Raw genomic sequence first — 57,671 nt, 5'->3', positions numbered from 1 at the left:
ACCCGGCCGCGATCGTCCTGCCGCGCGAGCGCGTGGCCCGCCCGGTCGGCGTCGTCGAGCCGGAGGGTGAGCGGCCCGCCCTCGCCAAGGAAGTTCCGCCACCACGATTTTGCGCCCGGCAGCCGCACGTCGATCGCGACCCCGCCGTCGACCCGCCGATAGGCGACCGGCGTGCTGAACGTCTGGCCCGACCGCCGGCCGGTGTACGAGATGACGGTCATCCGCCGCCGGACCAGCTTCCCGACCCGGGGCGAGGCCTGCCATCGCACCGCGCACGCGTTGAACCGCGCCACGCCACGTTTCACCAGCTCATTCTCGGTACGCATAGGAGGACCGTAGCCCGCCTCACCGCGCGGTGACCGGAAGCGGAACGCGGGTCGGCGAAGTGCTCCACTTCCGTCCGGCGCCGCCGTGAAACCGGCCCGAAACGTAAAAACTTTTATTGACATCAGTCAATGTCTTCCCTTTGATCGTTGAACCTTCCATGATGTCCGAATCGAGGAAGTTTCACCTTCTCTGTGGGGAGACTAGCTTGAAATCGGCTCTCGCCCTGGTCGGCATCACCCTGCTGACCGGCACCAGTCTCGTGGTCACCGCCGCGAGCGCGTCCGCTGCTCCGCCCGCGCCGACACCGCCGTCGCTGCAGGCCGCCGCCGACACCGCCCTCAAGACGCACACCGCGGCCGTCCGTGGGTCCACCAAGGACGCCTACGCCGTCTACAGCAGCAAGACCGACAGCACCGGCCTCGGTGTCACCCGCTACACCCGCACCTACAACGGCCTCCGGGTGTACGGCGGCGACCTGATCATCCGCACCACAAAGGACGGTGGCTTCGCCGGCTCCTCGGTCGGCCTGGCCGCCCCGCTGTCGCTCGACACCTCCCCGGCGTACGCGCAGAGCAAGGCCCGCAAGGCGGCCACCGCCGGCTTCAAGGGCAAGGTGACGTCGACCGGCAAGCCCGAGCTGTTCGTCGACGCGAGCAGCGGCACCGGCCGGCTGGCCTGGGAGACCGTGGTGACGGGCTGGGCGCCGGACGGTCAGACCCCGTCCAAGCTGCACGTCATCGTGGACGCCGGGACCGGCGCGGCGATCGGCTCGTACGACGAGATCGAGCAGGTCGTCGGCAGCGGCACCGGCATCTACACCGGCACCGTGGACGTGGACGCGACGCAGTCCGGTTCGTCGTACTCGCTGGTCGACCCCTCGCACGGCAGCGGCCGTACCTGCGACATGGGTAACCGCACCTCGGGCACCTGCGCCACCTTCACCGACGCCGACAACGTGTGGGGGACCGGCGCCAACAGCGACCGGGCCTCCGCCGCGGTGGACGCGCACTACGGCGCGGCCACGACGTTCGACTACTTCACCAACGTGCACGGCCGCAACGGCATCTTCGGCAACGGCACCGGCGTGCCGTCCCGGGTGCACTACGGCAGCGCGTACGTGAACGCCTTCTGGGACGGCGCCCAGATGACCTACGGCGACGGTGAGGGCAACGCCCGCCCGCTGGTGGCGATCGACGTGGCCGGCCACGAGATGTCCCACGGCGTCACTGAGAACGTGGTGCCGGGCGGCCTGACCTACTCCGGCGAGTCCGGCGGTCTCAACGAGGCCACCAGCGACATCTTCGGCAACATGGTCGAGTTCTACGCGGACAACGCCACCGACCCGGGTGACTACGACATCGGCGAGAAGATCGACATCTTCGGTACGGGCGAGCCGCTGCGCTACATGTACAACCCGACGCTGGACGGCGCCTCGCACAGCTGCTGGTCGACCTCGACCCGCAGCGTCGACGTGCACTACTCCTCGGGTGTGGCCAACCACTTCTTCTTCAACCTGGCCGAGGGTAGCGGCGAGACCGAGTACGGCACCTCACCGCTGTGCGGCGCCGCGTCCCCGGTGACCGGCATCGGCCGGGACAAGGCGGAGAAGATCTGGTTCCGGGCGCTGGACACGTACTTCGTCTCCAACACCGCCTACGTCAACACCACCACCCCGGCCAACACCGCCCGGGCCTACTCGCTCTCCGCGGCGACCGACCTCTACGGCCTGTGCAGCCCCGAGTTCAAGGCCGTGCAGTCGGCGTGGAACTCGGTCAACGTGGCCGGGACCGACAACGACGACTGTGTGGCCAACAACTTCAGCGCCGCCGCCTCGCCGACGTCGCTGTCCGTCGACCCGGGCGACTCGGCCACCACCACGCTGAGCACCACGGTGGTCGCCGGTGAGGCCGAGGAGGTCACCTTCTCGGCGACCGGGCTGCCGGCCGGCGTCTCGGTGGCGTTCGACCCGGCGTCGGTCACGGCGGGCGGCGAGACCACGGCCACGATCAGCACGACGGACGCGGTCGGCTCGGGCAGCTACCCGCTCACGCTGGTCGCCACGTCGCCGTCGGTCGCGCGTACGGTCACGGTGACCTTGACCGTGAACGGTCTGCCCGGCTGCGACAGCAGCACGGTGGCCAACCTGCCGATCGGCGACAACACCACGATCGAGAGCACAATCGTGATCAGCGGCTGCGAGGCCACGCCGTCGACGGTGAGCACGGTGACCGTGGACATCGACCACACCTGGATCGGTGACCTCGTCGTCTCCCTGATCGCGCCCGACGGCACCGCCTACGTCCTGCACAACCGTGAGGGCGGCAGCGCCGACAACATCAAGAAGACGTTCCCGCCGGTCAACCTGAGCGGCGAGACCGCGAACGGCGCCTGGAAGCTGCGGGTGCAGGACGCTGCGGCTCAGGACACCGGCAAGCTCAACAGCTGGGGCCTGACGCTCTGACGTGAGACAGCCGGGCCTGACGCTCTGATGCGAGACAGGCGGCCCTGACGTTCTGACGTGAGACAGCAGGGCCTGACGCTCTGACCCGAGCCGGTGCACCCGCCCCTGACGCTAGGGGCGGGTGTACCGGTGTTTGACACCCGCCGGGAACCACGAGGGGCCATCGGCCGGCCGCAGCTCGACCTCGGGCGTAGGCCGGCACCTGTCGGGCCGCGGACCGAAACAGGGCGAGGACGTCCATCAGTGGTATTTGAGCTCGCCCGCGCGGATCTCGGCGGCGACCGTGTTCTCCGGCGGCGCCAGGGGACAGAGCCACTGGTCGTCGTACGCGCAGCTCGGGTTGTAGAGGTAGTTGAAGTCGAGCCGGACGCGGTCGGCGGCGAGCGGGACCACCCCGCGGCCGTGCGTGCCCTTGACCGTGTCGGTCAGATAGCGGCCGCCGCCGTACGACGACGGGCCGCACGTGGCGTCGCGGACCGGGAGGAACAGGCCGCCGCCGTAGGCCGCGTACCACCACAGCGACAGCTCGCCGAACGGTGTGTCGAGGATGCCGACGCGGGTGTAGCGGCACACGCCGTCGGGGCCGCCGGTGTCGATCTCGATCTCGCCGTCGGCCGGCTTGACGACCGCCTCGACGACGGCCTCATCGCTGGGCGGGAAGTAGGGCAGACCGTCGAACGCCGACCCACGCGGGATGGGGGACTGCGGGTGGTCGCGGAACAGCGCGTCGCGGGCCGCCCGCCAGCCGAGGACGTCGGTGTCGGCCAGGTACATGCTCGCGACGGCGGCCCGGAAGCCGGCCAGATCCAAAGCGTCCATCCGAACCAGGCTAGCTGCCCGGGTACGCCCGCAGCAGGGTTTGCCGCACCTCGTTGCCGCGGCCGTCGGCCGACGTGGTCCGCAGTGACACCGCGGCGCCGGCCGGGGGTTTGAGGTAGGCCACCCCGCGGTCGCCGACCCGGGTGTAGAACGGCCGCCGCCACGTCGCGCCGTCGTCGTACGAGACGTCCAGCCGGAACGTCGCCGGGAGCGGCGTGGTGAAGGCGAGCGCGCCGCCCGCCCGCTTCTCGAAGCGCACCGGCCCGGCCCGCAGCGGCGCCTCGGTGGACCGGAACGACCACTCGCTCCCCCCGGCCGTCCAGCGCGCGGTCGCGACGGCGGGGCCGGGTGTGGCCGTGAAGATCTGCGCGGAACTCGCCGTCTGCACGCCCAGCGCGAGGTCGGCGAGCGTGACCGCGGCCTCGGCCGGGGTGGCGTCGGGCCGCGGCGGTGGCATCGCGGCGGTCCGGCCCGCGCGGGCGTCCAGCGTCACGTGGCCGGTCGAGGCGGCGGTTACCGTCACGCCGCTGCGGCGCAGCAGCGTCACCGTGCCGTCCGCCTCGGCGATGGCCGCGTCGATCCGCCAGCGGCCGGGCGGCACCGCGACGATCCCGCCCCGGGACAGGTCGACGAACCGGGCGCCGTCCGACGCCCCGGCCAGCACCCGACGCGTCGCGACGCCGCCGCGGTCCCGGAAGTCGACCGCGAGGGCGGCCGTGGCGGCAGGGGGCGGGACGGGGAACGCGGGGGACGGGACCGTGGCCGTGGCGATCGCCTTGGCCACGTCGAGCCGGCCCACCCCGCCGCGCAGGGGCGTGGCCGAGCCGATCAGCGCCGCCTTGATCTGCCCCGGCGCCCACTCCGGATGTTGTTGCGCGAGGATCGCGGCGGCGCCGGCCACGTGCGGCGCGGCCGCCGAGGTGCCGCTGAGAGTGGAGTACGCCGACCCGGGCAGCGCCGAGTCGCCGGACCGGGCGGCGGTGATGTCGACACCCGGCGCCACCAGGTCGGTCCGGCCCTCGGCCGCGCGCACGAGTTCATCGTCCTCGGTGGACGCGCCGACCGACACCGCGGACGGCGCCGACGCCGGCGACAGGACCCGTCCCTCGTTGCCGGCCGCGGCGACGAACAGCGCGCCGTACGCCGAGGTGAGCTTCTCGACCGCCTCCTCGAGCAGGTCGGCGCCCGGCGTGTCGGGCTCGCCGAGGCTGAGGTTGACCACCTTGGCGCCGCGGTCGCGCACCGCCCAGGACATGCCGTCGAGGATCGCCGACTCGGGACAGCCGCCCGCCGAGCACACCGTCGCGCTGTAGAGACGCGCGTCCGGCGCCATGCCCCGGTACCGGCCCGCCGACGCCGCGCCGGACCCGGCGAGGATCGACGCGACGTGGGTGCCGTGGCCGGACCGGTCGACCGTGCCGTCGCCCCTCGTGCCGGTGAAGTCGGCCGTCTCGGCCACCACGCCGGCCAGGTCGGGGTGGTCCACGTCGACGCCGGTGTCGAGCACGGCCACCCGGACGCCACCGCCGGTCAGTCCCTCGGCCCAGGCGGCGGGCGCGCCGACCAGCGGGATGCTCACGTCGCTCTGTGGCTCGGCCAGCGCGTCCAGCCACACCTTGCGATAGCTGACCGTGCCACGGACCAGGGCCGACCACAGCGCGGCCTTCTGCGCGTGCGGTACGCGTACCGCGGAACCGTCGAGCGCGGCCAGCTCGCGGGCCGGCGCCCCGGCGAAATCCGGGCCCATCGCGGCGCGGCCGGAATAGGTCACGATCAGCGGCAGGTCGGCCCGGCGGTCGTCGTAGCCGGCCGCCAGCAGCCCGGTGACGTCGAACAGCCGCGGGTCGAGCCGGTCGTCGTTCAGCAACGGCAGCGCGTCGACCGGCAGCACCGAGAGGCGCCCGTCGACATAGCGGGACAGCAGCGCGACGCCGGACCGGGCGCCGCCCGCGACCCGGCCGGCCGTACGCCCGTCGGACGCCACCCGCACCTGGTCACCGCTGATCAGCGTGACCACGCGGGCCTCGGCCGCGGCCGGTTCGGGAGCGGGGGACGGCGCGGCCAGCAGGCCCGCCACGAGGACGCTCAGCACCGCGAAACCGGCCTGCACGTTCACCTCGCTCCGGTTGCCGCGACGTCCACGGTCGATTGACGACGGTGAGTCTACGCGGTGTAACTATGGGCTTCGGAAGCCTTGACGCTAGCCCAGATGCGCCCGCCCGGCGCCAGCCCGAGTTCGACCGCCGCGGCCGGGGTCACGTCGGCCGCCACGGGCACCGGTCCGGTCAGCTCGATCCGCAGGCTGTCACCGTGTCGCGCGATCGCCGCGACCTCGGCCGGCCAGGTGTTCCGCGGGCTGCCCGCGGGCCGTTCCCGGTACAGCGCCACCGCGGACGGCGGGAACGCCACGAACACGTCGCCCTCCTGCGGGTCCCGCGTCGTCAGATCAAAATCGTCGGCTACGCGTACGGAGTGTCCGTGCGCCACGCCCCGGTACAGGTTGAGCCCGACCAGCCGGGCCACGTAATCGGTCCGCGGCCGGCTGGTGATCGCCGCCGCGTCCCCGACCTGCACCACCGCGCCGTCCTCGACGATCACCAGCCGGTCGGCCAGCATCATGGCGTCCAGCGGGTCGTGGGTCACCAGCACCGTGGCGCCGGGATGGGCCGCCAGCCGGGTCCGCAGGTGGGCGCGGGTGTCCACCCGGGTGCGCGCGTCCAGGGCGGCGAGCGGCTCGTCGAGCAGCAGCAGGCGTGGCTCGGTGGCCAGGGCGCGGGCCAGCGCCACCCGCTGCGCCTGGCCGCCGGAGAGCTGGCGCGGCTTCTTCCGGGCATGCTCGGCCAGCCCGACCCGGGTCAGCCAGTCCAGCGCGGCCGTCCGCGCCTCGGCCTTGGCCACGCCCCGGCAGCGCGGGCCGAACGCCACGTTCTCGAGCGCGCTCAGGTGGGGGAAAAGCAGATAGTCCTGGAACACCACGCCGATCCGGCGGTGCTCCGGCGGCGCGTCGTCGAGCCGTTGACCGTCCAGCGTCACGTGACCACCGGTCTTCTCCAGCCCGGCCAGCGCCCGCAGCGCGGTGGTTTTGCCGGCGCCGTTCGGCCCCAGCAGCGCCACCACCTCACCCGGCTCGGCCGTGAGGGTCAGGTCGAGCGTGAAGCCCGGCCGGCGCACGACCAGATGCGCATCCAGGCTCACGTGGTCAGCCACCGATCGCGCAGCGCCGCCAGGATGACCACCGAGACCACGAGCAGCACCAGGCTGAGCACGATGGCCGCGTCGATGTCCTGTTCCAGGGCGAGATAGACGGCCAGCGGCATGGTCTGGGTGCGGCCCGGGAAGTTCCCGGCGAAGGTGATCGTGGCGCCGAACTCGCCCAGCGCCCGGGCCCAGCAGAGCACCGCGCCGGCCGCCACCCCCGGCGCGATCAGCGGCAGCGTCACGCGGCGGAACGCGGTCCACCGGCCCGCCCCCAACGTCGCCGCCGCCTCCTCGTACCGGGCATCGGCCGCGCGCAGCGCCCCCTCGACCGAGATGATCAGGAACGGCATGGCCACGAACGCTTCGGCCAGCACCACCCCGGCCGTCGTGAACGGCAGGCTCACCCCGAACGTGTCGTCCAGCCACGACCCGAGCAGCCCGCGCCGGCCGAACACCAGCAGCAGCGCGACGCCGCCGACCACCGGCGGCAGCACCAGCGGCACGGTGACCAGCGCCCGCACGAACCGCAGGGCGGGCAGCTCGCTGCGGGCCAGCACCCAGGCCAGCGGCACGCCGAGCACCAGGCACACCGCGGTGGCCAGCGTCGCGGTCAGCAACGACAGCCGCAGCGCGGCCAGCACGCCCGGCTCGGTCAGCCGCTGCGGCAGCGTCGTCCAGGGCGCCCGGACCAGCAGCCCGAGCAGCGGCAGGACGAGGAACGCCAGCCCGAGCAGCGCGGGCAGCGCGAGGGCCAGGGGAGCACGCCGTTTCAGGGCGTCTGGAACCCCGCGCCGGCGAGCACCTGCTGAGCGGGCTCGGACTGGACATAGGCCACGAACACCGCGGCCGCGGCCGGGTTGCTCGCGTTCTTCAGGGCGACGATCGGGTAGTCGTTGATCGCCTGCGCCGACTCCGGGAACTCCACCCCGTCGACGTCGGCGGCCGCCGCCTTCGCGTCGGTGCGGTAGACCAGCGCCGCGTCCACCTCGCCCAGCTTGACCTTGGACAGCGCCGCCTTGACATCCTGCTCCAGCGTCACCGGGGTGACCTTGACGTTCGCCGCGGCCAGCGCCTTCTCCGCGGCGGCGCCACAGGGCACCTGCTCGGCGCACAGCGCCACCTTCAGCTCCGGCTTGGCCAGCGTGGCCAGCGAGGTCAGGCCCTTCGGGTTGCCCTTGGCGGTGGCGATCACCAGCTGATTCCTGACGAAGGTGACCGGTTGGCCCGCGCCGTCGCCGGCCTCGGTCACGGTCTTCATCGTCGCCGGGCTGGCCGAGGCGAAGACGTCGGCCGGGGCGCCCGAGGTGATCTGCTGGGCCAGGGCCGAACTTCCGGCGTACGAAAAAGTGACCTTGACCCCGGGGTTGGCTCTCTCGAAGTCCTGGCCGATCCGGGTGAACGACTCGGTCAGCGAGGCCGCCGCGAGCACGGTCAGCGGGCCGGTGGCGCCGCTGCTGCCCCGCGGACCCGGTGGGGTCGCTCCGGCCTGGTTCGAATCCGGCGAACCGCAGCCGGTGAGCATGAGCAGACCCGCCAGGGCGACGATCCGCTTCTTCATGAGCTGTCCCCTCGTTCCACCACGACCGTGGTCGACTTGATCACCGCGGTCGCCCGCGAGCCGACCTCGAGCCCGAGCTCGTCGACCGCCTCCCGGCTCATCAGCGACACCACGCGATGGGGGCCCGCCTGGATGTCCACCTGGGCCATCACAGTGTCGCGGGCGATCGCCGTGACGATGCCGGGCAGCCGGTTACGCGCCGAGGACCGGCTCGTGCCGGAATCGGGCTGGTCGGCCAGCGACCGCGCGAACGCCGCCAGATCGGCGCCGGCGATCTCACGGTGCCCCTGCCCGTCGCGAGCCGCGCCGAGCCGCCCCGCGTCGATCCACCGGCGCACCGTGTCCGGACTGACACCGAGAAGTTCGGCCGCCTCACCGATGCGATACGTCGTCATAAGGTCACCTTACGGTCGCATCTGCCACCAGGACAGGCCTCCGCCACTCGCATCTGCCGGAATCCTCGTCGAGGAAATTCGGTGCCGCCCGGCGTGGTAATTCGAGACCCGGAAAGGGTAGGAACGAGTCATGCCCGTCAGAGACGACCGTCTGGAGTTGGCGGAGCCCGCCCGGAACCTCGCATCCCACCCCCTGGTCCGGCTGCGAGCCGCCGTGCCACCCCCGTCCGACCAGGCCGATCTGCCCCGATACCTGCGCGCCACCGCGGCCCGCGCCGACGCCGACGAGCTCGAGATGGCGTTGCGCAACTGCGGGGTGGCGATCGACGCCGCCGGCCGCTGGCGGTCCGGCCCCGCCCTGGCCGCGGCCTACTCCCTGCGCGCCTCGGTCGGCCGCCGCATGGGCCGGCTGTCCGGCGCCGAACGCGACGGCGAACTGGCCGCCCGCATGCTGAGCGACGACCCGTGGGACGACCCGGCCGTGCTGCTGCGCGCCCGCCGCGTCTCGACCCGCCTCGACGCCGGCGACGTCCCCGGCGCCGAGAAGCTGCTGATCGGCTTCCGCGGCGAGCTCTCCGACACCCCGAGCATGCTCGCGCTCCGCTACGCCCGTGGCCGCTTCTACGCCTGCGCCGGCCACGTCGGCGAGGCGCTGGCCGACCTCTTCGCCTGCGGTGAACGCCTCGCCGCCCGGCAGGCCGACCGCCCCGCCGTGCTGCCCTGGCGGTCGGCGGCGGCCGCGGCCCTGGTGGCGACCGGCGCCACTGAGGCGGCCGCCCGGCTGGTCGCGGCCGAGGTGGGCCTGGCCCGGCGAACCGGCCCGGCGTCGGCGCTCGGCCGCGCCCTGCGCGTCGAGGGAACCGTGCCGGGCGGCCCGGGGATCGGCGCGCTCGACGAGGCGGTCAAGGTTTTGCAGCGCTCACCCCGCCGCTTCGAGTACGCCCAGGCGCTCGTCGATCTGGGCACCGCTTTGAACACGGCCCGCCGCCGGCCCCAAGCCCGCCGGGTTCTGCGCGAAGGTCTCCAGATCGCGACCGAGTGTGGGTCCCCGGCGCTGGCTGCCCGGGCCCAGGCCGCCTACGTCGCCGCCGGCGGCAAGCAACGGCCGATCCCGGAACAGCGCCGCTGAGGCCCTTGCGCTGAGCCGGCCGCGCGCGCGGGGACGGGTTTCCGAGTGCTCGCGCCATGCGGGTGGTGGGGCTGGGTGTCCATGCGGGCGGGTTGCCCGCTCACCCTCGCTGCCGCCGCTCGCGATGGGCGGTGGTGGGGCTGGGTGTCCATGCGGGCGAGCTGCCCACTTGCCCTCGCTGCCGCCGCTCGCGGTGGCGGCCGGAGCGAGCAGTGGTAGGACCGTGCGGTATCCAGGCTTGCGATGCCGCTTTGCGCTACCACGGTTCGCGGCAGTGGTAGGTCCGTGCGGTGTTTTGGCTGGGATGCCGCTTTGCGCTACCACCGTTCGTGACAGTGGTAGCGCAGGGCGGTATCCGGTGCGGCGACGGCCGCGAGGGTGAGTGGGCAGCCTGGACGCCTGGCGCACCCGGCCTTGCCATCGCCCGGCGAGAGCTGCCCGGCGAGAGCTGCCCGGGAAGGGCGGCCTGGCTAGCGCCGGCGCAGGCCTCGGGCCGGTTGGCGGGGCGTCACGGGGTGGGTGCGTTGGCGGGTAGGGGTGGGACGGCGAAGAGGCGTTCGCCGAAGGCTCGGTAGCGGTGCAGGGCCCAGAACAGCCAGCCGAGGCTGATCACGGCGAGGATCGCGAAGGTGACGGCGCCGGAGAAGGTGTCCCACAGGGTGTGCAGGATGACCGCGCCGAGGAAGGTGAGCGCGAACTCCAGGAAGCGTTTGCCCGACGGGGAAGCCAGCAGGGCCCACAGGGCGCCGGCGGTCAGGCCGGTCCACGCGGTGTGCCCGGCCGGCGCGGTCAGGCCCCGGATGAAGAGTGTCTGCTCGACCGAGCCGATGTTGCCCTGGGAGGACAGGAGCGCGGTGAAGGCGTACCCCATCGTCTCGAGCGCGGCGAAACCCATGCCGGCCGCCACCCCGATGATCAGGCCGTCGGAGGGCAGCCGGCGCTGGTGCCGGGCGAGCACGGTGAACAGGAGGACGACCGGGACGATCAGCTTGGCGCTCTCCTCGATCAGGGCGACGAACAGCATCGGCAGGGCGCCCAGGTCGTGGAGCGTGTGGTATTCGAGCGATCCGGCCACCACGATGCCGATCACGCCGCCGAAGAAACCGGACACCACGAGCGCGGACGCGGGCACCTGCCAGTGCCCCGTGCGGGCCTGGGCGAAGGTGAGGAACGCCAGCGGCACCACCGTCGCGCCGAGCAGGATCAGGGCCGGCACGAAGTTGGGGTTCTGCGTGCCGACCAGCGTGCGCAGCACGACGAAGTAGAGAACCAGACCGACCACGAGCACACCGAGCCACGCCCACCGGCGCCAACGATCACGCATGCCCGTAGTCTCTGCCACCCGACCGGAAGAGGACAAGGAAGCGAGCGTCAGGATCGCTTCGCTCGGCCCGGCCGCGGATTACCTCAGTGGGCGACAGCCACGGCGGGCTCGTCCTCGTCGACGGCGATCTGCCACGGCCGGGCCACCAGGACCAGGACCACGTTCGCGGCCAGCATGCCGCCGGCGATGACCACGGCCATGCCGGTCGCGCCGGTGCCGAGGACGCCGACCAGCGGCGCCGCCAGCGCGCCGACGCCGAACTGGACCGCGCCGAGCAGGGCCGCCGCGGTGCCGGCGGTCTCGCCGTGCCGGGACAGCGCCAGCGCGGGCGCGTTGGGCAGGGCCAGGCCGGCCGAGGCGAGCACCACCCAGAGCGGGATCAGCAGGCCGACCAGGCCACCGAAGCCGGTCGAGGCGAACAGCAGCAGGACCACCCCGGCCACCGCGCCGACGACCAGCGCCGAGCTGAGCACGCGGGCGGGGCTCCAGCGCTTGAGCAGGATCGGGTTGGCCTGGGTGGCGGCGATCAGGCCGATCGCCCCGGCGCCGAAGACGAAGCCGAACTGCTGCTCGCTCAGGCCGTACTGGCCCTGGAAGACGAACGAGGAGCCGGAGACGTACGCGAACATCGCCGCCATGGCCAGGCCGGCGACCAGGATCAGCCCGATGTAGGACCGGTCGGCGAACAGCCGCCCGTAGTCGCGGAGCGTGCCCGCCACGCCGCCGCTGCGCCGGTTCTCCACCGCCAGGGTCTCGGGCAGCGCCAGCGCGGCCACCGTGATGATGCCGATGCCGTACACCGCCAGCACGACGAAGACGCCGCGCCACGAGGTCCAGGTCAGGGTGATGCTGCCCAGCGTGGGGGCGAGGATCGGCGCCGCGCCCATCACCAGCATCAGCCGGGAGATCAGCGTCGCCGCGGCGTACCCGGTGAACAGGTCGCGCACGATGGCCATCGCCACCACCATCGAGGCGGCCGCGCCGAGGCCCTGCAGGACCCGCAGCGTGCCGAGCATGGCGAGGTTCGGGGCGATCACGCACAGCACGGAGGCCAGCACGTGCACGGCGACACCGGCGAGCAGCGGGGTACGCCGGCCGAACTTGTCGGACAGCGGCCCGATCACGAGTTGCCCGAGCGCGAGGCCGAGCAGCGTGCCGGTGAGGGTGAGCTGCACCTGGGCCGCGGTGGCGCTCAGGTCGTCGGTGATCGACGGCAGCGAGGGCAGGTACATGTCGATGGTGAGCGGGCCGATCGCGATCAGCGCGCCCAGCACCAGCACGAGCTTGATGCGCTGGCGGGTGGTCATCCGCTCGCCAGGGGTCAGGTCGGGCGCGGGTGGCGCCTGCTCCGGGGCCAGGGTCATCGTCTCGTTCCGTCCGTCGCGGTGCATGTTTGACACGTTGACGAACAAGTCTCCGGGCTATCGGACAATTCCAAGAAATGATTTTTCGTGCTGCCCGTCACACCGTCGGAAAATCGCACATTACGTACAGGTAAAAAGCCCGGCGCGTCAAGCGACATTCCACGGAATGAAGCGACGCGCCGGGCTGTCCATGTCGTGCTCAGAAGGCCGTGAGCTCGATTCCCGCGGTCCGTGGGTCGCCCGAGTGCACCAGGGACTCCTGGTTCTGCACATCGTCGAAGGCGAAGCCGTACGCCTTACCGTCGACCATGTTCTGGTGAATTACCCGGGAGTAGTGATTGGTGAGTGACCCGTGGTAGAAGTCGGCCGCCGTACCCCCGGGCTGATTGTCGATCGTGCCGAGCGTCGACCGGTGCAGGGCCGCGCACAGGGTCCGTGCGATCGGGCCGACCACCTGGTCGTTCGGGGCGCCCAGGGCGCCGTCGCAGCCCCAGACGTTGCTGGTGCTGGGCCGGGTGAACGAGGCCACCGTGCGGCCCGACCCGTCGGTGAAGTTCATGACGTTCCCGGCGGTACGCCCGGAGTACTTCACCTCCGGCCGGTCACCGAACGGCGTCACGGTCAGCGTCCGGCTCGCGTACGCGTTCCAGGCCGAGGCGATGTACGGGTCCAGGTAGGTGGCCGAGAACTGCCCGGCGTCGGCCGCCTTGCCCGGCGCCAGCACCCGCAGCACCGTCCCGTCCGAGCGGGTCACCACGGTCTTCTCGAAGCCCGGCTGCGCCTTGATCGCGTCGATCACCCGCTGCCGGCCGCCCGGCTTGAGCTCGCCGGTCCGGATCGTCTTCCCGTCGCCACCCCGCACGCTGACCACGTGCGGCACCGCGAACATGTCGACCTGTGAGCTGTTCAGGAACAGGCCGCCGTCGTTCAGGGTGAACTCGGACCAGTCGAACAGGATGTCGCGGTTGGGGTCGCCGCCGGCCCACGGCGCGGGCTGCACCAGGCCGTCGGTGCTGAGCCGGAAGTCCAGCTTCTGGCCGAGCGACATGTAGAGCCGGCCGGAGAGACCCTTCGGGATCTTGATGGTGGTCGCGCCGCCGTTGCCCGGTCCGGCGATGGCGACATCAGGCGCGGGTACGGGTACGGGCTGGCCGCCGGTCCAGTTGTGGAAGGCGCCGGCCGAGTCGACGTAGCCGAGCTTGCCGGTGTTCAGGTTGGTGCCGAGCACGTACAGGAACACCTGCTCGCCGCGGCCGGTCTTGTTGGTGACCGTGAGCGGCAGCACGTTCGAGGCCGCGGGCGGCGGCTGGTCCTCGGTCGGAGCGGTCGTGGGCGGCGTGGCCGGGGGCTTGGTGGGCGCGGTCGCGCTCGGCGACGGCGCGGGCGGCGGCGCGGGCGCGGTCGTGGTCGGGACCGGCGCGGTCGCCCCGCCGGCGCACGGCGCGCCGTTCAGGGTGCAGTTCACCGGCTTGGCGCCGGAGCCGACGAAGCCGAAGGTCACCTTCGTGCCGGTCGGCACCGCGCCGTTCCAGGCCCGGTTCGTGAACGTGCGGTGCGCGCCGCTCACGGCCATGTCGGCCTCCCAGAAACTGCCGATCGCCGCGCCCGCGGGGAGGTCGAACTCGACCTTCCAGCCGGACATCGCGGCGCCGGAGTTGTCGATGACGACCTCGGTCTGCCAACCGGAACCCCAGTCGGAGACGGTCTTGACGGTGGCCGTGGCGGAGGCGGCCGAAGCGGGCAGGGCGATCCAGGCGGTGCCCGCGGCCGCGGCGACCGCGGCGACGGTGAGCAGGGTTGTTCTCAAGCGGCGCATGGCCATGGATTGTCCGAGAGAACGCTCTCTCGGCCCTTAAAGGAACATTAAAGAAGGTTGAAAGAGAGCCGAGGCCCGCCCCGACGGGCGAGCCTCGGCCGGATAACGTCTTCTCAGCCGCGACGCCACTTCTGGTTGGCCCCGCCCACACAGTCCCAGAGGTGGAGCAGCGCGCCGTCGTTGCCGTTCCAGTCGGCGATGTCCACGCACTTGTTGGCCTGCGGGTTGACCAGGTCGCCGGCCGCGCTCAGCACGAACTGCTGGGCCGGGTTGCCGCTGCACCCGACGATCTGGATGGCCGCGCCGTTGGCGGTCGATCCCCAGGCCACGTCCAGGCACTTGTTGTTCTGCACCTGGAGCGTGCCGTTGACCGCCGCCCACTGCTGCGCGCCGGTCTGGTTGCAGGTGTACATCTGCACGCGTACGCCGTCGGAAAAGTTCGAGTTCGGCACGTCGACGCACTTGTTGTTCCAGTTGCTGATGATCGCCTGCCCGCCGCCGCCACCGCCGGTCGTGGTCAGCGACAGCCCGTACACGCCCAGGATCTCGTTGACCGGCTGGAACCACATGGTCGCGCCGGAGGTGCAGTTGCCGGAGCCTCCGGAGGTGACGCCCTGCGCCTGGTTGCCCGAGATCCACGAGCCGCCCGAGTCGCCCGGCTCGGCACAGGCGTTGCTGCGGCTCAGCCCGGAGACGGAGCCCTGCGGGTAGGTGACCGTCTCGTTGCGGCCGAGCAAGGTTCCACACCGCCACCCGGTGGTACGCCCGGAGCGGCAGATCGAGCTGCCGACGGCGGCGTCCTGCGACCCGGCCACGGTCACGTTGCCGCCCGAGTAGTTGTTCACCCACGGCTGCGAGACCCAGTTGCCGTTCGTGCGTACCCAGGCGTAGTCGTTGCCGGGGAACGACGAGCCGGCGAACGTGCCCTGCGCGACGTTGTTGTAGCCGAGCGTCGGGCTGCCCGCGCCGCCGCAGTGCCCGGCCGTGACGAAGCCGCCGGCCACCGAGAAGCCGACCGAGCAGAGCGTGTTGCCGTTGATCACGTACTGGTCGCCGCCGCGGGTGTCGTAGAGCGGCTGAGGCGGCTCGGCCAGGGTCTCGACCCGGACCGCGCCGGCGCCGCTGTCCGCCGCGAACGTCCGCGCCGCCGCCTCCCGGCCCGGCGCCACCCGTACCACCAGGCTGTTCGTGGCGACGTCGGTGTACCAGCCACGGATGCTCTTATCGGCCTTGGCGGCCCGTTTGTCGAGTTTGGCCTGGGCGGCGGCCAGCTCGTCGGCGCTACGGGACACGATCGTCACGTCGGCGCCCTCGGCCCGGGCCTTCCCGGCGGCCGCGGCCGAGGTCACCGCGACGGTGAGCTTCGTGCCGCCGGCCGGGATCCAGGCCCCGGCGAACGCCTTGCCGGTCCGGGCGCGGACGCGCTGCTCGACCACCGGCGCGGCCGCCTCGGTGGCCAGCCGGGCGCGGATCTGGTTGTCGTCGAGCTTCAGGTCGCGGCGCATCGCGGCGAGCATGCCGGGCGCCAGGTCGAACGAGGGGGTCGGGTTCGGGGCCGGCTCGGCGGCCTGACTGGGCGGGGCGATCATGCCGACCGCGACGAGAGCCGCCGCGGCGACCACGACCACCTTGAGGGGGCGGGCCATAGCTCACTCCTGGGGAGAAAGAGGGGATGGGAGAGCGCTCTCATCGGAGTCTGTCTATCTATTAACAATGTGTCAAGAAATCTCCAGGCAACATGGTGCGGGGACCGTACGAGGTGGCTCGCCGCTGAGCCGCCGACGTGCAAGGGTTGACGGCGGGCGCATTCACCACAGGGGGGTTGTCGTGGGCATGGTCAAGGTGGTCGGTCTCGTGCTGCATCCGCGGCGTGACTGCGGCGCCGCGATCGACGCCATCGTGTCGTGGGCGAAGACGCGCGACGTCACCGTGCTCGGCCTGAAGGACGAGATCAACCGGATCGACTGCGACGCCGTCGCGGTCAGCTCCGAAGAGATGATCGAGCGCGCTCAGGTGCTGGTCAGCCTGGGTGGCGACGGCACCATGCTGCGCACCATGCGGCTGGTCGAAGGACGCAAGACCCCGGTGCTCGGGGTCAACGTCGGCCGGCTCGGCTTCCTGGCCGAGGTCGACCTGCCCGACCTGCCGTCGGCGCTGTCGGCCTTCGACGAGCACCGGTTCACCATCGAGTCCCGCACGGCCGTGCGCACCACACTGCCCGGCGGCCAGGCGGTGTCCGCGTTCAACGACATCGCCCTGGTCCGGGTGCCCGGCGACGGGCTGGCCAACGTCGGCATCTCCGTCGAGGGCAAGAACTTCGTCAGCTACGCGGCCGACGCGGTGATCGTGGCCACGCCGACCGGCTCCACCGCGTACTCCTTCTCGGCCGGCGGCCCGATCGTCTCGCCCAACGTCGAGGGCCTGATCGTCTCGGCCTCGGCCGCCCACTCGTCCTTCAACCGCTCGCTCATGCTGGCCCTGGACGAGCGGCTCGACCTCGACGTGCTCCCGCGCAGCGGCCGCCTCGCGGTCGAGGTGGACGGCATCATCGAGGGGTACGTGACCGAGGGCGAGCAGCTCTCGATCGTGCCGGTCCCGGCCGCGGCCCAGGTCATCCGCCTCGGCAGCACCTCGTTCTACGAGCGGGCCCGGCGCAAGCTTCGGGTCGAGGGCAGCGCCCAGATCACCAGCGGCGACGCCGCCGACGCGGTGGTCGTCGACAGCTTCGAGCAGAGCCGGTACGAAGTGCTGCTCGGCGGCGAGGTGGCCGGCGTGCTCCACTACACCCGCCGGGGCGCCGCCGTCGACCTCACCCACACCGAGATCGACCAGGCGTTCGAAGGGCGCGGGCTGGCCGGGCGCCTGGCCACCGCCGCGTTCACCGACGCCCGCAACCGGGCGACCCCGGTCAAGGTCACCTGCCCGTTCGTCACCGGGTGGCTCGAGCGCCACCCCGAATACTCCGACCTTGTCGAAGGGACCTGACATGAGCAACAAACCGTGCGCGCACGTCGACGAGGTGCGGCTGGACGACGTGAAGCCGTCGGGCGACGGCTGCGTCGAGTGCCTCGCCGAGGGTGGCCGCTGGGTCCACCTGCGGCTCTGCGAGAACTGCGGCCACGTCGGCTGCTGCGACTCGTCGCCGGCCAAGCACGCGACCGCGCACTTCCACGAGACCGGGCACCCGCTCGTCCAGTCGTACGAGCCCGGCGAGGACTGGTGGTGGTGCTACGCCGACGACCTCGTCTTCACCGTTCCCGGCGCACCGACGTTCTCTCATCCCTGAGGTTGACACATGGGCCATCCCGCGATCCTGACCGTCGACGACGACCCCTCCGTCTCCCGCGCCATCGCCCGTGACCTGCGCCGGCGATACGGCGAGAACTACCGGATCATCCGCGCCTCGGCGGCCGCCGACGCGCTCGAGGCGCTGCGCGAGCTCAAGCTGCGCGGCGGCCGTGTGGCCGTGATGCTGGCCGACTACCGGATGCCCCAGATGAACGGCATCGACTTCCTGGAGCAGGCGATGGACCTGTTCCCGAACGCGCGGCGGGCGTTGCTCACCGCGTACGCCGACACCGACGCGGCGATCCAGGCGATCAACCAGGTCGACGTCGACCACTACCTGCTCAAGCCCTGGGATCCGCCGGAGGAGAAGCTCTATCCGGTGATCGACGCGCTGCTCGACGCGTGGCTGGAGAGCGGCGACCGTGACCTCGAGTCGATCCGGGTGGTCGGTCACCGCTGGAACGAGCAGTCCTTCCAGGTGCGCGACTTCCTGACCCGCAACCTGGTCCCGTACCGCTGGCTCTCGGCCGAGGAGCCCGAGGGCCGCCGGCTGCTCGAGGCGGCCGGGGTCGGTCCCGAGGCGGTCCCGCTGGTGGTCACCACCGACGGCCGGGCGATGTCCCAGCCGAGCACCACCGAGGTGGCCGAGGCGGCCGGGCTGTCCACCGCCCCCGACCGCGACTTCTACGACCTGATCATCGTCGGCGGCGGACCGGCCGGGCTGGGCGCGGCCGTCTACGGCGCCTCCGAGGGCCTCAAGACGCTGCTGGTCGAGCGGCAGGCGGTCGGCGGCCAGGCCGGGCAGAGCTCCCGGATCGAGAACTACCTGGGCTTCCCGGACGGCATCTCCGGCGGCGACCTGACCACCCGGGCCCGCCGGCAGGTCGGCAAGTTCGAGGCCGAGGTGTTGAACACCCGCGAGGTCACCGGGCTTCGGGTGGAAGGACCGGCCAAGACGTTGTCGTTCACCGACGGTGGCGAGGTGTCCGCCCACTCGGTGGTGCTCGCGACCGGTGTGGCCTACCGCCCGCTGGTGGCCGACGGCGTGCACGAGCTGACCGGCTCGGGCATCTACTACGGCTCGGCCTCCTCCGAGGGGCCGGCCTGCCAGGGCGCCGACGTCTTCATCATCGGCGGCGCCAACTCGGCCGGCCAGGCCGCGATGTACTTCTCCCGGTTCGCGAAGAACGTCACCCTGCTGGTCCGCGGCGATTCGCTCGAGGCGTCGATGTCGTACTACCTGATCCAGCAGATCGAGCGGAAGCCCAACATCCACGTCCGGACCCGCTGCGAGGTCGTCGGGGCGCAGGGCGAGGGCCACCTCCAGGCCATCACCATCTGTGACGGCAAGAACGGGCAGAGCACCACGGTCGAGTGCGGCTACCTCTTCGTCTTCATCGGCGCCGAGCCCCGGACCGACTGGCTGGACGGCGCCGTCGCGCGGGACGAACGTGGCTTCGTCTACACCGGGCCGGATCTTCTGACAAATGGCACCCGCCCGAAGGGATGGGATCGGGACCGCGATCCGTTCTACCTGGAGTGCAGCGTTCCGGGGATCTTCGCGGCGGGCGACGTCCGGGCCAACTCGGTGAAACGGGTGGCCTCGGCGGTCGGCGAGGGCGCGATGGCCGTGACGCTGGTGCACCGCTACCTGGAGGCGCAATGACCGACACCGGCACCGACACCGGGGAGATCACTCTCGAACCCTGTGAACCGGGCAAGCTCACCAACGACCAGCTCCGCACCCTGTTCCTGTTCGAGAAACTGACCGACGAGCAGCTGACCTGGATCCGCGACCACGGGTGCACGATGCGGGCCAAGGCCGGCTCGTACGTGCTCCGCGAGGGCGACCCCGCGGAGAAGTTCTTCATCCTGCTCAGCGGCACCATTCAGCTCACCCGCATGGTGGGCCAGGACGAGGTGGAGACCAACCGCACCGAGCAGCGCGGCGTGTACATGGGCGCGACCAACGCCTACCTCCGCGACGACGGCGTGCAGCAGCAGTACATGGGCTCGATGCGCGCGCTCGACGAGTCGGAGTTCTTCGTCATGGAGGCCGCCGACTTCGGCCACATGATGCGCGAGTGGTTCCCGATGGCCGTACACCTGCTCGAGGGTCTGGCCATGGGGATGCGCAACTCGCAGGCCGCGGTCGGCGAGCGGCAGCGCCTCACCGCGCTCGGCGCGCTCACCGCCGGGCTGATGCACGAGCTGAACAACCCGGCCGCCGCGGCGTCCCGGGCCACCGGCTCGCTGCGTCAGCGGGTCGCCGGCATGCGTCACAAGCTGGGCATGCTGGCCGCCGGCAAGGTCGACCCGGCCCGCCTCGACGCGCTGGTCGAACTTCAGGAAGAGGTCATCGAGCGGGCCGCCAAGGCGCCCGTGCTGAGCGCCATGCAGACCTCCGACCTCGAGGACGAGCTCGGCGAGTGGATGGACGAGCACCACATCACCGGCGGCTGGGACATCGCGCCGGTCTTCGCCCAGGGCGGCCTCGACGTCGAATGCCTCACCGAGATCGAGCGCAAGGTCGGCGCGCCCGAGCTGCTCGACCAGGCGGTGCACTGGCTCGGGTACGCGCTCGAGACCGAACAGCTGATGAGCGACATCGAGGACGCCACCAGCCGGGTCTCCAGCCTGGTCACCGCGGCCAAGCAGTACTCGCAGATGGACCGGGCCGCACACCAGTGGATCGACGTGCATAGCGGCCTGGACAGCACGCTGGTGATGCTCACCCACAAGATCGGTGACGGCATCACCGTGGTCAAGGACTACGACCGCTCGCTGCCGCAGATCCCGGCCCACCCGGCCGAGCTCAACCAGGTCTGGACCAACCTGATCGACAACGCGGTCCAGGCCATGCAGGGCGTCGGCACCCTGACCATCAAGACCTACCTGGTCGGCAACCAGCTCGTGGTGTCGATCGGGGACTCCGGGCCGGGCGTGCCCGAAGAGCTGCGAAAGCGGGTCTTCGAGCCGTTCTTCACCACCAAGCCGGTGGGTGAGGGCACCGGCCTCGGGCTGGACATCTCGTACCGGATCGTGGTCAACCGGCACGGCGGCGACATCAAGCTCCAGTCCGAGCCGGGCGACACCCGCTTCCTGGTGCGGCTGCCGCTCAGCGAACCGTCCTCCGCCTGACCGCGGGGCTCACACCCCGAGCAGGCCGCGCACGTATGCGGCCTGCCCGGCGTGCTGCGCGTCGTCGTCGTAGACGCTGATCAGCCGGGCCATCATGGTGACCGGCGGATCCCAGTTCTTGTCCACGACCCGGTCGAGGTCGTCGTCGGACAGGCCGCGGAGGAACTCGATCGAGCGCTCGTGCACCGCGGTGTAATAGTTCAGCAGCGCCTGTGACGTCTCGGGCGCGACCTTCGCCACCTGCTTCGCCGAGTGGCCGTAGCCGGTGTCGTCCGAGCCGCCGGGCAGGCCGAACATCGGCGCCCAGCCGCCGGCGACGTAGACCTCCTGGCCGCCGATCAGCTCGGTGAGGTGGCTGTCCTGCACCCGGGTCAGGTGCCAGACCAGCCAGCCGATCGTGTTCGCGCCCTCGGCCGGCGTCTGGCGCAGCTGCTCGGGGCTCAGCCCCTCGACCGCGCCGGCCACCAGTTCCGGCAGCCGTCCGTACGCCTCGATCAGCACCTCGTTGGCCCGCACCGCTCGCTCCTTCTACTCGGTCGTGCTCGTGGTCGGGACGTCCGGCTCCCCGCCACCCTCACCGTTGCCCTCACCGGCGCCGCTGTCCGGGTTGGCCGGCTCGGTGGGCGCGTCGGTCGCCGGGGCGTCCGTCGTCGGCGCCGTGGTCGGCTCGGTCGCACCGGTCGACGGCGCGTCGGTCGGCTCGGTCGTCGGCGTCCCGGCCGGTGCGCTGCCCTCGTCGGTCGTCGGCTGCGTGGCCTCCGGCGACGGGGCCACCGGCGTCACCGGCTTCTCGTTGCGCGGTTCGCTCCTGCCGTCGAACGTGCTGCTCAGCGTCGTGCTGCCGGACGAGTTGCCGCCCACCATCGACGCCACCGACTTGCCGGCCATCAGCTCGATCAGGGACAACACCCCGATGGCGAGCACGAAGACGCCGGCCGTGATGAGCGCGACCCGCTTCCACCTGATCGTGCGCCCGGTCGTCCGCTCCGCTTCCGGAACGGTCTCCGACGGCTTGTCGTCCTCGGACGCCGCGGCCACGTCGGGCGTGCCCACCGCGGCGGGCGCCGTCACGAACGTGGGCGCGATCGTCTGGAGCTTCTGGGCCCCGCGCTTGATCGAACGGTGGTAGATCTCCGTCCCCACGGTGCCGATGATGCTGGCCAGGGCCGCGCCGATCAGGGTGCCGGCGACGCCCAGGAACGAGCCGATCACCGCCGCGCACACCGCGGCCAGCGCTCCGGCCAGGGTCTTGCCGATGTCGATGCCGGACCAGATCCGTTCTGCTGCCTGCTCGGACATGTCCTCCTTGCTCCACGCTCTAGTTCGGTCGCCGGAAGCCTCTGCCTTTACCTACCGGCGCATTGCTAAACCACGCCGCTCCGCCAGAATCTCGCGAATCGGGCGGACCACGACCCCGTCCTCGGCCATCCTTTGCCTGGCCAGCCGCCGGGTGCGCAGGATGCCCACGACCCCGATCGCACCGACCAGATACTGGACACTCAGCGCCACCCGGAAGTCGGCCAGGTCATAGCTCGCACCCCCACCGGTTCGCCAGTCGAGGATCAGCCCGACCAGCAGGATGGTCAGCAGCGAGGCGGTGAACCCGCCCACGTTGACGATGCCGGTCGCCGTGCCCAGCCGGGCCGGCGGGTTGAAGGTACGGGCCAGGTCGAAGCCGATCACCGACCCCGGGCCGCCCAGCCCCAGCGCCAGCACCAGCAGCACCAGCACGGGCAGCGGCGCCGGGCCCGGCCAGAGGAGCACCAGGCCCCACCCGGCGGCGGTGGTGACGACCACGCCGAGCACCAGCCACGACCGGCGCAACGGGAACCGCTGGGCCAGCACGCCCATCACCGGCCCCGCCGCCATACCGGTCAGCACGAACACGGTCAGCAGCGCGCTGGCCGTGCCCCGGCTCAGCCCCTCGCCGGCCACCAGGAACGGGAACCCCCAGGTCAGCGCGAACACGGTGCCGGCGAACTGGGTGGTGAAGTGGGTCCACAGGCCCAGCCGGGTGCCCGGTTGGAGCCACGCCTGCTTGAGGTCGAGGGCGACCTGGCGCGGGGTGATCGCCGGACCGGCGCTCACGCGTACCTCAGGGGTGTCGTGCAGCGCGACCACCGTCACCACCGCGACCAGCACGCCCAGCGCGGCCATGGCGACGAACGCGGCGCTCCACCCCTGGTAGGCGAGCAGGGCGGCCAGCGGCACCGCGCTGAGGATCTGGCCGAGCTGCCCGATGATGCCGGTGAGCTGGGTCAGCACCGGCACCCGCCGGGCCGGGAACCAGCGCGGGACCAGGCGCAACACGCTGATGAAGGTCACCGCGTCACCCGCGCCGACCAGCACCCGGGCGACCACGGCGCCGGTGACGCCGTCGCTGAACGCCATCAGCACCTGCCCGGCCGCCATCGCGACGGCGCCGGCCACGATCATCCGCACCGACCCGAAACGGTCGAGCAGCAGGCCGGCCGGCACCTGAAGCGCCGCGTACACGAGCAGTTGAAGAACCGCGAACGACGCCAGCGCGCTCGCGCCGACCCCGAACCGGTCTTGCGCGTCGAGGCCCGCCACCCCCAGGGAGGTGCGGTGCAACACAGCGATCACGTAGGCGGCCAGACCAACGGCCCAGACGGCCCACGCTCGTCGCAGGGCCATCACAAACCTTCCAGCCGGACATCGGGGTACGTCCCCAACCCTTCTCCGGCCGCCCTCGACCTGCAACGAATCGGGCGCACGCCACACGTGTGCCTGGTCACCCCGAGTGACCCGCGCGACCGGCCGTCGTTGGGAACGGTGCGTCCCGCCGAGTGATCAACAGGAGTCGACGAGGTGCCGTACCGCGAGCTGATCGATCTGGTTCTCGCCGCACCGGGCCCGGCCGCCCCGGCCGGCGCCGTGACGGTGCTGCGTGAGCTCGCCGACGACGAGGACCTCGGGGCGGTGACGGCGCTCGGTGTGGTGCTGACGGCCGAGCTGGGCCTCGACGCCTGGGAGCCACCCGATCTCACCGACCCCGCGAACCTGCTGCACGTCCCCGGCGTCCCGGATCTGGTGCGCGCCTACCTGATCGGGTTCTATCCGCGGCTGTTCCAGGCGAACGTCATCGAGCTCAGCACGCCTGCCGCCGAGTGGCGTACCCCGGCCGGACTGATCCGGCTCCAACGGCTCGGCTGGCGCGGCGCGGCCATGCGGCACGAGGCGCTGCGCGCCTATCTGACCCAGGCGCTGACCGACCACGCGGTGTTCCGTCGCGACGTGCTCGGCATCGCCCCGGACGCCCTGGTCCAGGCCATTCTGCGGCAGATCCATCGGGGCGCGCGGATCGTCGACGGGCACAGCATCGACCACTCCTTCGAGGCCGGCCTGGAGTGGCTGCTGTCCGTCGACGCCGACACGTTCAGCCTCGCGATCCAGCACGAGTTCGGTCACTACCACACGGATCTCCTCGCGGCGGCGCCCGATGTGCCGGTCGAACCCCAGGACCGGCGACGCTTGATCGCCGAGGTGCGCCGCCTCGCCGGCGGGGCGCCACCCTTCGAACTGGTCAAGTCCGGGGCCGGGCCGGTTCAGATGCTCTGGAGCAGCGGCCCCTATCTGCACGTGTCGTTCAGCCGCTTCGGCCGGCCCATCGGCGTCGACGAGGCGGCGGAACTGGCCCTCCTGACCGGCGCCGTGGCCGGGGCCGATCCGGAGCTCGCGGCCGCCGCCTACTCCAAGGCGGGGATCTTTCACGTCGGCTTCGCCGGCGGGACCGCCCTCCGGACGGCCGGCCTCTGGTGGCCGCGTCGGAAGCAGGAGGAGCAGCGGCTGATGGACGAGGCGCGGGACCGTGCCCCCGGCTGGCTCGCCGGCCTCCGGGCCCGCGGCCGGGTCGGGCGCACCGAGCGCGACGTGTCGATGATCCTCGGCGCCACGCCACGCCAGGCCCGCTGGTTCGTCTCCGGTCCGCTGGCCCACGCCGACCTGCACGCGAGCGCATCGGGCCGGCCGCACCGCGCGAGTGTCCGGTGCGCCGACGCCGCGACGCTCGGCCGGCCGGATCCGGCCGAGGCGGGACGGTTGTTCGGTGAGCTGGCGTCGGCGAGCGGCGTGGTCCGGGACGGTTCGTCCACGCGGTATGCCGGCGCCACCGCGAACGGCGCACGCTCGGTGCTCTCCGCGCTGTGCGATGCCGGGTTCGACATCGACACGACGCTCGACGGGACCGGGACGACCTTCCTCGCCGACGCGGCCGGACGGAACTCGGATCTGGTGGAGTTCGTCCTCGGCTGCGGTGCCGACCCGGACCGGGCGGATCGGCGCGGCCGGACGGCGCTGGTCACCGCGACGCTCGCCGGCGGGGCCGCGTCCGTCCGGCGGCTGCTCGAGGCCGGCGCCGATCCCGATCGGTGCGACGGCGACGGACGGACCGCGCTGGTCGCCGCCGTCGTCCGCGACGAGCTGGAGATCGTCGCTGTCCTGCTGGCCCTCGGCGCGCGCCCGGACGCCGCGACCGCCACCGGTCAGACGCCCCTCGCGATGGCCCGGTCGACCGGAGCGGTCGCGGCGCTGTGCCGGGCCGGGGCCTCCGTCCACGCCGCCGACCCGGCCGGGGTGTCCGCCCTGACGTCGGCCGCCGCCGCGGGCTCCACCGAGGCGGTCGCCGAACTGCTGCGCCGGGGAGCCGACGTGGACCGGCCGACGGCCCTGGGTCAGACGGCCCTGCACGGCGCGGCCGGCTGCCGGGCCGAAGGCCCGTCCGGCCAGATCATCGACCTGCTGATCGAGGCCGGCGCCGACCCGGACGAGGAGGACTCCGACGGCCACACCCCCCTGATGTACGCCGCCCGGGACATGAACCCGACCGGCGTCGAGCGGCTCGTCGCCGCGGGCGCGGACGTCAACCGCGAGGCGAAGAGCGGCAGTACGGCCATCATGTTCGCCGTCACCGCGGAGACCGGCTGGTCGCGGGACTTCATGACGGTCTTCGCGCGGCAACGGGCCACCGTCGAAGCGTTGCTGGCCGCCGGTGCGGACGTGATCGCGACCGATACCGAGGGGCGCACCGCCGCCGACCTCTCGACCTCGGCCGCGATCACGGAACTACTGCGCGAGCACGCACGCGGATGACCGATGCGAGCCGGGCGGCACCCGGCGTGGCGGAGCGGGTCGCCTCGGCCGGCCGGGACGGGACCGGGCGGGTCGACCTGAACGGTCTCGGTCTGCGCGAGGTGCCCACGGAGATCCTCGGACACCCCGGCATCCGCCGCCTCGACCTCAGCGGCAACCGGTTGCGCGAGGTGCCGGGCGAGATCTTCCGGCTGCCGGGGCTCGAGGGCCTCAACCTGGCCGGCAACCGGCTCACGGCGCTCCCGCCGGAGGCCGGCTCCGGCGCCGCCCTCCGGCATCTCGACCTCTCCGAGAACCGGCTGACCGCGCTGCCGGCCGAGCTCGCCGGCACCGGTCTCGTCGACCTTCGCCTGCGGGACAACGCTCTGGCCGACGCCGCGCCGCTGACCGGCCTGCGGCGCCTGCGCCTGCTCGATCTGTCGGGCAATCGGCTGCGCGCCCTGCCCCGGCTGGACACCACCGAACTCACCCGGCTCGATCTCAGCGGCAACGCGCTGGAGACGCTGCCCAGCTGGTTCGGCGCGTTGCGCGGGCTCCGGGTGCTGGATCTGTCCGGCAACCGGCTCGCCGACGTCCGGCCGCTGGCCGACCTGCCGCTGCGTGAGCTCTTCCTGGACGACAACGCCCTGGCCAAGGTGCCGGTGGCTCTCGCCGGGTCGCCGACGCTCCGCCGCCTGTCGATGCGGCGGAACCCGTGCGGCCCGCCGCGGGCCACCAGCCCCTCGTGCGCCGCGTGGCGGGCGGCGGCCAGGGCCGAGGAGACCGCGGGGGCGGTCCGGGCGCTCACCGCGGGGGAGAACGATCCCACCCGCCAGTACTTCGACGCGGCGATGCTCACGTTGCTGTGCGCCCTGCACGTGACCGGCCTGGGCGGCATGCTCGTGGTGGCCCGGCTCCACTACCGCCGTTACCGATCCTGTGCCCTGACCATGCGGTTCGCGGACGGGAGCCAGGTCGACCTCACGCACGTCTCGCTGAGAACCGCCACCGAACTGATCCGGCGGCACTACCGCGAGACCGGCGGGAAGCCGGCCGACGTCCGCTTCCAGCCGTCGCGATCGCGCGCTGACGTCGCGGTCGCGGCCGAGCTCGCGGTCGACGCGGTGTCCCGGTCCGCCGACATCTCCCTCCGCTCGACCGACGCGGCCGGGATCGTCATCAATCAGCACTTCGGAGATCAGATCATGGGCGACAACTACACCATCGGCGACGTCACCAACTCGAACTTCGCCATCCGGTCCAGCCTGGAGCGAGTCACGCAGACCATCACCGCCGGCGTCGCCGACGACGGCGCGCGGGCCGAGCTGAACCGGCTCCTCACCGAGCTCGCCTCGGTGGTCCAGGCGCTGCCGCCGGCCGAGCGCGCCGACGGCGAGACGGTCGTCGAGGCCGCCGAGGACCTCGTCACCCGCGCCGCCGGTGACCGCCCGAATCGAACCCTGGTCGAGCTGTCCTGCGAGACCCTTCAGACCGTCGCCGGCGGGCTGACCTCGGTCGCGCCCATCGCCGCGGCGATCGCGCAGGCGGTGAACAAACTGGTCGGGGGCTAGTTCCTCGCCCGGAGGTGGTGGGTGAGCCAGGCGACCGTCTCCTGGAGGTACTCGGCGCGCGAGTGGCGGTGCAGCAGCTCGTGGCCCTCGTCGCGGAAGAGCAGGTACTTGTGCTCGGCGCCACGGGCCCGCAGCGCGGCCACCACCTGCTCGGCCTCGATCACCGGGACGTTGCTGTCGTTCTCGCCGTGCACGACCATCAGCGGGGCGCGGAGGCGGTCGATCCGGGTGATCGGGGAGAGGTCGCGCAGCAGGTCGGCGTCGTGCACCGGGTCGCCGTACTTGCTGACCGCGGCCGCCGCGATCCACGGCTCGGTGTGCTCGTAGAAGGTGGCGAAGTCGCTCATGCCGCAGACGTCGATGCCCACCGCGAACAGCTCCGGATAGGTGACCAGCGCGGCCAGGGTGAGGTACCCGCCGTACGACCGGCCCATGATCCCGATCCGGGCCGGGTCGGCCACGCCGCCGCCGACCAGATGCTTCACGCATGAGGCGACGTCCTCGATGGCGTCGTAGCGCAGCGGCCCGTTGTCGGCGTTGACGAACGTGCGGCCGAAGCCGGACGACCCGCGCACGTTCGGCGCGAACACCGCGATGCCCCGGTCGACCAGGGACTGGAACAGCGGGCCGTGACCGGGGCGTTCCTGCGCCTCCGGCCCACCGTGGAACCACAGGACGGTGGGATGGGGCCCGGGCCCGGCCGGGCGGAACAGCCAGCCGGTCAGCGCCAGCCCGTCGTGCCCGGTGAACTCCTCGAGCACCGGCCGGACCGCGCCGGGCGCCGTCGCCTCGACCGACACCGGCGAGAGCTTGCCGTCGGCCCAGGCCCAGGTGCCGTGCGGCTGCCCGGGGCCCTCGACGGTGAAGGCGAGCGTGCTGCCGTCGGTGCTCCACGACGGCCCGGCCGCCACCAGTCCGGGCAGCGGGATCTCGGCGCCGCCGGGCAGGACGGTCAGCCGGGACAGGCCGCCGCGCACGTTCCACAGCACGGCCGCCCGGCTGCCGTCGGCGGTCAGCGCGAAGGACTCCACCTCGTCCGTCGGCGACGACGCGACCACCGAGACCTCGCCGTCCCGCACGTGGATCAGCACCGGGAACTCCCCGGCGTCACAGCGGGCCCAGATCGACCCGTCCGGCCCGAAGACGGCCTCCTCGCCGCTGGCCACGTGCTCCTCGACGCCGGTCGCGAGGTCGAGCACCGCGATGTGCCGGTCACCACGGGGACCGCGCCGGATCAGCGCCCGGGAGAAGTCGGGGCTGACGTCGAACAGCGAGATCAGGTCGCCCGAGGCGATGACCCGGCGCTCACCGGTGACCGGGTCGATGACCAGGGCCTGGGTCAGGTTCTCGGTGACCGCCAGCAGCGACCGGCCCGGCAGCCAGCGCATGTTGTCGGCGGTGTCGGCGCCGAAGCCGGCCACCTGGTGCAGCTCGGAACCGTCCGGCCGGACCAGCCAGACCTCGTGCCGGGGCGCGCCGCCGGGCGCCAGCAGGCAGGCCAGCCAGCCGCCCCCGGTGGACCACTGCACCGCCATCACCGGCTGCTCGCCGGTGTCGACCAGGAAGGTCAGCTCGCTGCCGACCGGCTGGACCCAGACCTTGGGAACCCCGCTCCGGTCGGACACGTACGCGGCGTGCCGGCCGTCCGGCGACAGGGCCGGGGACCAACTGCCACTGACCTCCGTCGGGAAGGATCCCGGATCCCGGGTCATCCATCCCATCGGCAGAACAGTGACGTCGACACGGTTGAGCTGACCGGTCATCCAGGTCTCCCTTCGTGGTCTAAATCCCCTTGTCCTGCAGCCACATCTCAAGCAGTGCCAGCTGCCAGAGCTGGTTCGCGCCGAGGGTGGTGCGAGGAGTATTGGGGTCCGCGAGGAGCGCGTCAACGTACTCCGGGCGGAACAATCCGCGTGTCCGGGCCTGGGGGGCATAAAGGGCATCCCGGACCAGGTCCAGCATCGGTCCTTCCAGGTGCCGGATGGCCGGAACCGGGAAGTAACCCTTGGTGCGGTCGATCACTTCGTCGGGCACCACGCCCCGGGCGGCGTCCTTGAGCACGCCCTTGCCCCCTGATGCAAGCTTTAGCTCGGGCGGGCACGCGGCCGCCAGTTCGACGAGCTCGTGGTCGAGGAACGGGACCCGCGCCTCCAGCCCCCAGGCCATGGTCATGTTGTCCACCCGCTTGACCGGGTCGTCGACCAGCATCACCTGCGAGTCGAGCCGCAGCGCCGCGTCCACGCTGGTGGTGGCCCCGGCCCGGCCGAAGTTCGTCTCGACGAACACGCGGCTCTCATCGGTCGCGAGCATCCACGACGGGCTCAGCTGCCGTGACAGGGTCTCGAAATCACGATCGAAGAACTCCGCCGCGTACGCCGTGACGGCACCGTCCCGCGGAACGTTCGCGAGCGGCGGGTACCAGCTGTAGCCGGCGAAGATCTCGTCCGCGCCCTGCCCCGACTGCACCACCTTGACGTGCTGCGAGACGTCCTCCGAGAGCAGGTTGAAGGCGACGCAGTCGTGGCTGACCATGGGCTCGCTCATCGCGGCCACGGTGCGCGTGACCGCGGGCAGGAACCGGTCGCGCCCGATCCGGATCTGGTGGTGCTCGGTGTCGAACTGCTTGGCGATCAGATCGGAGTACGCGAACTCGTCGCCCTGCTCGCCAGCCGCCGCCTCGAACCCGATGCTGAACGTGGTCAGGCCGCGCTGACCCTGCTCGGCCAGCAGCGCCACGATCAGGCTGGAGTCGAGCCCGCCGGAGAGCAGCACGCCGACCGGCACGTCGGCGACCATCCGCCGCTCGACCGCGACCCGCAGCTTCTGCCCGACCTCGTGGGCCCACTCCTCGGAGCTGAGATCGCGGGCGCGGGTGAAGCCGGCCTCCCAGTAGACGCGCTCGGTGCTGGTCCCGTCGGCCTTGATCACGCGTACGGTCGCCGGCGGCAGCTTGCGCACCCCGGCGACGATCGTCCGCGGCGCCGGGACCACCGAGTGGAACGTCATGTAGTGCTGGAGGGCGACCCGGTCGAGCGACGTGTCGACGTCCCCGGCGGCGAGCAGCGCCGGCAGCGTGGACGCGAAGCGCAGCCGGCCCGGGGTCTCGGCCAGGTAGAGGGGCTTGATGCCGAGCCGGTCGCGGGCCAGCATCACGGTGCCCGAGCCGTGCTCGACGATCGCGAAGGCGAACATGCCGAGGAAGTGGTCGACACAGCCGGCGCCCCACCGGTGGTACGCCTTGAGGATCACCTCGGTGTCGGAGGTGGAGAAGAACGTGTAGCCGTACCCCCGGAGCTCGTCCCGCAGCTGCTGATAGTTGTAGATACAGCCGTTGAAGACCAGGGTGAGGCCGAGTTCGTCGTCGGTCATCGGCTGCCGTCCGGCGTCGGACAGGTCGATGATCTTGAGGCGGCGGTGGCCCAGCACGACCGCGCCGCGGGTCTCCAGCCCCTCGCCGTCCGGGCCGCGGGATTCCAGGCACGGCAGCATCGCGCGGACGGCGTCGGCGTCCGCGGGCCGTTGGTCGAACCGGAGCTCTCCGGCGATGCCGCACATGATGGGACCTCCCAGGGTCATCAGATTGTGGGTCGGATGTTGCGGATCCATGTCGTAGCCGTAACGGCCTTATCCCGTTGCCTATATGCGCTCAGAGCAAGGGCCCTGCTCTGAGCGCATATAGGCAACACTCAGCTGAGCAGCCACGTGTCCTTCGAGCCGCCGCCGCGGGACGAGTTGACGATCATCGAGCCGGCCGGGGCGACGCGGGTCAGCGCGGCCGGGGCGACCACCGACTCGCGGCCGGTGAAGACGAACGCCCGCAGGTCGACGTGCCTCGGGGCGAGCTGGTGGCCGTCGAACACCGGGTGGGTGGAGAGGTCGACGACCTCCTGGGCCACCCAGCGGTGCGGCGCGGCGTTGATCTGCCGGCGTACCGCGGCCAGGTCTTCCGGCCGGGCGTGCGGGCCGATCACGATCCGGTCGCCGCCGTAGCCGTCGACCGGCTTGCAGACCAGCTCGTCCAGCCGGTCGAGCACCTCGGCCCGCTGCTCGGGGATGCCGCAGAGGTACGTCGGCACGTCGGCCAGCAACGGCTTCTCGCCCAGGTAGTACTCGATCAGCCGCGGCACGTACGCGTACACGGCCTTGTCGTCGCCGATCCCGTTGCCGAGCGCGTTGGCCAGCACCACGGTGTCGGCGTGCAGCGCCGCGACCAGGCTGGGCCCGAGCGGCATGCCGTCGGCGCCGGGGGAGTGCATCAGGCTGTCCTCGCCCATCCGCAGGTAGATCACGTCCACCCGGTGGCGTTTGCCGTCCCGGAGCCGGTGCACGATGCCGTCGTCCACGAACAGCTCGGTGCTGCGGACCAGCGGGATGCCCATCTCCTCGGCCAGCATCCGGTGCTCGAACCAGGCCGAGTCGTCCGGGCCCTGGCTGAGCAGCACCACCTTGGGGTCGTCGCCGGCCGACGGGCCCGCCGCCTCACGCAGCGCGGTGCGCAGCAGGGCCGGGGTGCCCTCGACGCTGAGCAGGCCCTCGGGCCGGGGCAGCTCGGGCAGGACGCTCTCGGTGAGCCGGCGGTTCTGCATCGAGTAGCCGATGCCCGACGGCACCCGCAGGTTGTCCTCCAGCACACACCAGCGGCCCTCGCCGTCGCGCACCAGGTCGACGCCCGCGACCTGCGCGCGTACCCCCGGCCGGGCGATCAGCGCGCCGCTGGGCCGCAGCTCGGGCGAGCCGTCGATCACCCATTCCGGCACCACGCCGTCCTTGACCACGAGCCGGTCGGCGTACACGTCGCCGACGAACGCGTCCAGCGCCCGGACCCGCTGCACCAGACCGGCCCGCAACCGCCGCCAGTCGTCGGCCGGGACCAGCCGCGGCACCAGGTCGAACGGGAACAGCCGGGTGGCCGCCTCGCCCGCCACCGAGAACGTGATGCCGCGGGCGCGCTGCTCGTCGTCGCGGGCGTCCTCACGCTTGCGCAGACCGGCGCTGCCCAGGGCGGAGAGAACATTGACGATCCCGGTGTACGAGTGAGCGACGTCCCCGCCCGGGAAGGCTTCGTCGCCCTCGGCCGCGTACGGGAACAGCCCGGCCGGCACGGTCTGCCCGTCCGGCCCGATGCCGGTCGCGCCGCCCCGGGTGTCGGCCACCACCAGGTCGATCACGTCGGAGAGCCGGCCCCGGCGCTGCATGGCCCGCCGCTGCCGGGACGCCGAACTGCCCCGGCTCAGCGCCTGCACGCTCAGGTCGAACACCTGCTCCCAGTCGCCCAGCTGCTCGAGCTGCGGGCGCAGGTCGGTGATCAGCCGCTCGACGGCCACCGCGGCCGGCACCGGCACCGGCGAGCGGGGCAGGTCGAGCAGGTCGCCCTCCAGCCCGGAACGGGCCGCCCGCCACATCGCCGCGCGGTGCACCGGCGGCCGGACCCGCGTCTGCGGGCGGCCGGCCCGGTAGTCCTGCTGGGCCCGCAGCACCAGGCCGCGGAACAGGCCGGCCAGCAGCACCACGGTGTCCGCCTCGGGGCAGGCGTCGGTCACCCGCAGCTCGACGGTGGGCAGGTGGGCCGAGGGCCGGACGTCGAAGTAGACCATCTTGGGGTCGGTGATCGTGCCGGACGCGATCAGGTCGGCGACCAGCTGGTCATGGTCGGCGGCCGAGCTCACCTCGCCGCTGTCGCCGGCCGTCGGCCAGCGCAGCCAGACCAGCGAGCGGACGCTGGCGTAGCCGGAGTCCTCGCCCATCCAGTACGGCGAGCTGGCCGAGAGCGCGAGCAGCACCGGCAGGGCGGGCGCCACCCGCTGGGCGACCGACACGGCCTCGTCGCGGTCGGCGATGCCGACGTGCACCTGCGCGCCGCAGATCAGCTGCTCGCGGGCGAGCATCTGGTATTCGTCGAGCATCCGGCGGTAGCGTGAGGTCGGCGTGACCGGCAGCGAGTCCAGGTCGACGAGCGGGACGGTGCCGGCCGCGACCAGCCCGAGGCCGAGCGACTCGGCGACGCCGATGGCCTCCCGGCGGAGCCGGACGATGCCCTCACGTAACCCGTCGAGGGTCGCCGTGACCGGGGTGTTCGTCTCCACCACCGAGCGGTGCAGCTCGGCCGAGAAGTGTTCCGGGTCGAGCCGGTCGAGCACGTCGGGGGCCCGCGGTACGAGCTCACGGGTCTTGAGATCGACGACGTGCAGCTCCTCCTCGACCCCGAGGGTCAGATCAGTGCCGTTGCCGATGCCCTCCTCCCCGTCGTCCGCGGTGACCTTCAGTGACTCCGTCATGCGTCCGCCTCTGTACGTCCGGATGCCATCTCCGGAGCCTCGCCAAAACGTGTTCCAGGCATGTGACGTGCCCATTTCCACCGGTAGTCAAGCACCTCGCCGCACGCGAAGACCTTGATCAATGTGTGGCTGGAGGGGTATTCGTGCAGCTCAGGGGACTGTAGCGTCGGGTGATGTGACCGACGATTTACGCCTGCGCCGCCGTGGAGTGTTAACCCTGGCGGCGCTGACCGCATCGATGGCCGCGTGCTCGCGAAACGCCCCCGAGGCGGCCGCGCAGCCACGCACCGTGATCCCACCGGTGTCCACCCCTCCGGATATGCCCGTTCCGTCCCTCTCACCGTCGGCCACGCCGTCGCCCAGCGCGACCAGCAAGGCCGCGGCCCCGAAGGAGGACGGCGACGAGGCCGAGGACAAGCCGGCCGCCAGGAGGACCGGCAAGGGCGGGCCGGTGCCGGCGCTGGACCGGGTGATGCTCGGCTCGTACCTGGCCCTGGGCGGGAAGTCGCTGTCCGAGAGCCTGGCGCTGCGCCGCCGCCAGCTGGGGCGCGAGCAGAAGATCGTGCACCAGTTCTGGGGCTGGTCCGAGCGGATGCCCTCGTCGGTGTCGATCGGCTCGTCGACCCTGACGGTGTCGTGGCACGGGACGAAGCTGGCGCCGGTGGCCGGTGGCGCGCGGGACTCGGTCATCGAGGCCGCGGCGAAGCGGCTGGCCGCGTACCGGAAACCGATGTTGTTGCGCTGGGCCTGGGAGATGAACGGCGACTGGTTCGAGTGGGGCGGCCCGAACAACGGGCGTGACCCCGGGCTGTACGTGACCGCGTTCCGCCGGATCCACCGGATCTTCCGGGCGAACGGGGCGGACAACGTCGCCTTCGTGTGGAGCCCGAACTGGAACTCCTCGCCGAACACATCGGCCAACGCGATGGGCAAGTACTACCCGGGCGACGCCTACGTCGACTGGGTCGGGGTGTCCGGCTACGACTTCTACTCCGAGTCGCCGTCGACGCTGTTCCGGCCGGTGGTCTCGGCCTACGGCAGTCGCAAGCCGATCATCGTGACCGAGACCGCGGCGATCGACCACGGTCGCGGCAGCAAGGCGTCCTGGATCGGCAAGCTCTCGGCGTACGTCCGGAGCACCCCGTCGATCGGCGCGGTGGTCTGGTTCGACACCGACGTGCAGGACGATTCGAAGCACAACTTCCGCTTCGACACGTCCAGCGACGCCCTGGCCGCCTACCGCTCGATGGCCCGGAGTGCCCGGTTCTCGGGCTGAGGGACGCATTTGTCCGGAGGCGAGCACAATGGACGGTCACGCTTCGCGTAGACGACGGCCTATCTCCGTGACGTTGCCGCGTCGATCAACGAACAGACCCTGGGGCTGTGCGGCTGGCGCGGGTAGGAGACACTTTCCTGCATGTCGGGTGTGATGGAGCTGGGCGCGCGGGACCCGCGCCAGGTCGGCCCCTACCGCCTGCTCCAGAAGCTGGGCGGGGGCGGTCAGGGCACGGTCTACCTGGGCACCGACGGCGGCGACGAGCGGGTCGCGGTCAAGGTGCTCAACACCGACTTCGACGACACCGGCCGGCTCAAATCGACGCTGAACCGCGAGCTGCTCAGCGCCCAGTCGGTCGCCGCGTTCGTCACCGCCGGCGTCATCACGTTCGACCTCGACGCCGACCCGCCGTACATCGTCACCGAGTTCGTGGACGGGCCGACCCTCCAGGAAGACGTGCTCTCCGGCCGCGGCCCGCTCCGCGGCAGCCGGCTCAACGACCTGGCCATCCAGACGGTCATCGCGCTGGAGGCGATCCACGGCGCCAACGTGGTGCACTGCGACTTCAAGCCGGCCAACATCATCCTCGGGCCCAGCGGCGTCAAGGTGATCGACTTCGGCATCGCCCGCGCCTGGGAACAGGTGCACCAGGCGGCCAGCCGGGTCATCGGCAGCGCCCACTTCATGGCGCCCGAGCAGGTCGAGAACCAGCCGCTCGGGCCGCCCGTCGACATGTTCGCCTGGGCCTCGACGATGGTGTTCGCGGCCACCGGGAAATACGCGTTCCCCGGCGGCAGCCCGGTCGCGGTCGGCGTGGCCGTGGTCCAGGCCGAACCGCGGCTGCACGGGCTGAACGGGCAACTGGCCGAGCTCGTCCGTGCCTGTCTGCGCAAGAATCCGCTGGAGCGGCCGACCGCGGCCCAGGTCCGCCAGGCGCTGATGGCGCCGCCCGGTCAGCGCCCGGCCACCGGCGATCCGGTCGCCTACCAGCCCGGGTCGGCGACGCCCTACATGCCGGTGCCCCAGTCGCCGGCGCCGCCGGCCCGGCCGGTCGAGCCGACGATCTACGAGCTTCCGGTGGCCACGGCGTACCCGACTGCCGCCGGCCGGCCGATGGCGCCGCCACCGCCGCCGCGCCGCAACGGCGGGAAGATCGCGCTCACCTTCTTCCTGGTGCTGCTGATCCTGGCCGGCGCGGGCGTGTCCGGTTTCCTGTGGTGGGACCGGGCGCAACGCCGGGAAGCCACCGGTTCGCCGGGCGGCTCCGACCCGGTGAGCGGCGGCGGTACGGACGACCCGAACCTGGCCGTGCTCCAGGCGTTCGCCGGCGACCAGCCGTTGGCCGAATGCGCGGTGGGCACCCCGAACGACCGGCAACTCGCCCGGCGCGGCTGCACGGTCGACGGGATGTCGGTCACCTACGCGCTCTACAAGAAGACCTCCCTGCGGGACGCCGAGCGGGCGAAGGTCCAGAACAACCACGACCACAACTCGCCCCAGGAATGCCTGAGCCAGACCGGCATCAGCCCGGACAACCGGCGCGGGCGATACATCGAGTACACGTACAAGGCCGGCGACGACAACCGGTGGTACGCGGCCATCTGGTGGGACGACGGTGAGTCCCAGGCGGATGGCGCCACAGTGCTGACGATGCGTACGCCCTGGGACCGGAAGTCCGCCGACCCCGCCCAGTCGCTGCGTCAGGCGTGGCTGAGCTGGGGTTACAGATTGGCCGACTGAGACTGTGTCTTTGCTGAGCGCACACGTCGCGTAACCCGGGGTTAACCGACGGCCTATACGGTTCCGATATGCCGGATTTGTTCCGACGAGACCTGCCAGCTTCCGTGGTGGTCTTCCTCATCGCCATTCCCCTGTCCCTCGGCATCGCCGCCGCCTCAGGCGCGCCGCTCATGGCCGGTCTCATCGCCGCCGTCTGCGGCGGCCTCGTCGCCGGCGCCCTGAGCGGCGCACCGCTCCAGGTGAGCGGCCCCGCCGCCGGCCTCACCGTGATCGTCGCCGGAGTCGTCGCCGACTTCGGCTGGGCCGGCACCGCCGCCGTGGTCGCCCTGGCCGGCCTGGTGCAGATCGGCCTCGGCGCGGCCCGGCTCGGCCGTACCGCCCTGGCCCTGTCACCCGCCGTCGTGCACGGCATGCTGGCCGGCATCGGCGTGGTGATCGCCCTCAGCCAGCTGCACGTCGTCCTCGGCGGCGAGGCCCAGAGCCACGCGCCCGGGAACCTGCTCGACCTGCCGGCCCAGATCCTCGGATCCCACACGCCGTCGGTGCTGATCGGCCTGCTGGCCGGTGCGATCATGCTGATCTGGCCGAAGCTGGTGCGCACCTCGCTGCTGCCCGCCGCCCTGATCGCGGTGGTCGCCGCGACCCTGACCGCGATGCTGGCCGGCCTCGACGTGGCGCGGGTCGACCTGCCCGACCAGCCGCTGGACGCGATCGTGCTGCCGTCGTGGCCGTCCGCCTCCGTGGGCGCCATCGCCATCGCCGTGGTGACGATCGCGCTGGTGGCCAGCGTCGAGTCGCTGCTGTCGGCGGTCGCGGTCGACAAACTGCACGAGGGCCGCCGGGCCCGCCTCAACAAGGAGCTCGTCGCCCAGGGCGTCGCGAACAGCGTGTCGGGCCTGCTCGGCGGCCTGCCGGTGACCGGGGTGATCGTGCGCAGCTCGGCCAACGTCGCGGCCGGCGCCCGTACCCGGGCCTCGGCGATCATGCACGGCATCTGGGTGGCGGCGTTCGTGCTGCTGTGCGCCGGGCTCCTGGAGCAGATCCCGCTCGCGGCCCTGGCGGCGGTCCTGGTGGTGGTCGGCCTGCGCCTGGTCGACCTCGGCCACATCCGTGCGTACGTACGCCATCGCGAACTGCCGACCTACCTGGTGACCGCCCTCGGAGTGATCGCCTTCGACCTGCTCACCGGCGTGGCCCTGGGCATGGCCGTGGCGGCCCTGTCGATGCTGTGGCGGGTGGCCCGCTGCGACATCCGCAGCACCGAGATCCGCCCCGGCCACTGGCTGGTCAACGTCACCGGCACCGCCTGCTTCATCGGCTCGGCCCGGCTGGCCCGCGAACTGGCCGCGCTGCCCGAGGCCCACTCGGTCGAGGTGGAACTGCATCTCGACTACCTCGACCACGGCGCCTTCGAGACGATCCGCGACTGGCGCGACGCCTACGAGCGAACGGGCGGCCGCGTCGCCGTCCGCGAGGTCCACGACAGCTGGTTCCACCGGGCCACCGCCGGCCGCCTCGGTTCCGCCCGCAGCCGCCCGCCACGCTTCCTCGGCTCCTGGTCCCGCTGGCAGGCCCACGACCGCGGCGGCCGCGACGCCATGGCCGCCGGCATCGACGAGTTCGAACGCTCGGTCGCCCCGCTGGTCCGCCCCCACCTGGCCGGCCTGGCCCGGGCCGGCCAGCAGCCCGAGCAACTCTTCATCACCTGCGCCGACTCCCGCGTCGTCCCCAACCTGATCACCGGAAGCGGCCCCGGCGACCTCTTCTGCGTCCGCAACGTCGGCAACATCGTCCCGGTCTTCGGCGCCCCCGATTCGTCAGTGGGCGCCGCGATCGAATACGCCGTCGACGTCCTGGGCGTCTCGGTGATCACCGTCTGCGGCCACTCGGGCTGCGGCGCCGTCCGAGCCATGATGTCCGGCGGCGCGCCGCTCGACACATCCTTGGGCCGCTGGCTCTCCAAGGCCCGAACCGACGTCGCCGACGACAACGAGGAGTCCTGCATCGCCGCCAACGTCGTCCAGCAACTGGCCAACCTGCGCACCTACCCCAGCGTCGCCGCCGCCATCACCGAGGGCCGTCTCCGCCTGGCCGGCCTCTACTTCGACCTGGCCCAGACCCGCATGTACACCGTGGACGAGGAACAAGGCCTGCAACGCCCGATACCCGCCGCCTGACAGCCTTGCCGCCCCGGGCTGGCCGCCTCCGACCTCACGCGGTCAGCCCGCCTGTTTCATCCGCCACCAGTACTCCGGCGACGGCGGCCGAGGCTCGTACCGATACTTGGCGACCCGCACTTCCCACTGGCTACGCCTTCGGCAGACATCCCGCCACTCCCGGTCCCGATGAAAGGTCTCCGGAGGCCGGCTCAGCCCGTAGATGTCCCCCCACCACTCGCCCCGCTCCGGATCGAGAATCGTGTCCAGGTGACTGGGATAGCGCCGCTCCGCGCCGTCGCGGGTGTTCTCCCAGTCCTCCATCGGCAGCACGATCCGCCCTGCGGCGTCAACCGCCACCAGCCACAGCCCCGCCGACCGCAACAGCGCGAACATCACGCCCAGGCTCGGCGTCATGGTGCCGGCCTCGATCCGGCTGACCGTCGCGCGTGAGACGCCGGCGTCCCTGGCGATCTCGCGCTGGCTGTAGTCCGCGATCCGCCGAGCACGCCGGACAAGCCCCGCAGCGGGGTAGGCGTCGGGTCTCCGATGTGGCATGCCCCCGATGCTGGCAGATCCGCGGCCCCGCCCCTCCCACCCCTGTGGACAACCCCCTCACCGCTTTGCTCTGCGCACCCATACTCACCCCCTGCCGGCGCGGGGTCGTCGATCTCGCGTCACCAGGCGGACGAACAGTTCTGCCGGCGCGGCGCCGTTGACGTCGCGCCGTGGCGACCTTTGGCCAGGTCAAGCCGGGGGTTCGTATGGGTGCGCAGAGCGGGAACGGTGCGGTGCCGTTCTGTCAGACGCCGGAGCGTCACCAGCAGCGACCAAGCGGGCCTCAAAGGCTGAACGGGTCGGCCTCAACCCCAGGTGGGAGCGTGGGTGAGTATGAGTGCGCAGAGCAAAGCGTCGTGGGGTGTTAGGGGAGGATGCCGGGAGGTGACGGAACGTGTGCGTGCCCGACCTCGGATGGTCACTGTTAATACCGCAACCGCACCTATGTTGATCTTCGGTGCCAGTGGGATTGCTGGGCTTGCCATTTCCGGTCGCGGCGGAACAGTGACCCGGCTTTGGTGTGGTCGTTGTCCGGGTGACGCTGGTTGAGGGAGGGCGCCGATCAGACGGCGGGTTTCGGGCACGGTGATGGGTATGAGCTGCTGATTCTCTGTCCGGGTACCCCTTTTTGATGTTCGGTGGCGCGGATGGGCGGCGAGCCAGGCCAGGGCGAGCATCGATAAGGTGATGTGGGCGTACCCGCCTCGCCAGGTGCGGACCTGGTAGTCGTCCAGGCCGGTTTCCTGCTTGGCTTGTTTGAAGCATTCCTCCACGGCCCATCTGCGTTCGGCGACCCAGGTCAAGGTGGCCAGGGTGGTTCGCCAAGGTGCGTAGCAGATGTAGTGGGCGATCTCGGTGGGGTCGCTGATACTGCGCCGGGCGAGGAGCCAGTACCCGCGTCCCGGCGCCCAGTAGGGCCGGATCGCGACGCGTATCCAGTCGTAGACGCGGGTCCGTGGGCGCCGTCACCGCAGGACAGGCGTTTCCACGCCCTCGCCGGGAGTCCGGCGATGATGGTGTCGACCCGGCCGTAGCCGATACCGGTGGACGGACACGTCGTCGTTGCAGCGGGTCGCCACCACGTAGGACATGTCGTGTTCCTTGAGCCAGACCCGTAGGTATTTGACCTGCCCGAAGGCTTCATCGGCGGTATACCAGGCGAACGGCACCCGCGCGTTGATCGCGCGTTGCGGCATGTCGATCGCGGCCCGCGGCTTGGTCTGCAGTTCGATGTCCTCGGGGATCCCCGCCGCGCGGCAGCGATCCGGATCACTGGTCCAGGACTCGGGCAGATACAGGTGCCGGTCGATCAGAGCGTGTCCGGCCGGAGCGACATAGGCCAGGAACGTGCCGATCTGGCAGTTGTCCTTCTTGCCGCTGGTGCCGGTGTATTGCCGTTGCACCCGGCGGATTTCACGCCTTTCTTGACGGAGCCGGTGTCGTCGTTGACCAGCACGGCCCGGCATGACGGAGCCGGTCGACCACATAGTCGCGGATGTCATCACGCACACCATCGATGTCCCAATCCGCACGGCGCAGTAGTCGCTGCATCCCGTCCGGGCTGAGCTCGCCGGCCTGTTCCGCGATGGTCCAGCCGTTCGTACGTTCCAACCCGGCGATCAACCCACCCACATACCGGCCTACTCGCTCACGCGGCTCTGACCTGCCGAACGAGCACCCACCACATTCAACAGCCCGTCCAGCTCAGCCTGCCAGCCGTCGACATCAACGTCAGCCACAAGCAGCCAACGCGCAAGCGGCCCAACCCGAAACGCCAGGTGCCGTTGCAGTATTAGGGCAGGGCTGAGGCGGTCACGGTGCTGGGGTGGGCAACCAGGAGGATGTCGGCGGGAACGACTGAGTCGCGACGAGCGGGTCGGTCGGGGGCGCGGGAACGGGCTGTCAGCCGCGACCGGGCTGGAGGACTCGCTGGAGGAAGGTGCGGGTGCGCTCGTGTTGGGGGTTGGCCAGGACGTCGGCGGGTGGGCCGGTCTCGATGATGCGGCCGGCGTCCATGAAGACGACTCGGCTGGCCACGTCTCGGGCGAAGGACATCTCGTGGGTCACCACGATCATGGTCATGCCCTCTTCGGCCAGTTTTCGCATCACCGTGAGGACGTCGCCGACCAGTTCGGGGTCTAGGGCCGAGGTGGGCTCGTCGAAGAGCATCAGGCCGGGGTGCATGGCCAGGGCCCGGGCGATGGCGACTCGCTGTTGCTGGCCGCCGGAGAGCTGGCCGGGGTAGGCCGTCGCGCGGTCGGCCAGGCCGACGCGGGAGAGCTGGGTGCGGGCCTCGGCGGCGGCCGCGGACGACGAGCGGCGGAGGACGCGGCGCTGGGCCACGGTGATGTTGCCCTGCACGGTCAGGTGGGGGAAGAGGTTGAAGTGCTGGAAGACCATGCCGATGTGGCGGCGGGCGGCGTCGAGGTCGGTGTCGGGGTCGGTCAGCTCGACGCCGTCGACGGTGACCGAGCCGGACGTCGCCGCCTCGAGGGCGTTGACGCAGCGCAGCAGGGTGGACTTGCCGGAGCCGGACGGGCCGACCAGGCAGACCACCTCGCCGGCCTCGACGTCGAAGTCGATGCCGCGCAGCACCTCGTTGTCGCCGAACGACTTGTGCAGGTCACGGATCTCAACGAACGGCACGGGCCGACCTCCGCTCCAGCAGCCGGACCACCTGGGACAGCGGCAGCGTGATGACCAGGTAGAGCAGGCCCGCCACGACCAGGGGAGTGGCGTTGACCTGCTGGTTGAGGGCGTCGCCGGCGTACTTGGTCAGCTCGATGGTGCCGGCGGTGACGCCCAGGACGTACACCAGCGAAGTGTCCTTGGTCAGCGAGACGAACTCGTTGGTGAGCGGGGGCAGGACGATGCGCAGCGCCTGCGGGAGGACGATCGAGATCATCGCGCGGGTCGGCGACATGCCCAGCGAGCGGGCCGCCTCGGTCTGGCCGCGCGGGACGGCCTGGATGCCGGCGCGCAGGGTTTCGGCCGTGTACGCCGCCGCGGTCGCGCCGAGCCCGACCGTCACCGAGCCGAAGAGGCCGCCGGGGATCTCGCGGTCGGGGAAGGCCAGCGGGATGCCGTAGCCGACCAGGAAGAGCACCAGCAGGGCGGGCAGGCCGCGGAAGATCTCGATGTACGCCGTCGCGAACCACCGGTACGGCGCCACCGACGACAACCGGGCCAACGCCAGGGCCAGGCCCACGACCAGGCCGAACACGAACGCCAGCAGGGTGTAGATCAGGGTGTTGACCAGGGCCGTGGTGACCACGCCGGGGAACATGGAGCCGGCCACGTCGGGGCGCAGGAACGCCTCGGCGAGCCGGCCCCAGTCGGCGGCCAGCACCACGAGGAGCAGGACGCCGACGAAGACCGCGTACGCGACACCACGGGTCAGCCGCCGCCGGGCGCGAACCTTCACTTGGCCGCCGGCTTGGGGCCGATCCATTCGGCGTAGAGCGCGTCGTACGTGCCGTCGGTGCGGGACGCGGTGAGCACCTCGTTGACCGTCTTCAGCAGGTCGGGGTCGCCGGTCTTCTTGAGCGCGAACCCGTACTGCTCGCCGGTGTCGAAGCCGGTCGGCACCTCGACCTTGCCGGGGTTCTTCTTGATGTAGTCGTTCCACACCGGCAGGTCGCCGACGGCCGCCTCGATCTGCCCGGTGCTCAGCGCCTGCTGTTCGGAGCCGAGGTCCTTGTACGACACCACCTCGACGTCGAGGCCGTCCTTCTTCACCTGCTCCTTGACGTACGCCTCACCGGTCGTGTCGCCCTGCACCCCGAGCCGCTTGCCCTTCAGGTCGGCCAGGGATTTGTACGGTTTGCCGGTGAGCACGACCAGCGCCTGGGTGGCGTCGAAGTAGGGCTCGGAGAAGTTGAGCACCTTCTTGCGCTCGTCGGTGATGGTCATACCGGCCGCGGCGATGTCGCATTTGCCGGTGTTCAGGTCTTGACCCGACTTGATGCCCTCGAACGGGGTGTCGACGATCGCCTGCGTCACGCCGAGCTTCTTGGCCACCAGGTCGATCAGGGCGACGTCGAAGCCGACGACCTTGCCCGAGGCGTCCTTCGACTGGAACGGCGGGTAGGGCAGGTGGGTGCAGGTGGTGATCGTGCCGGCCTTGACCAGGGTCACCCCGCCGGACTCGCCGCTGGTGTCCTTCTTGGCGCAGCCGGCCGGGATCAGCAGGACCGCCACGGCGGCCGCGGAAAGAAAGTATCGACGCATCTGATCACCCTACCGATCACATAGGGATTCCGGGGGTGGCCTGGGCCACCCCCGGAGAACGATTCAGTTGCGGTTGATGGTGAATGTCGACGTGGTGTTCTCGATGTCCCGCCAGTTGTTCGAGAGGCGGAGACCGGTGAAGGTGGCCGAGCCGACCGCCGGGCCCTGACCCTGCTCGGGGCCGGGGTTGGCCCAGATGCCGAAGCCGGACTTGGCGTCGAACTCGTCGCCGCTCTTCTGGGCGCCGCTCACCGACACGTTGGTGAACACGGTGTCGGTGATCGGCTGCAGCGGCGTGGTCGGGCTGGAGTACTTGGTCTGGAACATGATGCCGTGGTAGGTCGGGTCGACGATGTCGACGTTGCTGATCCGGATGCCGCGGAGCTCCTTCTCACCGCTGTGCACCCAGAGCGCGGGGAAGGTCTGCTGACCCCAGAAGTGCCCACCGGCCCGGACGATCGAGATGTTGTCGAAGTTGGTCGTCGGCGTGGACCCGAAGCCGAGCATCGGGATGCCGAAGTCGATCGACGCGATCGTGACGCCCGAATAGACCAGGGTGTCGGCGATGTAGATGTTCTTGAACGTGTTGCCCTGGCCGCCGTAGACCGCCAGCCCGGCCGCGCGCCAGGTGAGCGTGCTGGACAGGTTCTGGAAGACGTTGCCGGTCTGCTGCTGGTTGTTGGAGTCGATCGCGGCGAACAGCGCGAAGCTGTCGTCCCCGGTGGCCCGGGCGTCGACGTTGTCGATCAGGTTGCCGGTGCTGCCGTTGGTCATGTTGATGCCGTCGGCGAACATGTTCCGGATCCGGGAGTTGCGGACCACCATGTTGTCGACGTTGGCGCCCCAGTAGAGGCACATCTGGTGCTCGGTCCAGATGTTGTCGACGGTCATGTTGGCCACGTTGTTGAAGTCGAACACCTTGCCGGGGCCGTCCTGGCGGATCGTCCAGTTGCCGAAGAACCCGAAGTTCTTGAACGTCGAGCCGTTGGCCGAGGCCTCGGCCCGGAACCCGGCATCGGTCTCGGTCTGGTTCTGCGGCGTGAAGAACCGGGTGTACCAGGGCCCGGCCCCGACCACCTGGATGGCCCGGCCGTACACGCTGAACTTGCTGTTCGTCGCGTAGTCACCGGCCGGCAGGTAGACGCCGGCCTTGCTGGTGTCCTGACGGGCGGCGTCCAGCGCGTTCTGCACCGACTGGTGGTCGAAGCCGGCCGGCACCACGAAGGTCGACGGGTTCGGGTTGGCGATCGGGGCGACCTGCTCGGTGTTGATGAAGTCGATGGTGATGGTTCCCGCGTTGCCGCCGTCCTTCTGCAGCTTGATCGTGCTGCCGCCCGGGAACGAGCCGGTCAGCATGATGTTCGCCTCGTCGTAGATGTGCCGCGGCCCGGTGCCGGAGTTCTGCGGCTGTGCCTCCGGTCCGTAGAGCCACGCGTACTTCGAGGTCAGCGGCAGCGTCTTGTTGAGCGAGCCGTTGACGTACACGTTGATCGAGCTGGTCGTGCCGTCCGGGATGGAGAACCGGGCGACCACCGTGTTCGTGCTGGCCTTGGTGGTCCACTGCACGTACGAGCCGGTGCTCGGCAGGGTCACCGCGCGCCGCCCGGACGCCTCGCCGGCCAGGTCGCCGATCCGCCGGTTCGCGGCCAGCACCTGGGCGCCGCCGCCGGTCTGGCCGTCCTCGGCCTCGTACATGTCGTACGGCATGTTGGCGCCGCGCCCCACGAAGAACGTCCGGTCCGACGTGTTGTTGGCCTGCTTGACCGGCAGCTCGTTGGCGTCGTTGGCGAGCACCACGCGAACCGTGTACTTGCCGTTGGCCGCCGTCCAGCTGCCGAGGCTGATGGCCGGTGACGAGGCGCCGGGCGCGAGCGTGCCGGTGTACGAGCCGGTCATCGTCTGCACCGTGCCGCCCGACTCGTTGAGCAGGGTGAGCGTGATGCCGTGGGCGCCACCGGCCGAGGCCGAGGTGCCCTGGTTCTGGATGGTCACGCTGAACGCCACCGAGTTGCCGGCCGACGGGTTGCTCGGCGACCAGGTGACCACCGAGGCGACCAGGTCCGAGCTGGCCACCGGGGAGACGGTCAGGGCGGAGCCGGTGAACGCGTTGTTCGCGTCGTTCTGCTCGACCACGGTGTTCGCCTCGTCGACGACCGCGCGGAGGGCGTACGTTCCCGCGTTCCGCGCCCCGATGTTCGCGGTCACCGTGGCCGAGGCGCCGGCCGCCAGCGCGCCGACGTTGGTGGTGCCGACCTTGGTCGTACCCAGATAGAAGTTGACGTTGCTGGCCGGCGACCCGGCGTTGCCCGCGTTCCGGACCGTGGCCGACAGCGTGACCGCGTCGGTCTCGACCGGCGCCGACGGCGACGCGGAGAGGGCGGTGACGGTCAGGTCGGGGTTCGGCGCGGGGGTGCCGAAGACCTGGAACTCGGCGACCTGGCCGCTGGGCGCGCCCGAGTTGCCGGTGAAGCTGAGCCGCAGGTCGGCGGCGGTCGCGCTGACCGGAACGGTCACGGTGTTGCCGGTGGACGGATTGAACGTGTACGTCGCCGAGCCCACCAGCGTGGTGAAGGCCGACGCGTTCTGTTCCCGCCCGAGCACCGAGAACGTCTGCGTCCGCTGCCCCCAGACCGGGTCCGGGTTGAGCTTGACCACGATCGACGACGTGCCGACGTTGGCGCCGAGCTTGACGGTCAGGGTCGCCGGGTACGCGCCACCCTCCCAGTAGGTGCCGGTGTTGTCGTCGTTGGCGTTGGCCGCGACGAAGTTCTGCGTCACCGACGAGGCTTCGATGGGCTTGCCGGCGGCCAGGTTGCTGCCGGCCGGCGGCGGCGGGTCGGGGTCGGTGCCGCCGGGACCGTAGACCTCGAGCTCGGACAGCTGCCCGGCCGGCCAGCCGGTGTTGGCGGTGATGGCGACCCGGACGAATCGGACGGCGGCCGAGCTGAGGTCGATCGTCACGGCGTTGCCGGTGGCCGGGTTGAAGACCCGCCCGGCCGAGGGCGACAGAGTGCTGAACGACGACCCGTCGGCGCTGCCCTGAATGCTCAGCGTCTGCGTGCGGGTGTCCCACGCGGTCGCCGGGGGAAGCTTCAGGACGGCCTGGTTGACGCTGGTGGAGGCGCCCAGGTCGACCTGGAGGTACTGCGGGAAGGCGTTGCTGGTGCTCTCCCAGTAGGACGACGTGTTGCCGTCGCCCGCGTTGCCGGGTTGGTAGGCCTGGACCGAGCTGCTGGCGGTGAAGGTCTTGCCGGCGGCCAGGTTGGGACCGGCGGCGTGGGCGGCGGTGGGGACGAGGAGGACGGTGGCGGCCGCGACGGAGGCCGCGACCAGGGAGCGGATCATGGGGGTACCTACTTCCCGGGGTGGAGGCGGAGCCAGACGGCCGCGTCCGGCGGCAGCAGGGTGCCGTCGAGCGGGCCGCTGGCCAGCAGGCAGGAGTGGTGATCCGGCAGGGGGACGGGAATGCCGGACATGTTGAGCACACACGCGAACGCGGATCCGCGGGTGTAGGCGAGCACTCCGGGCGCGGCGTCCAGCCAGGCCATCGTGCTCCGATGCAGTCCCTCCTCCGTACGGCGAAGATGGATCGCCGCGCGGTAGAGCTCCAGCATCGAACTCGGGTCGCCGGACTGGGCCTGGACCGTGCGGTCCTTCCACTCGGCGGGTTGGGGGAGCCAGGGCGTGCCGGTGCTGAAGCCGAACGGCGGCTCGTCACCGGACCAGGGCAGCGGCACCCGGCAGCCGTCCCGGGAGTGGCCGCGCCGCTGCCACATCGGGTCGACGAAGGCGTCGGCCGGAATGTTCTCGTTCTCCCAGAGGCCCAGCTCCTCGCCCTGGTAGATGTAGGTGGCGCCGGGCAGCGAGAGGGACAGCAGCGCGGCGGCCCGGGCGCGGCGGGTGCCCAGCTCCAGGTCGACCGGGGTGCCGTCGAGGTTCTCCTCGAAGCTGAACGTGGTCTTCGCGCGGCCGTACCGGGTGACGTGCCGGGTGACGTCGTGGTTGGACAGCACCCAGGTGGCCGGCGCCCCGATCGTCTCGTGCGCGGCGAGCGTCCGGTCGATGCACTCGCGCATCAGCCTGGGTTCCCAGGCGCAGCCGAGGAAGTCGAAGTTGAACGCGGCGTGCAGCTCGTCCGGCCGCAGGTACTTCGCGAACCGGGAGACGTCCGGCATCCACACCTCGCCGATCAGCGCGCGGTCGGGATAGGAGTCGGCCACCCGCCGCCAGGCCCGGTAGACGTCGTGCACCCCGTCCAGGTCGTGGAAGGGATGCGGCTCGCCGTCGATCACCTCGGGCAGGGTGCCGTCCTTGAGCAGCAGCGCCGCCGAGTCGATCCGGATGCCGTCGACGCCCCGGTCGAACCAGAACCGCAGGATGCTCTCGAACTCGGCCCGCACGTCCGGATGCTCCCAGTTGAGGTCGGGCTGCTCCGGGGTGAACAGATGCAGGTACCACTGGCCGTCCGGCGCCTGGGTCCAGGTCGTGCCGCCGAACTCGCCGACCCACTCGGTGGGCATGCGGTCGCCCCGCCCCGCCCGGAACCAGAAGTACTCGCGTTCCGGGGCATCCGGAGAAGCCAGCGCCGCTTGGAACCACGGGTGAGCGGACGAGATGTGGTTGGGCACGATGTCGACGATCATGCGGATGTTCACAGCGTGCGCCTCGGTGATCAGCGCTTCGGCCGCGGCGAGGTCACCGAACACCGGGTCGATGTCCCGGAAGTCGGCCACGTCGTAGCCGGCGTCGGCCATCGGGGAGGGGTACCACGGGCTCATCCAGATCGCGTCGACCCCGAGGCCGCGCAGGTGCTGGAGGTGGGCGCGGATGCCGTCGATGTCGCCGACGCCGTCGCCGTCGGAGTCCGCGAAGCTGCGGGGATAGATCTGATAAATCACAGCATTTCGCCACCACGGGTCATGGTCAGCCACTGCTACCTCTTTCCTTGTTGTGGAACCAGGAAGGGACTCAGCCCTTCATGGACCCCGCGGAGAGCCCGCCGATGATGCTGCGCTGGAAGATCAGGAAGATGACGATCATGGGTACGGAGGCGATCACGAGCCCGGCCATGAACTCGGTCTGCGGCACCTGGCTGGTGTTGGCGAGCCGGGCCAGGGCCACGCTCAGCGTCTGTTTCTCCGGGTCCTGGAGCACCAGCAGCGGCCAGAGGAAGTCCTTCCAGATGCCGATGATCGCGAAGATCGACACCACGCCGAGGACCGGGCGGGACAGCGGCAGCACGATCGACCACAGCACCCGCAACCGGCCGGCGCCGTCGATCGCCGCGGCGTCCAGCAGGTCGTTGGGGATCTGGTCGAAGAACCGCTTGAGCACGTACACGTTGAAGGCGTTGGCGGCGGCCGGCAGCCAGAGCGCCCACGGGGTGTTCAGCAGGTTCCACCCGAAGATCGGCAGGTCGGCGACGGTCAGGTAGGCGGGCACCAGCAGCGCCGAGGCCGGCAGCATCAGGCTGGCGAGCATCCCGCCGAGCACGATCCGGCTGAAGATCGGCCGGAGCTTGCTCAGCGCGTACGCCGCGAGCACGTCGACGACGAGCTGGATCAGCCAGCCGCCGAGCGCGTAGAACGCGGTGTTGAGGAAGAACTTGCCCATCCGCATGGTGGTCCACGCGGTGGCGTAGTTCTCCGGATGCCAGGACGACGGCAGCACGATCGCCTTGCCCTCGGCCAGCTCGGCCGGCGTCTGCAGCGCGCTGGTGGCCATCCACCACATCGGATAGAGGAAGGCCGCCGCGAACAGCAGCATGGTCACCGTGATCGCCACCAGATAGGCGACCCGATGGCGCTTCAGATCAATGGCCGAGATGAGGGTACGGGTGCCCGAGCCGTTTCCCCGGGTGCGGCGCCGGCGCCTGGGGCCGGTCGGGGCGGCCGCCACCTCGGTGAGCGCGGGCGGGGGCGGTGCGGTGAGCGTCATGTCGGGCTCCTCAGTCCGCGGACCGGGTCAGGCGCAGGTAGAGCGCGGAGAAGGCGCCCAGCACGACGAAGAGCAGCACGCTCATCGCGGCGGCCATGCCGAAGTCGTTCTGGACCTTGAACGCGTAGCGGTAGATCAGCACCATCACGGTGATCGTGTCGGGGCTGGACGTGCCGGTCAGCAGGAACGGCTCGATGAACACCTGCATCGTGGCGATGATCTGGAGCAGCAGCAGGACCAGCATGATGAAGCGCATGTGCGGGACGGTCACGTGCCGGATCCGCTGCCAGACGCTCGCGCCGTCCAGTTCGGCCGCCTCGTAGAGGTCGCCCGGGATGCCCTGCAGCGCGGCGAGGTACATCAGCGTCGCGCCGCCCATGTTGGCCCAGGTGGAGACCAGGACCAGCGAGATCATCGCGGTGCTGGAGCCCTGCGCCCACTGCGACGGCGGCAGGCCGACGCCGCCCAGCAGCGTGTTGAACAGGCCCTCGCCCGGGTCGTAGAACGAGCGCCAGAGCAGCACCGCGACCGCCGGCGGGAGCATCACCGGCAGGTAGACCAGGACCCGGAACAGGCCGGTCAGGTGGCGGAACTCGTTGAGCAGGATGGCGATCACGAACGGGACGGCGTACCCGAAGACCAGCGCCAGGCCGGTGAACAGGATGGTGTTCTTCCAGGCCGTCCAGAACAGCGGGTCGTCGAGCACCGCCCGGTAGTTGTCGAGGCCGACCCAGAACGGCGGGATCACGAAGTTGTCCTGCTGGAAGCTCAGGACGACGCCCTTGACCAGCGGGTACCACGAGAAGAAGCCGAAGCAGAGCAGGCCGGCCGCGAGGAACGCGTACCCGAGAAGGTTGTCCGCCATCCGCCGGCGCGCCCGCGCCGCCGTCATCACCGCCACGGTTGTTGCCTTTCTACGAAGGGGAGACGGGCCGCCGCCGGTCGGCGTGCCGACGGCGGCCCGGGTATCACTTGACGCTCTGCAGGATCTGGTTGACCTGCGTCTCGGCGTCGGCGAGCAGCTTGGCCGGATCGGCGTTGGCGTCGGTCAGCACCTTCTGCATGGCGACGTCGAGCACGGCGTAGACCTGCTGCGCGTTCGGCGGCTCGAGCTTGACCGGGATCTTGGCCATGCCGGCCACGAACGGCGCGTAGTTGGCCTGCGGAACGTTCGCGTACTGCTTGTCCGCGGCCGCCTGCTTCTCGGCCGCCGCGCCGATGTAGATGGCCGGCTCGGGCAGGCCGACCGGCTGGTCGGTCTCGCCGGCCCACTTGTTCTCGTCGGCGAACTTGTCCGCGGAGGTGAACCAGAAGGTCAGCCACTTGAGGCCGGCCCGGATCTTCTCGGGGCTCAGCCCGGCCTTGAACATGTAGCCCTCGCCGCCGCCCAGGGTGCCCTGGCCGTCCGGGATCGGGCCCAGGCCGTACGTCTCGTACTCGCCCTTGTACTGGTTGACGATGGTCGGGATGTTGTCGGCGGTGGCCACGTACATGCCGAGCTTGCCGGAGCCCATCTGGTTGAGCAGGTCGGCCCACTCCAGCAGCTGCTTCTGGCCCATCGTCTTGTCCGTCCAGCGCATGTCCTTGAGCTGCTGGAGGACCTGCTTGCCCTTCTCGTTGTTGAACGCGGCCTTCCAGGCGCCGTTCTCGTTGACGGCCATCTCGCCGCCCAGCGAGTTCAGCTCCGCGGTGAAGTGCCAGCCGCCGGTGTTGCTCTTGCTGTAGTCGCCGTACCCGACGGTGCCGTTGCCCAGCGCGGTGATCTTCTTGGCCGCCTCGCGGACCTCGGCCCACGTCGCGGGCGGCTGGTCCGGGTTCAGCCCGGCCTTGGTGAACAGGTCGCGGTTGTAGAGCAGGCCCATCGAGTAGTTCTTGTACGGCAGCCCGTACGTGCCGCCCTTGTCGTCCTGGAACACCCTCAGCACCTCGGGCTTGAGCTGCGAGGTGATCGGGAAGTCCTTGAGGTACTTGCTGACGTCGGCGACCTGGCGCTTGGCGATCAGGTTGGCCGGGTCGGTGAAGTAGACGTAGAAGACGTCTTCCAGCTGGCCGCCGGCGAGCTTGGCCGGGAACGTCTGCGGGTCCATCTTGCCCTCGCGGACGTCCAGCTTGATCGTCGGGTTGGCCTTCTCGAACGCGGCCACGTTGGCCAGGAACCGGTCGTGGGTCGCCTTCTCGGTGGCCGGCGGCAGACCGTTGATGACCAGGGTGACCGGGCCGTCGGCCTTGTCCTCGCCCGCGTCGTCGTTGCCGCAGGCGGCCGCCGACAGGGCGAGCCCGGCGATCAGCAACGCGCCCAGCAGCCTCTTTCTCAGCATGGGGAGCAACCTTCCGTTTATGTGATGGGCGACGTCTCATGTTTCGTAGCGGTGACGGTAATTGGTCTCTTCTTGTTACGCAAGAAGTTCACTGAGCCACGAAAGAACCTGACTTTCGTGGCCCAGGGCACAAAAAAGACGGGCGGACCTCTCGGTCCACCCGTCGACGCTTGCGAATGTGCTGGTCAGCTGGCCTTTGCCGGCCCGGTGCTCCCTCGGACGACCAGCTCCGGCTCGAAGAGGAGCTCGTCCGGCTGCACGCCGGACCCCTCGATCTGGTTGACCAGCAGGTCGACCGCGGCCTGGCCCATCATCTCGATCGGCTGCCGCACCGTGGTCAGCGGCGGGTCGGTGCAGGTCATCAGGGCCGAGTCGTCGAAGCCGACCACCGACACGTCGCCGGGCACGTCCAGGCCGAGCCGCCGGGCGGCCCGGATCGAACCGAGGGCCACCACGTCGGACACGCAGATCATGCCGGTGATGCCGCGCTGGATCAGCCGGGCCGCGGCCAGCCGGGCGCTCTCCATCGAGAAGTTGGTGCGTTCCACCCACTCGTCCGGGCGATCCCAGCCGGCCAGCTTGGCCACCGCGGCCAGCTTGCGGCGCGACGGGATGTGGTCCTCGGGGCCGAGCACCAACCCGATCCGCTCGTGGCCCAGCGAGCGCAGATGGCCGTACGCCTGCTCGACCGCGACCGCGTCGTCGGTCGAGATGTGCGGGAAGCCCAGCCCGTCCACCCCGGCGTTGACCATCACCACCGGCATCCGGCGGTCGAGCAGCTGGCGGTAGTGCCCGTGGTCGGCGGCGGCCAGCGCGTACGACCCACCGGCGAACACCACGCCCGACACCTGATGGTCGAGCAGCATCTCGATGTAGTCGCTCTCGGGCACGCCGCCGATCGTCCGCGCGCACAGCGCCGGCGTGAACCCGCGCTGGGCCAGGCTGGCCGTGACCACCTCGGCCAGCGCGGGGAAGATCGGGTTCTGCAGCTCGGGCAGCACCAGCCCGACCAGCCGGCCCCGCTCGCCCCGCAGCTTGGTCGGCCGCTCGTAGCCGAGCACGTCGAGCGCGGTCAGCACCGAGGCCCGGGTCGCCTCGGAGACACCGCTGCGGCCGTTGAGCACCCGGCTGACGGTCGCCTCGCTGACCCCCGCCTTCTTGGCCACCTCGGCCAGTCGTTTTGTCACAGCCGGAAGCTTACGTCAGCTTCCTGCAAGAACTGAACTCTGCTTCGCCCGTGCTTGCAAGAACCGACCCCACGGCTTGTAAGTGGACAGCACGGTCGCGAAGATCATCAGGCTGGTGGACACGGCCGGCGCCACCACCAGGTTGATCCGGTCCGGCCCCTCGGGGATCACGCCCGTGCTCAGCTGCGGGTAGAGCAGGAACGTGACCAGGAACAACATCAGCGTGGTGACGGCCAGCTTGACCACCACCCACCAGTGCTTGACCAGGCCCCACGGGGTGAGCAGCGCGTTCAGCACCCCGACCAGCCAGACCACCGCGCTCAGCGGCGTGAACAGCACCCGCCCGATCAGGCTCTGCGCCGGGTAGACCAGGTCGGGGTCGGCGCCGGCCAGCCCCGCGATGCCGAAGGTCAGCATCACGAGATCAACCCCGAGCCACCCCACCGCGGTGACGACGTGGACGGTCAGAACCAGCTTCCGCATCGACGGCCTCAGCTTCATGCCCCCAGGCTGTCCTGGCCCCGGCCGCCCGTCGTTCCGCCCGCGACGTAATCCGTCATACGTCAGCGGGCGTAGTTCTTTCCACGCACGCAGCATGAAGGGTGCGCGGCTCCGTTCTGGCCGCGCCAGCGGCCTGGAGCCTCGCGCCCGCCCTCGGCGGGAGCTGCGGTCAGCACCACCCACCCGGCTACGACATCAAGCTCTTGATCTTGATCTTGATCTTGATGATTGGCCTACCCTCGGATCATGGAGAGACAGCTCGAAGACGGGATCGTCCGCGACTTCAAGGTCAATCTGTCGTACGGGCGCTATCTGCACCTGGACGAGATCCTCGGCGCGCAACATCCGGTGAGCACCCCCGAACACCACGACGAGCTGCTGTTCATCCTGCAACATCAGACGTCCGAGCTGTGGCTCAAGCTGATCCTGCACGAGCTGCGCGCGGTGCTGCGGCAACTGGCCGGCGACGACCTGCGGCCCGCGCTCAAGGGGCTGGCCCGGGTCAAACACATCCAGCGCACGCTCACCGAGCAGTGGTCGGTGCTGGCCACACTCACCCCGAGCGAGTACGCCGAGTTCCGCAGCTTCCTCGGCACGTCGTCCGGGTTCCAGAGCTACCAGTACCGCGCCGTCGAGTTCACCCTCGGCAACAAGGACGCCCGGATGCTGTCGATCTTCGACGACGACCGCGCCGCCAAGACGATGCTGACCGAGGCCATCGAGGCGCCCAGCGTGTACGACGAGTTCCTGCGCTACCTGCACCGCCGCGGCCACGACGTGCCGGCCGAGATCCTGCAACGGGACGTCACGCTGCCGTACCGCTACAACGCCGACCTGGTTCCGGTGTTCGTGAAGATCTACGAGCAGGCCGATCAGTACTGGGAGGCGTACGAGGCCTGCGAGGAACTCGTCGACCTCGAGGAGAACTTCCAGCTCTGGCGGTTCCGCCACCTCAAGACGGTGGAACGGACCATCGGCTTCAAACGCGGCACCGGCGGCTCCAGCGGCGTCGACTTCCTGCGCAAGGCCCTCGACCTGACGTTCTTCCCCGAGCTCTACGCGGTCCGGACCGAGATCGCGGTGCCGGCCCGGTGACCGACGACCTCACCGCCCGCGCGGTGGCCCTGGATGCCGCCGACCCGCTGGCCGGCTACCGCGGCCGGTTCCTGCCCGCCCCCGGCGTGCAGGCCTATCTGGACGGCAACTCGCTGGGCAAGCCGCTGGCCGAGACCGCCGCGCGGATGGATCGCTTCATCCGTGCCGAATGGGGAACGCGGTTGATCCGGGGCTGGGACGAGGCGTGGCTGGAGTGGCCGGGCCGGATCGGCGACCGCCTCGGGTCGCTCGCCCTGGGCGCCGCGCCCGGCCAGACCGTCGTCGCCGACTCCACCACGGTGCTGATCTACAAGCTGGCCCGGGCCGCCGTCGACGCCCGCCCCGGCCGCCGCGAGGTCGTCCTCGACACCGACAACTTCCCCACCGATCGGTACGTGCTGGAAGGTATCGCCGCGGAACGGGGCCTGACCCTGCGCTGGATCGAGACCGACCCGTTGACCGGCGTCCACCCGGCCCAGGTGGCCGACGTCGTCGGTCCGCAGACCGCGCTGGTGCTGTTCAGCCACGTCGCCTACCGGTCCGGGTGGATCGCCGACGTTCCCGCGATCACCCGGATCGCGCATGAGGCCGGGGCGCTGGCCATGTGGGACGTGTGCCACTCGGCCGGTTCGGTGCCGATCGAGCTGGACGCCTGGGAGGTCGATCTCGCGGTCGGGTGCTCGTACAAATATCTGAACGGCGGCCCCGGCGCACCCGCCTTCGCCTACCTCCGCAGCGGTCTTCAGGACGAGCTGCGCCAGCCGATCCGCGGCTGGATGGGCCACCGGGCGGCGTTCGAGATGGGCCACGGCCACGAGTACGCGCCCGGCATCCGCGCCCTGCTCAGCGGCACCCCGCCGATCCTCGCCATGGTCCCGCTGGAGGCCGGCCTCGACCTGCTGGCCGAGGCCGGCGTCGAGGCCGTCCGGGCGAAGTCGACGCTGCTCACCGGTTACGTGCTCGACATCGCCGACGAGTGGCTGGCGCCGCTCGGGGTGACCGTCGCCTCGCCCCGCGACCCGGCCCGGCGCGGCGGCCACGTGACCCTGTCCCGCCCCGGCTTCGGCGACCTGCTCCAGCCCCTGTGGGACGACGGCGTGATCCCCGACTACCGCCGCCCCGACGGCCTGCGGATCGGCCTGGCCCCCCTGAGCACCAGTTTCGCCGAGGTCCACCAGGGACTGTCCCGCCTGCGCGACCTCGCATGACCCTCCTCGCGCCGGACACCCTCTGGTGGGACGGCGGCTTCGTCCCCGGCGGCCTCCTGTCGGTCCTCCCGTCGGGCTGCACGCCGGTCGCCGCCGGGATCCCCGACCGCCGTCTCCCCGGAACGCTGCTGCCCGGCCTGACCGACGCCCACGTGCACCTGGCCCTGGCCGACCTCGGCACGATCCGCTCCGGCGGCATCACCGAGGTCTGGGACCTGGGCGGATTCGCCGACCCGGTTCCCGGCGTCCGATACGCCAGGCAGTTCCTGACCGCGCCCGGCGGCTACCCCAGCGACCGCCCCTGGGCGCCACCCGGAAGCTCCCGCTTCGTCCACTCTCCCGCCGACGGCGCCGAAGCGGTGGCCGAGCAGACCGGCGCCTCGTTCATCAAGGTCACCCTGCACACCGGCGGCCCCTTGCTTTCCCGGCCCACGGTGACGGCGATCGCGGACGCCGCGCATGCGGCCGGCCTCCCGCTGATCGTCCACTGCGAGGGCCCCGGCACGGTCGAAACGGCCCTCGCCGCCGGCGCCGACCTGCTGGCCCACACCCCCTGGACGTCACTCCTCGACGACGGTGTCCTCCGCGCGGCCGCCGCTCAGACCGCGTGGATCAGCACCCTGGACATCCACGGCTGGGGCACCCCCACCCCCGCGTGCGAGACCGCCATCGCCAACCTGCGGCGCTTCCTGTCGTACGGAGGAAAGCTCCACTACGGCACCGACCTGGGCAACGGCCCTCTCGTACCCGGCATCAACCCCCGCGAGATCCGCGCCCTCCAACACACCGGCCTGCCCCCCGCCGACATCCTCACCGCCATGACCCCCTCAGCCGCCACCCTCCCGCCCACCTGGATCCCCACCGGCCTGAACCTCGACCCATCCCACTTCGCCGATTCCCTGTCCACCGCCCGCCCCCTGCCCCCGCCTTAGCTCCCGCCTCAGTCGCCCCCTTGGCCGCCCGCCTGAGCCCCCCGCCTGAGCCCCCCGCCTCAGCCCCCCGCCTCAGCCGGCGCTTTAGCCCCTGCCTCAGCCGCAGCCTTAGTCGCCGCCGGCCGCTATGGTCGCCGCCATGCCCTTGCCGGACACCATCCCGATGGCCCACGACGACCACCGCCTCGACACCATCGGCACCCACGCCGGCGGCCAGTTCTACGCCGCCATCCACGGCGCCCGCCACGACTCCGTGGCGGCCCGCGAGGACACCTGGTGGTATGCGTTCGTGCACCTCTTCGACGCGACCGGCCACCGCGTGCGCTCAGACATCACCACGGTCGCCCAGGCGTCCTACCTCAGGGGCGAACTCGGCGACCAGGCGCGGGCTGCCCTGGCGTCCCTGCTCGCCAAACTCACCGACGTCCGGCACGGCGACATCGCCATCCGCCCCTTCGAGCTCACCCACGACGGCGTGACCTTCGCCCTGATCGACGAGACCGACGCCGACCCGGACCGCGGCCCATGGGCCGAGCTCTACCCCGACCGCCTCGGCTTCGGCCCACCCTTCGACGGCACGTACAGCACCTGACCTCCCTACCCCCGTCGCGCCTCTCTACCTGCGTCGCCCGGCCTGCGTCGCCCGGCCTGCGCCGGTCGCGGCGCCCTGCCGGGCCCGCCGCGGGACTGTGCCACGAACGGTGTTTCTGGCCCGATTCGCCGGATTTTGGTTCGGCGGGATGGGCACTGTGAGTAATGACCGCAGAGATCGTGAA

Annotated in this window: 43 protein-coding genes and 1 pseudogene (1 of these 44 running past the window's edge); 15 read left to right on the top strand and 29 right to left on the bottom strand. The window is 71.2% G+C overall.

Translation table 11 applies throughout. The annotated features are described in order from the left end of the window. Window positions 1-326, bottom strand: partial view of a hypothetical protein gene (locus tag AB0M54_RS43680; RefSeq protein ID WP_364316534.1) — the 5' portion only. The gene continues 40 nt to the left of window position 1, outside the view; 326 of the gene's 366 nt are visible here — the first part of the coding sequence; the start codon lies at window positions 324-326; the stop codon falls past the left edge of the window. Window positions 327-532: 206 nt separating this feature from the next. Between AB0M54_RS43680 and AB0M54_RS43675 the strand changes: the two genes are divergently transcribed. Next, window positions 533-2,788: a M4 family metallopeptidase gene (locus tag AB0M54_RS43675; protein ID WP_364478467.1), complete on the top strand. Its 2,256-nt coding sequence runs from the start codon at window positions 533-535 to the stop codon at window positions 2,786-2,788. Between the two features lie 240 nt (window positions 2,789-3,028). Here the strand turns inward: AB0M54_RS43675 and AB0M54_RS43670 are convergent, their stop codons facing one another. Genes AB0M54_RS43670 through AB0M54_RS43645 form a run of 6 tightly spaced genes read right to left on the bottom strand, consistent with a single transcriptional unit; the run spans window position 3,029 to window position 8,758 of the window. Further along, window positions 3,029-3,607: a DUF1684 domain-containing protein gene (locus AB0M54_RS43670; protein WP_364316538.1), complete on the bottom strand. Its 579-nt coding sequence runs from the start codon at window positions 3,605-3,607 to the stop codon at window positions 3,029-3,031. Window positions 3,608-3,617: 10 nt separating this feature from the next. Further along, window positions 3,618-5,717: a S8 family serine peptidase gene (locus AB0M54_RS43665; RefSeq protein ID WP_364478464.1), complete on the bottom strand. Its 2,100-nt coding sequence runs from the start codon at window positions 5,715-5,717 to the stop codon at window positions 3,618-3,620. Between the two features lie 53 nt (window positions 5,718-5,770). Continuing rightward, entirely contained in the window at window positions 5,771-6,814 is a 1,044-nt protein-coding gene (locus AB0M54_RS43660) for an ABC transporter ATP-binding protein (RefSeq protein WP_364316542.1), read from the bottom strand. Next, window positions 6,799-7,578 carry an ABC transporter permease gene (locus AB0M54_RS43655; RefSeq protein ID WP_364317162.1) on the bottom strand — a complete coding sequence of 260 codons (780 nt, stop codon included), beginning with the start codon at window positions 7,576-7,578 and terminating at the stop codon, window positions 6,799-6,801. The genes AB0M54_RS43660 and AB0M54_RS43655 overlap by 16 nt, the downstream gene beginning before the upstream one ends. Continuing rightward, window positions 7,575-8,363 carry a molybdate ABC transporter substrate-binding protein gene (gene modA / locus AB0M54_RS43650; RefSeq protein WP_364316545.1) on the bottom strand — a complete coding sequence of 263 codons (789 nt, stop codon included), beginning with the start codon at window positions 8,361-8,363 and terminating at the stop codon, window positions 7,575-7,577. Before modA ends, AB0M54_RS43655 begins: the two co-directional genes overlap by 4 nt. Beyond that, window positions 8,360-8,758, bottom strand: a complete 399-nt coding sequence (locus AB0M54_RS43645; protein ID WP_364478461.1) for a TOBE domain-containing protein — start codon at window positions 8,756-8,758, stop codon at window positions 8,360-8,362. Before AB0M54_RS43645 ends, modA begins: the two co-directional genes overlap by 4 nt. 130 nt (window positions 8,759-8,888) lie before the next feature. Between AB0M54_RS43645 and AB0M54_RS43640 the strand changes: the two genes are divergently transcribed. Then, entirely contained in the window at window positions 8,889-9,887 is a 999-nt protein-coding gene (locus tag AB0M54_RS43640) for a hypothetical protein (protein ID WP_364316550.1), read from the top strand. Between the two features lie 508 nt (window positions 9,888-10,395). Here AB0M54_RS43640 and AB0M54_RS43635 read toward each other — a convergent pair. The 4 genes from AB0M54_RS43635 to AB0M54_RS43620 form a co-directional block, all read right to left on the bottom strand. Further along, window positions 10,396-11,211: a PrsW family intramembrane metalloprotease gene (locus AB0M54_RS43635; protein ID WP_364316553.1), complete on the bottom strand. Its 816-nt coding sequence runs from the start codon at window positions 11,209-11,211 to the stop codon at window positions 10,396-10,398. Between the two features lie 83 nt (window positions 11,212-11,294). Then, a complete protein-coding gene (locus tag AB0M54_RS43630) occupies window positions 11,295-12,602 on the bottom strand; it encodes a multidrug effflux MFS transporter (RefSeq protein ID WP_364478458.1) in 1,308 nt (435 codons plus the stop codon). 172 nt (window positions 12,603-12,774) lie between these two features. Beyond that, window positions 12,775-14,391, bottom strand: a complete 1,617-nt coding sequence (locus AB0M54_RS43625) for a beta-1,3-glucanase family protein (protein ID WP_364316559.1) — start codon at window positions 14,389-14,391, stop codon at window positions 12,775-12,777. 113 nt (window positions 14,392-14,504) lie between these two features. Then, on the bottom strand, window positions 14,505-16,037 hold the full coding sequence (locus AB0M54_RS43620) for a ricin-type beta-trefoil lectin domain protein (protein WP_364478455.1): 1,533 nt from the start codon (window positions 16,035-16,037) through the stop codon (window positions 14,505-14,507). Window positions 16,038-16,224: 187 nt separating this feature from the next. Here AB0M54_RS43620 and AB0M54_RS43615 point away from each other — a divergent pair, with 187 nt between their 5' ends. Genes AB0M54_RS43615 through AB0M54_RS43600 form a run of 4 tightly spaced genes read left to right on the top strand, consistent with a single transcriptional unit; the run spans window position 16,225 to window position 20,820 of the window. Further along, complete coding sequence (locus tag AB0M54_RS43615; protein WP_364317164.1) at window positions 16,225-17,376, top strand: NAD(+)/NADH kinase; 1,152 nt, start codon at window positions 16,225-16,227, stop codon at window positions 17,374-17,376. Window position 17,377: 1 nt separating this feature from the next. Continuing rightward, a complete protein-coding gene (locus tag AB0M54_RS43610) occupies window positions 17,378-17,677 on the top strand; it encodes a UBP-type zinc finger domain-containing protein (RefSeq protein WP_364316565.1) in 300 nt (99 codons plus the stop codon). A 9-nt stretch (window positions 17,678-17,686) separates the two neighbouring features. Then, window positions 17,687-19,345 (top strand): FAD-dependent oxidoreductase, encoded by a 1,659-nt coding sequence (locus tag AB0M54_RS43605; RefSeq protein WP_364316568.1) that lies wholly within the window; start codon window positions 17,687-17,689, stop codon window positions 19,343-19,345. Further along, window positions 19,342-20,820 (top strand): ATP-binding protein, encoded by a 1,479-nt coding sequence (locus AB0M54_RS43600; protein WP_364478452.1) that lies wholly within the window; start codon window positions 19,342-19,344, stop codon window positions 20,818-20,820. The genes AB0M54_RS43605 and AB0M54_RS43600 overlap by 4 nt, the downstream gene beginning before the upstream one ends. Window positions 20,821-20,829: 9 nt before the next feature. Here AB0M54_RS43600 and AB0M54_RS43595 read toward each other — a convergent pair whose 3' ends face one another. Genes AB0M54_RS43595 through AB0M54_RS43585 form a run of 3 tightly spaced genes read right to left on the bottom strand, consistent with a single transcriptional unit; the run spans window position 20,830 to window position 23,478 of the window. Next, window positions 20,830-21,336, bottom strand: a complete 507-nt coding sequence (locus AB0M54_RS43595; RefSeq protein WP_364316574.1) for a DinB family protein — start codon at window positions 21,334-21,336, stop codon at window positions 20,830-20,832. 12 nt (window positions 21,337-21,348) lie between these two features. Continuing rightward, a complete protein-coding gene (locus AB0M54_RS43590; protein WP_364316576.1) occupies window positions 21,349-22,119 on the bottom strand; it encodes a hypothetical protein in 771 nt (256 codons plus the stop codon). A gap of 51 nt (window positions 22,120-22,170) precedes the next feature. After that, a complete protein-coding gene (locus AB0M54_RS43585) occupies window positions 22,171-23,478 on the bottom strand; it encodes an MFS transporter (RefSeq protein ID WP_364478449.1) in 1,308 nt (435 codons plus the stop codon). Window positions 23,479-23,652: 174 nt separating this feature from the next. On the opposite strand from AB0M54_RS43585, the gene AB0M54_RS43580 reads away from it, so the two are divergent. Together AB0M54_RS43580 and AB0M54_RS43575 are read left to right on the top strand one after the other, a co-directional pair. Next, on the top strand, window positions 23,653-25,932 hold the full coding sequence (locus tag AB0M54_RS43580; protein ID WP_364478446.1) for an ankyrin repeat domain-containing protein: 2,280 nt from the start codon (window positions 23,653-23,655) through the stop codon (window positions 25,930-25,932). Beyond that, on the top strand, window positions 25,929-27,482 hold the full coding sequence (locus AB0M54_RS43575) for a leucine-rich repeat domain-containing protein (RefSeq protein WP_364316584.1): 1,554 nt from the start codon (window positions 25,929-25,931) through the stop codon (window positions 27,480-27,482). Before AB0M54_RS43580 ends, AB0M54_RS43575 begins: the two co-directional genes overlap by 4 nt. Here the strand turns inward: AB0M54_RS43575 and AB0M54_RS43570 are convergent. From AB0M54_RS43570 to AB0M54_RS43560, 3 genes are all read right to left on the bottom strand, one after another. Beyond that, window positions 27,479-29,245 carry a S9 family peptidase gene (locus AB0M54_RS43570; protein WP_364478444.1) on the bottom strand — a complete coding sequence of 589 codons (1,767 nt, stop codon included), beginning with the start codon at window positions 29,243-29,245 and terminating at the stop codon, window positions 27,479-27,481. The genes AB0M54_RS43575 and AB0M54_RS43570 overlap by 4 nt on opposite strands. Before the next feature lie 19 nt (window positions 29,246-29,264). Further along, complete coding sequence (locus AB0M54_RS43565; RefSeq protein ID WP_364478442.1) at window positions 29,265-31,037, bottom strand: N-acetylglutaminylglutamine amidotransferase; 1,773 nt, start codon at window positions 31,035-31,037, stop codon at window positions 29,265-29,267. A gap of 131 nt (window positions 31,038-31,168) precedes the next feature. Continuing rightward, window positions 31,169-33,757, bottom strand: coding sequence for a carboxylate--amine ligase/circularly permuted type 2 ATP-grasp protein (locus AB0M54_RS43560; protein ID WP_364316591.1), 2,589 nt, complete (start codon window positions 33,755-33,757; stop codon window positions 31,169-31,171). Between the two features lie 319 nt (window positions 33,758-34,076). Here AB0M54_RS43560 and AB0M54_RS43555 point away from each other — a divergent pair, with 319 nt between their 5' ends. The 3 genes from AB0M54_RS43555 (at window position 34,077) to AB0M54_RS43545 (ending at window position 38,950) form a co-directional block, all read left to right on the top strand. Then, window positions 34,077-35,033 (top strand): glycosyl hydrolase, encoded by a 957-nt coding sequence (locus tag AB0M54_RS43555; protein WP_364478440.1) that lies wholly within the window; start codon window positions 34,077-34,079, stop codon window positions 35,031-35,033. Window positions 35,034-35,174: 141 nt separating this feature from the next. Continuing rightward, entirely contained in the window at window positions 35,175-36,773 is a 1,599-nt protein-coding gene (locus AB0M54_RS43550) for a serine/threonine-protein kinase (RefSeq protein ID WP_364478438.1), read from the top strand. Window positions 36,774-36,841: 68 nt separating this feature from the next. Beyond that, window positions 36,842-38,950 carry a bifunctional SulP family inorganic anion transporter/carbonic anhydrase gene (locus tag AB0M54_RS43545; protein WP_364478436.1) on the top strand — a complete coding sequence of 703 codons (2,109 nt, stop codon included), beginning with the start codon at window positions 36,842-36,844 and terminating at the stop codon, window positions 38,948-38,950. Window positions 38,951-38,992: 42 nt separating this feature from the next. On the opposite strand, the gene AB0M54_RS43540 is transcribed toward AB0M54_RS43545, so the two are convergent. The 12 genes and pseudogenes from AB0M54_RS43540 to AB0M54_RS43485 form a co-directional block, all read right to left on the bottom strand. Beyond that, window positions 38,993-39,487 (bottom strand): helix-turn-helix transcriptional regulator, encoded by a 495-nt coding sequence (locus tag AB0M54_RS43540; RefSeq protein ID WP_364316601.1) that lies wholly within the window; start codon window positions 39,485-39,487, stop codon window positions 38,993-38,995. 562 nt (window positions 39,488-40,049) lie between these two features. Next, window positions 40,050-41,190, bottom strand: a pseudogene (locus AB0M54_RS43535) (IS701 family transposase). Between the two features lie 199 nt (window positions 41,191-41,389). Further along, complete coding sequence (locus AB0M54_RS43530; RefSeq protein ID WP_364316603.1) at window positions 41,390-42,133, bottom strand: amino acid ABC transporter ATP-binding protein; 744 nt, start codon at window positions 42,131-42,133, stop codon at window positions 41,390-41,392. Beyond that, complete coding sequence (locus AB0M54_RS43525; protein WP_364478434.1) at window positions 42,120-42,911, bottom strand: amino acid ABC transporter permease; 792 nt, start codon at window positions 42,909-42,911, stop codon at window positions 42,120-42,122. Before AB0M54_RS43525 ends, AB0M54_RS43530 begins: the two co-directional genes overlap by 14 nt. Beyond that, window positions 42,908-43,717, bottom strand: coding sequence for a transporter substrate-binding domain-containing protein (locus tag AB0M54_RS43520; RefSeq protein WP_364316609.1), 810 nt, complete (start codon window positions 43,715-43,717; stop codon window positions 42,908-42,910). The genes AB0M54_RS43525 and AB0M54_RS43520 overlap by 4 nt, the downstream gene beginning before the upstream one ends. A gap of 63 nt (window positions 43,718-43,780) precedes the next feature. Continuing rightward, window positions 43,781-47,062 (bottom strand): CARDB domain-containing protein, encoded by a 3,282-nt coding sequence (locus AB0M54_RS43515; RefSeq protein ID WP_364478431.1) that lies wholly within the window; start codon window positions 47,060-47,062, stop codon window positions 43,781-43,783. Window positions 47,063-47,070: 8 nt separating this feature from the next. Beyond that, window positions 47,071-48,648: a glycoside hydrolase family 13 protein gene (locus AB0M54_RS43510; RefSeq protein ID WP_364478428.1), complete on the bottom strand. Its 1,578-nt coding sequence runs from the start codon at window positions 48,646-48,648 to the stop codon at window positions 47,071-47,073. Between the two features lie 37 nt (window positions 48,649-48,685). After that, complete coding sequence (locus AB0M54_RS43505; RefSeq protein WP_364478426.1) at window positions 48,686-49,654, bottom strand: carbohydrate ABC transporter permease; 969 nt, start codon at window positions 49,652-49,654, stop codon at window positions 48,686-48,688. A 10-nt stretch (window positions 49,655-49,664) separates the two neighbouring features. Beyond that, complete coding sequence (locus AB0M54_RS43500; RefSeq protein ID WP_364316619.1) at window positions 49,665-50,546, bottom strand: sugar ABC transporter permease; 882 nt, start codon at window positions 50,544-50,546, stop codon at window positions 49,665-49,667. Window positions 50,547-50,622: 76 nt separating this feature from the next. Beyond that, entirely contained in the window at window positions 50,623-51,972 is a 1,350-nt protein-coding gene (locus AB0M54_RS43495) for an extracellular solute-binding protein (protein ID WP_364478423.1), read from the bottom strand. Between the two features lie 185 nt (window positions 51,973-52,157). Then, a complete protein-coding gene (locus AB0M54_RS43490) occupies window positions 52,158-53,159 on the bottom strand; it encodes a LacI family DNA-binding transcriptional regulator (protein WP_364316624.1) in 1,002 nt (333 codons plus the stop codon). 15 nt (window positions 53,160-53,174) lie between these two features. Beyond that, window positions 53,175-53,642, bottom strand: a complete 468-nt coding sequence (locus AB0M54_RS43485; RefSeq protein WP_364316626.1) for a hypothetical protein — start codon at window positions 53,640-53,642, stop codon at window positions 53,175-53,177. Window positions 53,643-53,906: 264 nt separating this feature from the next. Here AB0M54_RS43485 and kynA point away from each other — a divergent pair, with 264 nt between their 5' ends. The 4 genes from kynA (at window position 53,907) to AB0M54_RS43465 (ending at window position 57,487) form a co-directional block, all read left to right on the top strand. After that, the gene (kynA, locus tag AB0M54_RS43480; RefSeq protein WP_364478420.1) at window positions 53,907-54,755 is read left to right on the top strand and encodes a tryptophan 2,3-dioxygenase; all 849 of its coding nucleotides are present in this window, start codon (window positions 53,907-53,909) and stop codon (window positions 54,753-54,755) included. After that, on the top strand, window positions 54,752-55,963 hold the full coding sequence (locus AB0M54_RS43475) for an aminotransferase class V-fold PLP-dependent enzyme (RefSeq protein WP_364478417.1): 1,212 nt from the start codon (window positions 54,752-54,754) through the stop codon (window positions 55,961-55,963). Before kynA ends, AB0M54_RS43475 begins: the two co-directional genes overlap by 4 nt. After that, window positions 55,960-56,895 carry an amidohydrolase gene (locus AB0M54_RS43470; RefSeq protein WP_364478414.1) on the top strand — a complete coding sequence of 312 codons (936 nt, stop codon included), beginning with the start codon at window positions 55,960-55,962 and terminating at the stop codon, window positions 56,893-56,895. The genes AB0M54_RS43475 and AB0M54_RS43470 overlap by 4 nt, the downstream gene beginning before the upstream one ends. Before the next feature lie 139 nt (window positions 56,896-57,034). After that, entirely contained in the window at window positions 57,035-57,487 is a 453-nt protein-coding gene (locus AB0M54_RS43465) for a hypothetical protein (protein WP_364478411.1), read from the top strand. Window positions 57,488-57,671: the final 184 nt, after the last annotated feature.

Origin of the sequence: Actinoplanes sp. NPDC051470 (assembly GCF_040682035.1) — a bacterium.
Taxonomy (GTDB): domain Bacteria; phylum Actinomycetota; class Actinomycetes; order Mycobacteriales; family Micromonosporaceae; genus Actinoplanes.
This window is presented reverse-complemented; position numbering and strand designations above follow the sequence as displayed.

Excerpts from the sequence above, each read along its gene's own strand:
- AB0M54_RS43590 (WP_364316576.1), bottom strand. The coding sequence starts at position 22,119 with ATGTCCGAGCAGGCAGCAGAACGGATCTGGTCCGGCATCGACATCGGC.
- AB0M54_RS43640 (WP_364316550.1), top strand. The coding sequence starts at position 8,889 with ATGCCCGTCAGAGACGACCGTCTGGAGTTGGCGGAGCCCGCCCGGAAC.
- AB0M54_RS43495 (WP_364478423.1), bottom strand. The coding sequence starts at position 51,972 with ATGCTGAGAAAGAGGCTGCTGGGCGCGTTGCTGATCGCCGGGCTCGCC.
- AB0M54_RS43485 (WP_364316626.1), bottom strand. The coding sequence starts at position 53,642 with ATGCGGAAGCTGGTTCTGACCGTCCACGTCGTCACCGCGGTGGGGTGG.
- AB0M54_RS43550 (WP_364478438.1), top strand. The coding sequence starts at position 35,175 with ATGTCGGGTGTGATGGAGCTGGGCGCGCGGGACCCGCGCCAGGTCGGC.
- AB0M54_RS43520 (WP_364316609.1), bottom strand. The coding sequence starts at position 43,717 with ATGCGTCGATACTTTCTTTCCGCGGCCGCCGTGGCGGTCCTGCTGATC.
- AB0M54_RS43540 (WP_364316601.1), bottom strand. The coding sequence starts at position 39,487 with ATGCCACATCGGAGACCCGACGCCTACCCCGCTGCGGGGCTTGTCCGG.
- AB0M54_RS43565 (WP_364478442.1), bottom strand. The coding sequence starts at position 31,037 with ATGTGCGGCATCGCCGGAGAGCTCCGGTTCGACCAACGGCCCGCGGAC.
- AB0M54_RS43645 (WP_364478461.1), bottom strand. The coding sequence starts at position 8,758 with ATGACGACGTATCGCATCGGTGAGGCGGCCGAACTTCTCGGTGTCAGT.
- AB0M54_RS43600 (WP_364478452.1), top strand. The coding sequence starts at position 19,342 with ATGACCGACACCGGCACCGACACCGGGGAGATCACTCTCGAACCCTGT.
- AB0M54_RS43470 (WP_364478414.1), top strand. The coding sequence starts at position 55,960 with ATGACCCTCCTCGCGCCGGACACCCTCTGGTGGGACGGCGGCTTCGTC.
- AB0M54_RS43545 (WP_364478436.1), top strand. The coding sequence starts at position 36,842 with ATGCCGGATTTGTTCCGACGAGACCTGCCAGCTTCCGTGGTGGTCTTC.
- AB0M54_RS43570 (WP_364478444.1), bottom strand. The coding sequence starts at position 29,245 with ATGACCGGTCAGCTCAACCGTGTCGACGTCACTGTTCTGCCGATGGGA.
- AB0M54_RS43575 (WP_364316584.1), top strand. The coding sequence starts at position 25,929 with ATGACCGATGCGAGCCGGGCGGCACCCGGCGTGGCGGAGCGGGTCGCC.
- AB0M54_RS43515 (WP_364478431.1), bottom strand. The coding sequence starts at position 47,062 with ATGATCCGCTCCCTGGTCGCGGCCTCCGTCGCGGCCGCCACCGTCCTC.
- AB0M54_RS43615 (WP_364317164.1), top strand. The coding sequence starts at position 16,225 with ATGGTCAAGGTGGTCGGTCTCGTGCTGCATCCGCGGCGTGACTGCGGC.
- modA (WP_364316545.1), bottom strand. The coding sequence starts at position 8,363 with ATGAAGAAGCGGATCGTCGCCCTGGCGGGTCTGCTCATGCTCACCGGC.
- AB0M54_RS43630 (WP_364478458.1), bottom strand. The coding sequence starts at position 12,602 with ATGCACCGCGACGGACGGAACGAGACGATGACCCTGGCCCCGGAGCAG.
- AB0M54_RS43625 (WP_364316559.1), bottom strand. The coding sequence starts at position 14,391 with ATGCGCCGCTTGAGAACAACCCTGCTCACCGTCGCCGCGGTCGCCGCG.
- AB0M54_RS43500 (WP_364316619.1), bottom strand. The coding sequence starts at position 50,546 with ATGACGGCGGCGCGGGCGCGCCGGCGGATGGCGGACAACCTTCTCGGG.
- AB0M54_RS43635 (WP_364316553.1), bottom strand. The coding sequence starts at position 11,211 with ATGCGTGATCGTTGGCGCCGGTGGGCGTGGCTCGGTGTGCTCGTGGTC.
- AB0M54_RS43620 (WP_364478455.1), bottom strand. The coding sequence starts at position 16,037 with ATGGCCCGCCCCCTCAAGGTGGTCGTGGTCGCCGCGGCGGCTCTCGTC.
- AB0M54_RS43605 (WP_364316568.1), top strand. The coding sequence starts at position 17,687 with ATGGGCCATCCCGCGATCCTGACCGTCGACGACGACCCCTCCGTCTCC.
- AB0M54_RS43610 (WP_364316565.1), top strand. The coding sequence starts at position 17,378 with ATGAGCAACAAACCGTGCGCGCACGTCGACGAGGTGCGGCTGGACGAC.
- AB0M54_RS43555 (WP_364478440.1), top strand. The coding sequence starts at position 34,077 with ATGCCCGTTCCGTCCCTCTCACCGTCGGCCACGCCGTCGCCCAGCGCG.
- AB0M54_RS43465 (WP_364478411.1), top strand. The coding sequence starts at position 57,035 with ATGCCCTTGCCGGACACCATCCCGATGGCCCACGACGACCACCGCCTC.
- AB0M54_RS43560 (WP_364316591.1), bottom strand. The coding sequence starts at position 33,757 with ATGACGGAGTCACTGAAGGTCACCGCGGACGACGGGGAGGAGGGCATC.
- AB0M54_RS43585 (WP_364478449.1), bottom strand. The coding sequence starts at position 23,478 with ATGGCCCTGCGACGAGCGTGGGCCGTCTGGGCCGTTGGTCTGGCCGCC.
- AB0M54_RS43670 (WP_364316538.1), bottom strand. The coding sequence starts at position 3,607 with ATGGACGCTTTGGATCTGGCCGGCTTCCGGGCCGCCGTCGCGAGCATG.
- kynA (WP_364478420.1), top strand. The coding sequence starts at position 53,907 with ATGGAGAGACAGCTCGAAGACGGGATCGTCCGCGACTTCAAGGTCAAT.
- AB0M54_RS43505 (WP_364478426.1), bottom strand. The coding sequence starts at position 49,654 with ATGACGCTCACCGCACCGCCCCCGCCCGCGCTCACCGAGGTGGCGGCC.